At 70.7% G+C, this 57,671-nt stretch carries 45 protein-coding genes and 3 pseudogenes (1 of these 48 running past the window's edge); 22 read left to right on the top strand and 26 right to left on the bottom strand.

Translation table 11 applies throughout. The features are described 5' to 3' along the window. The 6 genes in view from A5700_RS12455 to A5700_RS12430 are tightly spaced (at most 34 nt apart) and all read right to left on the bottom strand, a layout consistent with a single transcriptional unit that may run on beyond the window. A protein-coding gene (locus tag A5700_RS12455; protein WP_068073907.1) for a CaiB/BaiF CoA-transferase family protein crosses the window boundary here: on the bottom strand, window positions 1-941 show its 5' portion. 244 nt of this gene lie to the left of the window's left edge; only the first 941 of its 1,185 coding nucleotides appear in the window; its start codon is at window positions 939-941; its stop codon lies off the left edge, out of view. Next, a complete protein-coding gene (locus tag A5700_RS12450) occupies window positions 934-1,872 on the bottom strand; it encodes an SDR family NAD(P)-dependent oxidoreductase (protein WP_068073908.1) in 939 nt (312 codons plus the stop codon). The genes A5700_RS12455 and A5700_RS12450 overlap by 8 nt, the downstream gene beginning before the upstream one ends. Further along, on the bottom strand, window positions 1,869-3,731 hold the full coding sequence (locus A5700_RS12445; protein ID WP_068073909.1) for an NAD(P)/FAD-dependent oxidoreductase: 1,863 nt from the start codon (window positions 3,729-3,731) through the stop codon (window positions 1,869-1,871). Before A5700_RS12445 ends, A5700_RS12450 begins: the two co-directional genes overlap by 4 nt. Beyond that, window positions 3,728-4,915, bottom strand: coding sequence for an LLM class flavin-dependent oxidoreductase (locus A5700_RS12440; protein ID WP_068073911.1), 1,188 nt, complete (start codon window positions 4,913-4,915; stop codon window positions 3,728-3,730). Before A5700_RS12440 ends, A5700_RS12445 begins: the two co-directional genes overlap by 4 nt. Next, the gene (locus A5700_RS12435; RefSeq protein WP_068073913.1) at window positions 4,912-6,300 is read right to left on the bottom strand and encodes an SRPBCC family protein; all 1,389 of its coding nucleotides are present in this window, start codon (window positions 6,298-6,300) and stop codon (window positions 4,912-4,914) included. Before A5700_RS12435 ends, A5700_RS12440 begins: the two co-directional genes overlap by 4 nt. Before the next feature lie 34 nt (window positions 6,301-6,334). Continuing rightward, window positions 6,335-7,198, bottom strand: coding sequence for an SDR family NAD(P)-dependent oxidoreductase (locus A5700_RS12430; RefSeq protein WP_068073915.1), 864 nt, complete (start codon window positions 7,196-7,198; stop codon window positions 6,335-6,337). 141 nt (window positions 7,199-7,339) lie between these two features. Here A5700_RS12430 and A5700_RS12425 point away from each other — a divergent pair, with 141 nt between their 5' ends. Genes A5700_RS12425 through A5700_RS12410 form a run of 4 tightly spaced genes read left to right on the top strand, consistent with a single transcriptional unit; the run spans window position 7,340 to window position 12,123 of the window. Beyond that, the gene (locus A5700_RS12425; RefSeq protein WP_068073917.1) at window positions 7,340-8,983 is read left to right on the top strand and encodes an SMP-30/gluconolactonase/LRE family protein; all 1,644 of its coding nucleotides are present in this window, start codon (window positions 7,340-7,342) and stop codon (window positions 8,981-8,983) included. A gap of 11 nt (window positions 8,984-8,994) precedes the next feature. Next, complete coding sequence (locus A5700_RS12420) at window positions 8,995-9,741, top strand: GntR family transcriptional regulator (RefSeq protein ID WP_068073919.1); 747 nt, start codon at window positions 8,995-8,997, stop codon at window positions 9,739-9,741. Further along, on the top strand, window positions 9,741-11,348 hold the full coding sequence (locus tag A5700_RS12415) for an AMP-binding protein (RefSeq protein WP_068073920.1): 1,608 nt from the start codon (window positions 9,741-9,743) through the stop codon (window positions 11,346-11,348). Before A5700_RS12420 ends, A5700_RS12415 begins: the two co-directional genes overlap by 1 nt. Before the next feature lies 1 nt (window position 11,349). Beyond that, window positions 11,350-12,123 (top strand): SDR family NAD(P)-dependent oxidoreductase, encoded by a 774-nt coding sequence (locus tag A5700_RS12410; protein WP_068073922.1) that lies wholly within the window; start codon window positions 11,350-11,352, stop codon window positions 12,121-12,123. 2 nt (window positions 12,124-12,125) lie between these two features. On the opposite strand, the gene A5700_RS12405 is transcribed toward A5700_RS12410, so the two are convergent. The 3 genes and pseudogenes from A5700_RS12405 to A5700_RS12395 form a co-directional block, all read right to left on the bottom strand. Next, complete coding sequence (locus A5700_RS12405) at window positions 12,126-12,590, bottom strand: SRPBCC family protein (protein ID WP_068073924.1); 465 nt, start codon at window positions 12,588-12,590, stop codon at window positions 12,126-12,128. A 66-nt stretch (window positions 12,591-12,656) separates the two neighbouring features. After that, on the bottom strand, window positions 12,657-14,660 hold the full coding sequence (locus A5700_RS12400) for an APC family permease (protein ID WP_068073926.1): 2,004 nt from the start codon (window positions 14,658-14,660) through the stop codon (window positions 12,657-12,659). Window positions 14,661-14,718: 58 nt separating this feature from the next. After that, window positions 14,719-16,638, bottom strand: a pseudogene (locus A5700_RS12395) (APC family permease); the annotation flags it as partial. Window positions 16,639-17,250: 612 nt separating this feature from the next. Here A5700_RS12395 and A5700_RS12390 point away from each other — a divergent pair. The 3 genes from A5700_RS12390 to A5700_RS12380 all read left to right on the top strand — a co-directional run bounded on the left by A5700_RS12390 (window position 17,251) and on the right by A5700_RS12380 (window position 25,684). After that, a complete protein-coding gene (locus A5700_RS12390; RefSeq protein ID WP_068073928.1) occupies window positions 17,251-19,017 on the top strand; it encodes an NAD-binding protein in 1,767 nt (588 codons plus the stop codon). 280 nt (window positions 19,018-19,297) lie between these two features. After that, window positions 19,298-20,623, top strand: a complete 1,326-nt coding sequence (locus A5700_RS12385) for a PPE domain-containing protein (RefSeq protein ID WP_068204776.1) — start codon at window positions 19,298-19,300, stop codon at window positions 20,621-20,623. A 204-nt stretch (window positions 20,624-20,827) separates the two neighbouring features. Then, the gene (locus tag A5700_RS12380) at window positions 20,828-25,684 is read left to right on the top strand and encodes a cation-translocating P-type ATPase (protein WP_068073931.1); all 4,857 of its coding nucleotides are present in this window, start codon (window positions 20,828-20,830) and stop codon (window positions 25,682-25,684) included. On the opposite strand, the gene A5700_RS12375 is transcribed toward A5700_RS12380, so the two are convergent. Together A5700_RS12375 and A5700_RS12370 are read right to left on the bottom strand one after the other, a co-directional pair. Next, window positions 25,681-27,237: an AMP-binding protein gene (locus A5700_RS12375; protein ID WP_068073933.1), complete on the bottom strand. Its 1,557-nt coding sequence runs from the start codon at window positions 27,235-27,237 to the stop codon at window positions 25,681-25,683. The genes A5700_RS12380 and A5700_RS12375 overlap by 4 nt on opposite strands. Continuing rightward, window positions 27,234-28,127 (bottom strand): SDR family NAD(P)-dependent oxidoreductase, encoded by an 894-nt coding sequence (locus A5700_RS12370; protein WP_068073935.1) that lies wholly within the window; start codon window positions 28,125-28,127, stop codon window positions 27,234-27,236. Before A5700_RS12370 ends, A5700_RS12375 begins: the two co-directional genes overlap by 4 nt. 256 nt (window positions 28,128-28,383) lie before the next feature. Here A5700_RS12370 and A5700_RS12365 point away from each other — a divergent pair, with 256 nt between their 5' ends. The 3 genes from A5700_RS12365 (at window position 28,384) to A5700_RS12355 (ending at window position 30,210) form a co-directional block, all read left to right on the top strand. Further along, window positions 28,384-29,148, top strand: a complete 765-nt coding sequence (locus A5700_RS12365; protein WP_082959793.1) for a cutinase family protein — start codon at window positions 28,384-28,386, stop codon at window positions 29,146-29,148. 80 nt (window positions 29,149-29,228) lie between these two features. Further along, window positions 29,229-29,645: a cupin domain-containing protein gene (locus tag A5700_RS12360; RefSeq protein ID WP_068073939.1), complete on the top strand. Its 417-nt coding sequence runs from the start codon at window positions 29,229-29,231 to the stop codon at window positions 29,643-29,645. Next, window positions 29,617-30,210 (top strand): VOC family protein, encoded by a 594-nt coding sequence (locus A5700_RS12355; protein WP_068074008.1) that lies wholly within the window; start codon window positions 29,617-29,619, stop codon window positions 30,208-30,210. The genes A5700_RS12360 and A5700_RS12355 overlap by 29 nt, the downstream gene beginning before the upstream one ends. Here the strand turns inward: A5700_RS12355 and A5700_RS12350 are convergent. The 4 genes and pseudogenes from A5700_RS12350 to A5700_RS12335 all read right to left on the bottom strand — a co-directional run bounded on the left by A5700_RS12350 (window position 30,200) and on the right by A5700_RS12335 (window position 34,647). Next, window positions 30,200-31,597: an aldehyde dehydrogenase family protein gene (locus A5700_RS12350; protein WP_068073942.1), complete on the bottom strand. Its 1,398-nt coding sequence runs from the start codon at window positions 31,595-31,597 to the stop codon at window positions 30,200-30,202. The two genes, A5700_RS12355 and A5700_RS12350, sit on opposite strands and share 11 nt — an antisense overlap. A 1-nt stretch (window position 31,598) precedes the next feature. Next, complete coding sequence (locus A5700_RS12345) at window positions 31,599-32,690, bottom strand: AMP-binding protein (protein ID WP_068073944.1); 1,092 nt, start codon at window positions 32,688-32,690, stop codon at window positions 31,599-31,601. A 136-nt stretch (window positions 32,691-32,826) separates the two neighbouring features. Further along, window positions 32,827-33,586: pseudogene (locus A5700_RS12340) on the bottom strand (SDR family oxidoreductase). A 104-nt stretch (window positions 33,587-33,690) separates the two neighbouring features. After that, window positions 33,691-34,647, bottom strand: a complete 957-nt coding sequence (locus A5700_RS12335) for an oxygenase MpaB family protein (RefSeq protein ID WP_068073946.1) — start codon at window positions 34,645-34,647, stop codon at window positions 33,691-33,693. A gap of 93 nt (window positions 34,648-34,740) precedes the next feature. On the opposite strand from A5700_RS12335, the gene A5700_RS12330 reads away from it, so the two are divergent. The 3 genes from A5700_RS12330 to A5700_RS12320 all read left to right on the top strand — a co-directional run bounded on the left by A5700_RS12330 (window position 34,741) and on the right by A5700_RS12320 (window position 37,572). Continuing rightward, entirely contained in the window at window positions 34,741-35,331 is a 591-nt protein-coding gene (locus tag A5700_RS12330; RefSeq protein WP_068073948.1) for a TetR/AcrR family transcriptional regulator, read from the top strand. 41 nt (window positions 35,332-35,372) lie between these two features. Beyond that, the gene (locus tag A5700_RS12325) at window positions 35,373-36,749 is read left to right on the top strand and encodes an adenylate/guanylate cyclase domain-containing protein (protein WP_068073950.1); all 1,377 of its coding nucleotides are present in this window, start codon (window positions 35,373-35,375) and stop codon (window positions 36,747-36,749) included. Between the two features lie 91 nt (window positions 36,750-36,840). Next, window positions 36,841-37,572 carry a class I SAM-dependent methyltransferase gene (locus A5700_RS12320; protein WP_068073951.1) on the top strand — a complete coding sequence of 244 codons (732 nt, stop codon included), beginning with the start codon at window positions 36,841-36,843 and terminating at the stop codon, window positions 37,570-37,572. A 10-nt stretch (window positions 37,573-37,582) separates the two neighbouring features. Here the strand turns inward: A5700_RS12320 and A5700_RS12315 are convergent, their stop codons facing one another. The 3 genes from A5700_RS12315 to A5700_RS12305 all read right to left on the bottom strand — a co-directional run bounded on the left by A5700_RS12315 (window position 37,583) and on the right by A5700_RS12305 (window position 39,750). Beyond that, window positions 37,583-38,389: an SDR family oxidoreductase gene (locus A5700_RS12315; RefSeq protein ID WP_068073954.1), complete on the bottom strand. Its 807-nt coding sequence runs from the start codon at window positions 38,387-38,389 to the stop codon at window positions 37,583-37,585. A 1-nt stretch (window position 38,390) separates the two neighbouring features. Further along, a complete protein-coding gene (locus tag A5700_RS12310; RefSeq protein WP_068073956.1) occupies window positions 38,391-38,846 on the bottom strand; it encodes an SRPBCC family protein in 456 nt (151 codons plus the stop codon). A gap of 211 nt (window positions 38,847-39,057) precedes the next feature. Then, on the bottom strand, window positions 39,058-39,750 hold the full coding sequence (locus A5700_RS12305) for an SDR family oxidoreductase (RefSeq protein ID WP_068073958.1): 693 nt from the start codon (window positions 39,748-39,750) through the stop codon (window positions 39,058-39,060). A gap of 85 nt (window positions 39,751-39,835) precedes the next feature. Here A5700_RS12305 and A5700_RS12300 point away from each other — a divergent pair, with 85 nt between their 5' ends. Then, a complete protein-coding gene (locus tag A5700_RS12300; protein WP_231973912.1) occupies window positions 39,836-40,423 on the top strand; it encodes a CGNR zinc finger domain-containing protein in 588 nt (195 codons plus the stop codon). On the opposite strand, the gene A5700_RS12295 is transcribed toward A5700_RS12300, so the two are convergent. From A5700_RS12295 to A5700_RS12280, 4 genes are all read right to left on the bottom strand, one after another. Further along, on the bottom strand, window positions 40,424-41,200 hold the full coding sequence (locus A5700_RS12295; protein ID WP_068073960.1) for a DUF2127 domain-containing protein: 777 nt from the start codon (window positions 41,198-41,200) through the stop codon (window positions 40,424-40,426). Between the two features lie 58 nt (window positions 41,201-41,258). Next, the gene (locus A5700_RS12290) at window positions 41,259-42,665 is read right to left on the bottom strand and encodes an MmgE/PrpD family protein (protein WP_068073962.1); all 1,407 of its coding nucleotides are present in this window, start codon (window positions 42,663-42,665) and stop codon (window positions 41,259-41,261) included. Window positions 42,666-42,761: 96 nt separating this feature from the next. Then, the gene (locus A5700_RS12285; protein WP_068073964.1) at window positions 42,762-43,715 is read right to left on the bottom strand and encodes a LysR family transcriptional regulator; all 954 of its coding nucleotides are present in this window, start codon (window positions 43,713-43,715) and stop codon (window positions 42,762-42,764) included. 520 nt (window positions 43,716-44,235) lie between these two features. Further along, a complete protein-coding gene (locus A5700_RS12280) occupies window positions 44,236-45,063 on the bottom strand; it encodes a helix-turn-helix domain-containing protein (RefSeq protein WP_068073966.1) in 828 nt (275 codons plus the stop codon). 173 nt (window positions 45,064-45,236) lie between these two features. Between A5700_RS12280 and A5700_RS12275 the strand changes: the two genes are divergently transcribed. The 4 genes from A5700_RS12275 (at window position 45,237) to A5700_RS12260 (ending at window position 48,870) form a co-directional block, all read left to right on the top strand. Continuing rightward, window positions 45,237-45,647, top strand: a complete 411-nt coding sequence (locus tag A5700_RS12275) for a nuclear transport factor 2 family protein (protein WP_068073968.1) — start codon at window positions 45,237-45,239, stop codon at window positions 45,645-45,647. After that, window positions 45,644-46,462 carry an SDR family NAD(P)-dependent oxidoreductase gene (locus A5700_RS12270; protein ID WP_068073970.1) on the top strand — a complete coding sequence of 273 codons (819 nt, stop codon included), beginning with the start codon at window positions 45,644-45,646 and terminating at the stop codon, window positions 46,460-46,462. The genes A5700_RS12275 and A5700_RS12270 overlap by 4 nt, the downstream gene beginning before the upstream one ends. Window positions 46,463-46,708: 246 nt before the next feature. Then, window positions 46,709-47,995: a sodium:proton exchanger gene (locus A5700_RS12265; RefSeq protein ID WP_068073972.1), complete on the top strand. Its 1,287-nt coding sequence runs from the start codon at window positions 46,709-46,711 to the stop codon at window positions 47,993-47,995. A gap of 35 nt (window positions 47,996-48,030) precedes the next feature. Beyond that, window positions 48,031-48,870, top strand: coding sequence for an SDR family oxidoreductase (locus tag A5700_RS12260; RefSeq protein ID WP_068073974.1), 840 nt, complete (start codon window positions 48,031-48,033; stop codon window positions 48,868-48,870). A 6-nt stretch (window positions 48,871-48,876) separates the two neighbouring features. On the opposite strand, the gene A5700_RS12255 is transcribed toward A5700_RS12260, so the two are convergent. From A5700_RS12255 to A5700_RS12245, 3 genes are all read right to left on the bottom strand, one after another. Continuing rightward, window positions 48,877-50,652, bottom strand: coding sequence for a SulP family inorganic anion transporter (locus A5700_RS12255; RefSeq protein ID WP_068073976.1), 1,776 nt, complete (start codon window positions 50,650-50,652; stop codon window positions 48,877-48,879). A gap of 16 nt (window positions 50,653-50,668) precedes the next feature. Continuing rightward, window positions 50,669-51,754 (bottom strand): sulfate ABC transporter substrate-binding protein, encoded by a 1,086-nt coding sequence (locus A5700_RS12250; protein WP_068073978.1) that lies wholly within the window; start codon window positions 51,752-51,754, stop codon window positions 50,669-50,671. 268 nt (window positions 51,755-52,022) lie between these two features. Next, the gene (locus A5700_RS12245) at window positions 52,023-52,610 is read right to left on the bottom strand and encodes a TetR/AcrR family transcriptional regulator (RefSeq protein ID WP_082959791.1); all 588 of its coding nucleotides are present in this window, start codon (window positions 52,608-52,610) and stop codon (window positions 52,023-52,025) included. 179 nt (window positions 52,611-52,789) lie between these two features. On the opposite strand from A5700_RS12245, the gene A5700_RS12240 reads away from it, so the two are divergent. Then, window positions 52,790-53,356 (top strand): pyridoxamine 5'-phosphate oxidase family protein, encoded by a 567-nt coding sequence (locus A5700_RS12240; protein ID WP_068073982.1) that lies wholly within the window; start codon window positions 52,790-52,792, stop codon window positions 53,354-53,356. Here A5700_RS12240 and A5700_RS12235 read toward each other — a convergent pair. Next, window positions 53,344-53,814, bottom strand: a complete 471-nt coding sequence (locus A5700_RS12235) for an SRPBCC family protein (protein ID WP_068073984.1) — start codon at window positions 53,812-53,814, stop codon at window positions 53,344-53,346. The two genes, A5700_RS12240 and A5700_RS12235, sit on opposite strands and share 13 nt — an antisense overlap. 166 nt (window positions 53,815-53,980) lie before the next feature. Between A5700_RS12235 and A5700_RS12230 the strand changes: the two genes are divergently transcribed. The 3 genes and pseudogenes from A5700_RS12230 to A5700_RS12220 all read left to right on the top strand — a co-directional run. After that, a complete protein-coding gene (locus A5700_RS12230) occupies window positions 53,981-54,193 on the top strand; it encodes a heavy-metal-associated domain-containing protein (RefSeq protein ID WP_068204774.1) in 213 nt (70 codons plus the stop codon). Continuing rightward, complete coding sequence (locus A5700_RS12225) at window positions 54,190-56,442, top strand: cation-translocating P-type ATPase (protein ID WP_068204772.1); 2,253 nt, start codon at window positions 54,190-54,192, stop codon at window positions 56,440-56,442. Before A5700_RS12230 ends, A5700_RS12225 begins: the two co-directional genes overlap by 4 nt. 127 nt (window positions 56,443-56,569) lie before the next feature. Next, window positions 56,570-57,616 (top strand): annotated as a pseudogene (locus tag A5700_RS12220) (alpha/beta hydrolase); the annotation flags it as partial. Window positions 57,617-57,671: the final 55 nt, after the last annotated feature.

The following is a 57,671-nucleotide window of genomic DNA, read 5'->3' as shown; positions in this document are numbered from 1 at the left end:
ATTTCCAGCTCCCGGAACAGCTCGAGCCATTCCTGGGTGGTCCGCTGCGCCAGCGTCTCGGCCAGCAACGCGTACACCGCGTCGATCTGGCGGGACCGCTTTTCGAGGGTGGCGTACATCTCGCCGGCCCACGGTGGCCGCACGGCCGCCATGAACGCGTTCCAGTGTTTGTCGTTGTAGATCAGCGCGGCGATGTAGCCGTCGCTGGTGCGGTACGGCCTGCGGTTGGGGGCGACCGTACGCGGGTAGACCGCCGGCCCCAGCGGGGGGTCGAACATGGCGCCGTTGGCGTGTTCGACCAGCATGAAGGACGCCATCGTCTCGAACATGCCGACCTCCACCTCCTGACCCTCGCCGGTGCGCTCGCGGTGGAACAGCGCCATCGTGGTGGCGTAGAGCGCGGTCAGGCCGGCGACCTTGTCGGCCATGATGGTGCCGACGTAGTTGGGTTCCCCGGTGAGCTGTTCCTGGACATACGGCAGGCCGCACGCCGCCTGGATGGTGTCGTCGTAGGCGGGCAGATCCCTGTGGGGGCCGCGCCGGCCGTAGCCGTAGCAGTTGGTGTAGACGATGGCCGGGTTGATGGCGGCCACCTCGTCGTAGCTGAAGCCGAGCCGTGCGATCGCCTTCGAGCGCATCGAGTGGATGAACACGTCCGCGCGCTCGATCAGCGCGCGCAGCACCGTCTTTCCCGCCTCCGTCTGCAGATCGACGGTGATGGCGCGTTTGCCGCGGTTGACGTTGACGAACACGCCGCCCATGCCGCGGACCGGCCCGACGGACACGTAACGCGTGTCGTCGCCCCGCGGCGGCTCGACCTTGACGACGTCGGCGCCCATGTCAGCCATGATCTGCGTGCAGTACGGCCCCATCACCATCGCGGTCAGGTCGACCACCCGCACCCCGGCGAGGGGACCGCCGCGCGCCGCGCCGTCAGACATGGTGGGCCCCGTCCCGCGTCGCCCGCGAGGCGGTGTCGAAGCTGTACCGGATGTGATCGGCGTGCCCGTCGGGGACGACGGGGAACACCAACGGCGCCGCGAGGTAGCGGATCGCGTCGATCTGCTCGGCCACGTCCTCGACGGACCACGACCGGCGGTGCACGCCCGGGCTCTCGGCGACCACGGCCCGCGCGACGCGGCCGGCGATCGCGACCAGCATTTCGCCGGTGACCGGGCAGCTCTCGTGGGCCAACAGCCCCACCACCGGGGCCACCAGGTCGGTGCCCATCGGCGGGTACGCCGACACGTCGATACCGTCCGCCATCCGCGTCACGGCCGACGGGACGATGACGTTGCAGCGCACGCCCTCGGCGGCGCCTTCGAGGGCGACGACGTTGGACAGGCCCAGCAGGCCCGCCTTGGCGGCCGCGTAGTTCGCGACGTCGTGGTTGCCGTAGAGCCCGCCGATCGAGGAGGTCAGCACGATGCGACCGTAGCGCGCGGCGCACATGACCGGAAAGGCCGGGCGCACAACGTGGAACGCGCCGCGCAGGTGGACGTCGAGGACGGCGTCGAAATCCTCGTAGCTCATCTGCTTCAGCGATGCGCGCCTCACGGTGCCGGCGTTGTGGATGAGGATGTCGACGCGCCCGTAGCGGTCCAGCGCGGCGTCGACGATGCGCCGGCCGCCGTCGGCCGTCGCGACGGAGTCGGTGTTGGCGACCGCCTCGCCGCCGGCCGCCACGATCTCCGCGGCCACCCGGTGGGCGGGGCCGGAGTCCGCGCCCGCCCCGGTCAGGGCGCCGCCGGTGTCGTTGACCACCACCTTGGCGCCGCGGGCGGCCAGCAGCAGCGCGTATTCGCGGCCCAATCCCCTACCGGCGCCGGTGATCACGGCGACCCGGTCGTCGAACCTCAGCTCGCCGGTCATGATCCCAGCGTCAAGCCGTCCAGATCGCCCTGGTCGCGCCATCGGGCCAGCAGCTCCCCGAACGCGTAGAAACCGGGGCCGTACGGCTCACCGAGGTGGGAGCGGATGCCCTCGCCCGCCTGGGCACCGGCGCCGCCGCCCTCGTTGTTGTAGTAGCCGGGCGTGCATTCGCGATCGAACGCGCTGTTGTCGATCGCGTTCTGCCGGATGGTGTCGCACCACGCCTGCTGGGCGGCCTCGGTGGGTTCGACGGTCGTCGCGCCGCGGGCCAGCGCCTCGGCGATGATGTAGGCGATGTGCTCGCCCTGCAATTCGTAGTTGGCGGCGATGTTGGCGGAGATGCCGACCTGGGTGAAGCCGGTGAAGAACTGGTTGGGAAACCCGCGGCTGGTCATGCCGTGCAGCGTCTTGTAGCCGTCGCGCCAAGAGTCGAACAGCGACACCCCGTCGCGGCCCGTGATGGTCTCGATCGAATAGCGGCGGCTGATCTCCGTGGTGATCTCGAAGCCGCTCGCGTAGATGATGCAGTCGACCTCGTATTCAATCCCGTTGGCCACCAACCCCTTCGGCGTGGCCCGCTGCACTCCCTTGCTGCCCGACACGTCGATCAGCCGCACGTTCGGGCGGTTGAAGGTCTGCAGGTATTCGTCGTTCGTGGTGGGCCGCTTGCACAGGAACCGGTAGTACGGTTTGAGCGCTTCGGCGGTGTTCGGATCCTCGACGAGGCTGTCGACCCGGCGGCGCAGGCGCTCCATGACCTTGAAATCCTCTTCTTCCCGGATCGCCATGAACTGCTCGGGGGTCAGCGACGCCGGGTCGTCAAGGGCGAGCACCCGCGCGGCGGTGTTGCGGCCCAGTTCGGTCCAGAAGTCACAGACGTAGTCGGGCTGGCCGAGCGCCATCCCCTCGAAGGTCCAGGCGTGAAAGTTGCGTTGCCGCTCCTTCTGCCAGCCCGGCCGCAGCGATTTCACCCAGTCCGGGTCGGTCGGCGCGTTGTTACGCGCCCCGACCGACGACGGGGTCCGCTGAAAGACCAGCAGCTCTTTGGCGTACCGGCCCAGAAACGGCACGATCTGGATCGCCGTCGCGCCGGTGCCCACCACCGCCACACGCTTGTCGGCGAGCTTGTCCAACCCGCCCGAGCTGTCACCGCCGGTGTATCCGTAATCCCAGCGTGACGAGTGGAAGCTGTGGCCGGAGAACTCGTTGATCCCCGGGATGCCGGGAAGTTTCGGCCGGTGGAACGGCCCGGAGGCCATCACCACGAAGCGGGCCCGGATGTCGTCGCCGCGGTCGGTGCCGACCCGCCAGCGGCTCAGGTTCTCGTCCCAACGCAGCGCGCGCACCTGGGTGGACAAGATCGCGGAATCGTAGAGGCCGTAGTGTTTGCCGATGCGCCGGCAGTGTTCGTAGATCTCGGCGCCGTCGGCGAACTTCTTCGACGGGACGAAATTCAGTTCCTCGAGTAGCGGTACGTAGCAATACGATTCGTTGTCGCACTGAATGCCCGGGTAGCGGTTCCAGTACCAGACGCCGCCGAAGTCACCGGCGAGTTCGATGATGCGGACGTCCTGCACCCCGGCCTTTTTCAGGGAGGCGCCGCACAGCAGGCCACCGAACCCGCCGCCGATCACGGCGACGTCGATGTCCGCCGAGATCGGGTCGCGCACCAAGGGTGGGCTGTGCGGGTCGGTTTCGTAGTAGCCCGCGAAATCGTCGACGAGTTCGACGTACTGCTTGGATCCCTCGGGGCGTAGCCGCTTGTCGCGCTCCAGCCGGTACTTCGCGCGCAGGGCGTCGAAGTCGACGTCGTCGGGAGTCTGCGACGGCGGGCAGTCCTGGCCGGAGAACGCCGTCATGCCAGGGCGTTTTCGGGGAGCGCGGCGGCGTGCAGCGGCGCCGCCATGTCCTGCACCGCGGGCAGCACCTCCTCGGCGAACAGCCGGGTGCTGGCCATCGCCTCGGGGTAGGGCATGGTGCCGAACTGCGGGACGATGGTGAGCTCGGAGAACGAACACGCCCGCTGGGCGGCCTGAATCCGGTCGAAGATCTCCTGCGGGGTGCCGATCAGCAGGTTAGATGCGTGGTAGCCGGGGGTTTTCGTCGGCGCCGCCTGCGCCGGACCCGCGTCCGACCCGGTGACCGAGGAGGCGAGGACGGCCGTCGCTGTGGCCTCCCGGGCGGCGTAGGCCTCATAACCCTTGACGCCCTTGAAGTTCGAGGCGTCGGCGAAACCGTAGTGCACGGTGACGTCGCGGTTGGCGGTCCAGATCCATTCCTCGGTCTTGCCCGGGTCCTCCGTCGTGCAGTACATGAACATGACGTTCTTGGGCTGGCACGGCGCCAGGCCCTCTTCCTTGCGGAACGTGTTGACCTTCTGGACCTCTCGGCCGGCGTCTTCGATCGGCTTGTTGCCCACGAACAGCGGCACCATGCCGCGGCGGGCCAAGATCTCCAACGACTCGGCGGTCGACGACGAACTGTAGATCCGCGAGAACAGGTCGCGGCTTTGGGGTTCCGGCCGCAACGACATCTCCGGGACGGTGAAAATCTCGCCCTCGTAGGAAAACCGCTCCCCCGAGAACGCCAGCGCCAGGATGTCGAGGGTCTCGTTGAACCGCTGCCGGCTCTCCTCCCGCGGCACGCCGACGGCGTCGAACTCGCTCTTCGAGACGCCGCGCCCGATGCCGATGGTGGTGTAGCGGCCGTTGGAGATGATGTCGAGGTAGGCGATCTGGTGCGCCAGCCGAATCGGGTGCCACCACGGCGCGACGGCGACGAAGGTCCCGAGGCTGATTCGTTCGGTGCGGCCGGCGAAATAGCTCAGCGCCTGAATCGGGTTGGGCGTCATGCCATAGGGGGTACCGCAGTGCTCGGGCATCCAGATGCCGTCGAACCCCAGGGGCTCGGCGAGATCGGCGATCGCCAGGGTGGATTGCACGCACTCCCAGTCGGGCGTCGCGGGCGGGTGGCTGAAGTCCTCGGCGAGCACCCGGTCCCAGTCGTGGGAGTTGTGGGCTCCGAATCCCAGGTTGACTTTCACTGTCGATCTCCTCCATCTAATCCGGTAGCGAGTTCGCTCGGTGCCCCGGTGCCCAGGTAGCGGGCGAGGTTGCGGTGCAGGTTCGCGGTGCTGCGCTCCATGTAAGGGTTGGGCTTGGGGCCGGTGAATCCGTAGGACTTCATGCCCTGCTGGACGGCGGCCATGTTGGAGAAGTCCTGCGGCAACACGCTGCGCCAGCTCGGGTCGTCGGGCGCGGCGTACACCCATTCGGTGTGTGGCTCTTCGCCTTTCGGGTACAGCTCGTAGCACGACGCCTCGAAGATGCACTTGTCCGGGTCATAACCGTGCGGCCGGGCGCTGTAGCACAGCGCGGTGGTCAGGCCCTGCCCGATCTGGAAGTTCGGGAAGATCTGCCACGCGGTCCCGCTCTTGGCCAGGTGTTCGGGATCGATGGTCGGCCAGACCACCCCGCGGTCGGCGTCGTCGCGGCGCGCCGAGGACAACCAGTGCTCGAGCACCTGGTTGGCGGGAGCGTCCTCGGGTAGCTCGTCGACCAGGCGGCGCGCCGCCTCCACCAGCGTTCTGGTGGTGGTGGCGTTGGTTTCCTCCAACGTGTAGATCTGCATTTCGGCGGTCGAGACGCGGGGGTCCGCGCCGGTTCCCAGCCGGATCTTGGACTTGGTCTCCTCCAGGTCGGCGGGCGCGTCGTAACCGATGTTGCTGTGCTTACCCTGCGCGTGCGCCCACCCGCGGAAGTTGCCGAACTTGTTGAACTGCGGGTGGGTGGTGGCCACGTGGTAGGTCTCGTTGAAGGCCTCCATCGCGACCTTCCAATTGCAGTCGAAGTGCAGCCATTTACGCCATTTGCACCGCATGTCCTGCAGGCGGAACGGGTCGAGCATGGTGGCCGCGGGTTCGAGGTAGTCGCGCAGCGGTTCGGCCGCCGGGTCCATGTTGATCCAGATCCAGCCGCCCCAGGTGTCAACGTTGACCGACGCCAGGTGGGTGTTCTGGGGCGTCAGGGCGCCCTGCCAGTCCTGGCGTTCGGGCACGTGGACGCAGGCGCCGTCCTGGTCGTAGGTCCAGCCGTGAAACCCGCACACGAACGACTTGCGTTGTCCGCAGGCGCTTTTCGCCCCTTCGGGCACATCGATCAGGCGCCGGCCGCGGTGCATGCAGACGTTGTGGTGCGCCTTGAGGGTGTCCGGACCGGTGCGCACCACGATGACGGAGTCGTCGAGGATGTCGTAGGTGAGGAAGCTGCCCACCCTGGGCAGGTCCTCGACCCGTCCGACCTGTTGCCAGACCTTGCGCCCCAACTTGTCTCGTTCGGCCCGCAGGTAATCCTGTGACAGGTAGGCCTGCACCGGGATCGTGACCGGTGCGCTGAGTTCCTGCGCCGCGCCGGCGCCGTTCTCCGTCATCGCCCCTCCTCGCTCTCTGGTCGCCGCCGGCGACTCAGGCCCCGTCCGTGATGGCCGCGCGGAACGCCTCGTCCTTGAGGAACAGCGACGTGTTGTCGGCGCCCAGGTGGCCCCATTTCAGGTTCAGCCCGCCGTCGACCAACAGCGTCTGCCCGGTGACGTAGCTGGACAGGTCCGACAGCAGGAACAGCACGGTTCCTGCGATCTCCTCCGGGCAGCCGCGCCGTCCCATCGCGATGGCGCGCCGGTCGCGCTCGGCGTCGTCGTCGACGTAGGTGCCGGACGCCGGCGTCTTGATGACCCCCGGGGCGACCGCGTTGACCCGGATCGCCGGTGTCCCGTCGGTCCCGGCCAGTTCGACCGCCATGGTGCGGGTGGCGGCCGCGATCGCGGCCTTGGCCGTGCCGTAAGCGATGTGGAAGGGGGCGGTGTTCATCCCGCTGATCGAGGAGAGGGACACGATCGAGCCAGGCCGGCCACGGCCCCGCAACTCCGCGGCGACGGCCTGGCTCATGAAGAACATCGTCTCCAGGTTGCGCGCGAACAGGTCGCGCCAGTCGCCGCGGGTCACCCGGGTGGACGGCATCCAGGTTGCGGGGTCGGCGCCGCCGGCGACGTTGACCAGCCCATACAGTTCGCCACTGGCCGCGCGCGCCGCCTCGAGCGTGGCGGCGATGCCGTCGTCGGTCGAGGCGTCGGCGGCGAGGGGCACGACCGGTAGGCCGGCGTCGCGCAGGGGCGCGAGGTGGCGGTCGAGGTTGTCCTGCCTCCGGCTGACGGCGATCACCGTCGCGCCGGCCTCGGCGACCGTGCGGGTGATCGCGGTCCCGATGCCGCCACCCGCGGCCCCGGAGACCACGACGATGCGCCCGGCGAGGTCGAGAAGGTCATGTCCCATCGGTCAGGAATTTGTCCGTACCAGATAACGGCGTGCACTCATCAGAGAGCATGATTCTCCGGGCGTGCGGGCTCGTCAAGGGGGTCGGCCCGAGAATCCCCGGGCTATTGGGGCTATTGTCTGGACCATTGCCCGATTGCTATGGTCCGACCGGTGACGACTCGACCGGTGCGCCTCGACGGCCGCTACTCGCCCCCGCGTGGGCCGCGGCTCGCGCCGGGCTGGGCGCTCGCGCGCCTGACAGCGCCGAGCCGGCTCTTCGGCGCCAACGGGCTGCGCACCGGGCCGGACGGCCGCGTCTACATCGCTCAGGTGACCGGCAGCCAGGTCAGCGCGCTCGACCTGGCGACCGGGCGCCTCGACACGGTCAGCGCCAAGGGCGGCGACATCGTCGGCCCGGACGACGTGGCGTTCGATTCCCGCGGAAACCTCTATGCCACCGAGGTGATGGACGGCCGGGTGAGTGTGCGCGACGCGGGCGGTCATACCCGGGTGCTACGCGACGACGTGCCGTCGGCGAACGGCATCACCGTGCACCGGGACCGACTGTTCATCGGCGAATGCCGCGACGGCGGGCGCCTCCTGGAATTCGACATGGCCGGCGGAGCGCCGCGGGTGTTGCTGGAGAACGCGCCGTCGCCGAACGCGATGGAGGTCGGGCCCGACGGGTTGTTGTATTTCCCGCTGATGACCGCCAACGAGATCTGGCGCATCCACCCCGACGGCGGCGAACCCGAGCGGGTCGCCGGGGACCTGGGCGTTCCCGATGCGGTCAAGTTCGATTCGACCGGGTGTCTTGTCTCGACGCAGGTACACAGTGGGCAGGTGTTGCGCATCGATCCCCGTAGCGGCGCGCGCACGGTGCTGGCCACGCTGAACCCTGGACTGGACAACCTGACCTTCGTCGGTGACCGGTTGTTCGTCTCCAACTTCACCGGCGAGATCACCGAGATCCTCGACGGCGGCGAGTGCCGCACCGTGCTGCCGGGGGGGCTGAACTGGCCATTGGACCTCGCGCTCGGCGCCGACGGCACCCTGTTCATCGCCGACGGGACGTACCTGTATGCGCTAGAGCCCGACCCCGATCCCGAGCGCGGGCCATTGCGGACCGCGGGCATGTTGTTCAGCCCCGGATACCCCGGCTTCCTGCGCGGGCTGGCCGCGGTCGACGGCGCGGCCGGCGAGTTCGTCGTCACCACCGCCAACGGTGAGGTGGCCCGATACCGGCCGGGCGGCAGCGAAAGCGAGGTGCTGGCAGGCGGATTCGACCAGCTCTACGGCGTCGCCGTGGCGCCCGGGGGGTCCATCGTGACCGCCGAGATGGGCACCGGCCGGGTGCTGTGCCTGCGGACCGGCGGCGTCGAGACCCTGGCGTCCGGGCTGCACGAACCCACGGGTGTCGCGATCGCGGCCGACGGAACCTGCCTCGTCACCGAGACCGGCGCCGGGCGGGTGGTGCGGGTGGCGGGTGGCGCGATCGCCCCGGTGCTGGATGGCCTGCAGCGCCCTCAGGGCATCGCGGTGTCGGCGGGGCGGGTCTACGTCGTCGACGCGGGCGCCAAGGAAATCGTCGCGTTCGACGCGACCACCGGTGCCCGCGAAGTCGTCGCGTCCGATCTGCCGGTGGGCGCGCCGCCGGGCGTGGTGCCCAAGCCGCTGCGCGGCATGCCGCCGTTCTCGGGTCCGCAGGGTCCGTTCGCCGGGATCGCCGCCGGCCCGGACGGGACGTTGTACGTCTCCGCGGACGCCGACGGCAGCGTCCTGGCCCTGCGGCGGGAAACCTGACGGGCACGCCGATGCCGGACACCAAGATGGCGGACCACCGTTACCTGCAGGTGGCACGGGCGCTGCGCAAGGACATCGTCGAGGGCGTGTATCCCGTCGGTTCACAATTGCCCACTGAACATGAGCTCTGCGAACGGTTTTCGGTCAGCCGCTACACCATTCGGGAGGCGTTGCGGCGGCTGCGCGACGACAACCTGGTGTCCTCGCGACCCCGCACCGGAACGCTGGTGGTACCGCGGCCGTCCGCGGATTCCTATGTCCAGCACGTCATGTCGATCAACGACCTGCTGGCCTTCGCCACTGAGACGCGTTTCGCGATCGACTCCATCGCGATGGCGCCACTCGGTGACGACTTGGCGGCGTGGACCGGCCTGGCCGGCGACGAGCAGTGGTTGACCGTCCGCGGGTTCCGCCGACCCAAAGGCGACGATTCGCAGGCCGCCCTGTGCCGCACCGAGTACCACATCAACCGTGCCTTCGCGGGGGTCGGGCGGCTGTTGCAGCGCCACGAGGGCCCCATCTTTCCGCTCATCGAGGACCTGTTCGGCCTGAGCGTCGTCGAGGTCCGGCAGGAGGTCGCGGCGGTGCTGATCGCCCCGGCGCTGGCCGCCGGGCTCGGCGTCGAGCCCGGCGCGCCGGCGCTGCAGGTGCAACGCACGTACACCACCTCCGACGGGCAGGTCGCCCAGGTCACCGTCAACACCCATCCCGCGTCGCGTTTCCGTCATTCGATGACGATGCGCCGCGTCCGCGGCTGATGGGCCCGTCCACCAGGCTGATCGGGGGCCGTCGCGTCCGCTGGGACGACGCCCGCGCCGCCGACGCCTACGCGCGCGGCTGGTGGACCCGCCGCACGCTCACCGACTCGTTGCAAGAGGCCGCCGCCACCACGCCCGAGCGGGTCGTCATCGTCGACGGTGCCGTCCGGCTCGACTGTGCGACCCTGCACCGCCAGGCGCTGTCCCTGGCCCACGCGCTGTCGTCGCGCCATCCCCCGGGCAGCGTGGTGTCGTTCATGCTGCCGAACTGGCACGAGGCCGCGGTGATCTACCTGGCCGCGACGCTGGCGGGCATGGTGGCTAACCCCATCCTGCCGTCGCTGCGCGACCGGGAATTGCGCTTCCTCCTCGAAGACGCCGCCAGCCGAATCGTGTTCGCGCCCTCCCGGTTTGCCGGCCACGACTACGCCGCCATGCTGGACCGGGTGACCGCGCACCTGGCGACCCCGCCCGAGGTCGTCCTCGTGCGGGCCGGCGCCGACGCCCACGGCACGTCGTTTGCCGAGCTGGTGCACCGGGGCGCGGTTGGAGGGGTCCTGCCGGAACTCGACGCCGACGCGGTCCGCATGATCCTCTACACGTCGGGCACCACGGGGCGTCCCAAAGGGGTTCTGCACAGCCATAATTCGATCCATGCGTTGATCCGGCAACTGCGGCAGCACTGGCGCGTCGAGCCCGGTGACGGCTTCCTGGTGGCCTCGCCGATCGCGCACATCGGCGGTTCCATCTACGCGTTCGAATGCCCGCTGCTGCTGGGCAGCACCGCCGTGCTGATGGAACGCTGGGACGCCGACGACGCGGTCCGCCTGATGGACGGCGAACGCTGTACGCACATGGCCGGAGCGACACCGTTTCTGGTGCAGCTGATGGCCGCCGCCGGGCGCGCCGGCACCCGGCTGCCGCGGTTGAAGCTGTTCGTCTGCGGCGGCGCTTCGGTGCCAGCCACGCTGATCCGCAGGGCGACCACGTATTTCGAGGCGGCGGTGGTCACCCGCGTGTACGGGTCCACCGAGGTACCGGTGACGACGGTGGGGTCGCTCGGGTGCGTCGAGCACGCGGCCGACACCGACGGTCGCGTGGGCGTGGCGCAGGTCAAGCTGGTCGACGGTGAGATCTGCGCGCGCGGGCCGCAGATGCTCGTCGGCTACCACCACGCCGACGACGAGGACGGCTGCTTCGACGACGAGGGTTACTTCCGCACCGGGGACCTGGCGCGCTGGATCGACGGCGACTACCTCGTGGTCACGGGACGCGCCAAGGACCTCATCATCCGCAACGGCGAGAACATCTCACCCAAGGAGGTCGAGGACGTCCTGGCCGGGCATCCCGGCGTCGCGGAGGTCGCGGTCGTCGGCCTGCCCGACCCGCGCACCGGGGAGCGGGCCTGCGCCGTCGTCGTGCCCGCTCCGGCGGCACCTCCGTCCGGCCTGGACGTCGCCGGGCTGCGCGACTTCCTGCAACGGTGCGGCGTCGCGCGGTTCAAAGCCCCGGAGCAGGTGGTCGTCTGGGACGTCCTGCCGAAGAATGACGCGGGCAAAATACTCAAACATCGGATCAAGGCGGCGCTCATGGAAGCACAGCGGTGACATGCAGGTAGCGGTCGTGACGGGGGCCAGCGGCGGGATCGGTTCGGGCTGCGCCGCCAAGCTCGCCGGGATGGGCATGGCGGTGCTGGCGACGGGACGCAGCCACGACAAGCTGGCGGCGCTCGCAAAGCGCATCGGCGATGCCGAGCGGATCGCCACCGTCGCCCTGGACCTGACCGAGGACGACGCGCCCCGGCGCCTGGTCGCGGCGGCCGTGGACCGGTGGGGGCGCATCGATTTCCTGGTGAACATCGCCGGGATCGGCAGCCCCAAGCCGGTGCACGAGACCGACGACGAATCGCTGGACCACTTCCTCGGGCTCATGCTGCGTGCCCCATTCCGGCTCATCCGCGAGGTCCTCCCGCACCTGCAACCGGGCTCGGCGATCATCAACGTCACGTCGACGTTCGCCGTGGTGGGCGGGCTGCGCGGCGGCGCCTACTCGGCGGCCAAGGGCGGCCTGACCGCGCTCACCACCCACATCGCCTGCCAATACGGGGCGCAGGGAATCCGGTGCAACGCCGTCGCGCCCGGCGTGATCCAGACGGCGATGACCGAGCACCGCCTGCAGGATCAGCGGTTTCGCCGAATCAACACCGAGATGACGCCGCACCAGCGGCTGGGCACCGTCGACGACGTCGCGAGCACCGTCGCCTTCCTGTGTTCGCCCGGCGGCGCCTTCATCAACGGGCAGACGATCGTCGTCGACGGCGGCTGGAGCACGACGAAATACCTGTCCGAGCTGGCGCTGTCCTCGCAGTGGCGCAGCCCCTGAGATCAGGACCGGCCCGCGAAGCGGGCGGCCAGCCCGGCCAACATCTCGCGGTGCGCCTTGACCGCCTGCCGCGCCGTGACCCCGGCCAGCGGCCGCGGCGCGGCGATCTGGATCCGTTCGGTCACCCGCGCGCCCGCCGGGTCCGGCTCGAAGCGGACCGTTCCGCGCAGGCGCACGCCCGGGAACTGATCCGCCTCGGTCCGCACGTCACCCACCGCCGGCACGCGCAGCCGGGCGCGGTAGGTAATCCCGACGGTCAACGGTCCGAGTGCGATACGGTCCCGCACGCGATAGCTGTGCAGGTAACCGTCGTCAGTTCTACAGCGCGCCAACGTTTCCACGGAGACGATCAGCGGGTGTAACAGCGCCAGGCTGTCCAGGTCCACGTAGAAGTCGCGGACCTCCTCCGGTCGGGCCGGCACCCGCTGGGTCAACGTGTGCTCGGACTGCGCGAGCCACCAACTCATCGCATTATTGTGACCTGGGCGTCGGCCCGCTGGGGCCGCGGCTCACCGCAGTCCGTTGCTACCGGGTCAGTCGCCGACCGGGCTGGGGATCCTGACCCTGCCGCCCGTGGGCTCGGCGTGGTGGCGCAGCGAGATGTCAACGGGGGCGATCCGCGCGATCCGGGATTCGATGTCGTAGGGCACGATGATGGCGGTCGCGCCGGGGATCCGGCTGACGGCCCGGGCCATCCTGTCGGCCGTCCGGTCGTGCAGCAGCCGACCGAGCAGTGGCGAATAGGTGCGGCGCGGCAGCAGCACCGTCAGCCTGCTGTCCGGATGTTCCTGCAGCACTTGGCACACCAACTCGTGCGCGGCGCGGGAGAGGTGCCGGTCCGGGCAGTCGATCATCCGCAGCGGCGTGTGGTGGTCGAAGTGTTCCCACCGCTGCTCGAGCCGGTCGGCGTGGTCCTGATCGATCACGAAGTGCACCGCGGCCAGATCCTCGGCATGCAAGCCGTTGCCGTAGCGCAGCGCCTCGATCTCGGCGAGGTCCACGTGGTCGACGAACACGAGCACCCGTAGCCGCGGGTGGCGGCTGACGTCGAAATGCTCTTCGAGCGTCGTCTCCAGGACCGAGGCCTCGGCGCGGTACTTGTGGTTGAGCCGCATCAAGATCAACACCAGCAGCGGGAAGATGATCACGATCAGCCAGGCACCCTCGGTGAACTTCGCCACCACGAAGATGCCCACGACGACCGTTGACATGAGGCCGGTGGCTAGGTTGGCGATCATGTTGAGCCGCCAGCGCTTACCGCGGTTGGTCAGGTGGTGTTTGGCCATGCCGTAGCCGGCCATCGAGAACGCGGTGAACACGCCGATCGCGAAGAACGGCACCAGCGCGCTCACCTTGGCCTCGGTGACGAGCAGCAGCACCAAGGCCAGCGCCGTCAGCAGCAGGATGCCGTTGGAGAACACCAGGCGGTGGCCCCGCTTGGTCAGCGGGCGCGGCAGAAACCGGTCCTCGGCAACGAAATTCGCCAACGACGGGAAGCCGTTGAAGCTGGTGTTGCAGCCCGTGAACAGAATGGCCGCGGTGGCCGCCTGCACCATGAAATAGAGGGCGTTGCCGAGCACCCCGTGACCGTAGACCGCCCGCGTGATCTCGGACAGCATCGAGGGGTACTCGTCGAGGTACGGGGTGGCGTGGGTGACGTGCGCCAGCCAGGCCACGCCCGCCAGCAGGAACCCGAGGATGCAGGCCATCACCGTGAGCACCTTGCGGGCGTTGACGCCCTCGGGCTTGCGGAACAGGCTGACGGTGTTGGAGATCGCCTCGACACCGGTCAGTGATGTGCCGCCGTTGGCGAAGGCGCGCAGGACGATCAGGACGGTCGCGCCCATCAGCAGGCCGTTGCCCTGGTGGATCGGGACGGCCCCGACGATGTGCTGCGGATCGTATTTCGGTAGGCCCGAGATCATTTCGCGCACGAACCCGGTCACGATCGTCACCAGGATCATGGTGACGAAGGCGTACGTCGTGATCGCGAACATCCGGCCCGAGCGGCGCAGCCCGCGCAGGTTCATCAGGCAGATGAGGACCACCGACGCCAGGGTGATCTCCAGGTGGTAGGGCCGCAGGGCCGGGATCGCCGACACCACGGCGACGGTGGCGGCCGCGGGCTGCACGGCGACGGTGACCACGTAGTCGATCAGCAACGCCGCCGCGGCGATCTGCGCCACCCGAGGACCGAAGTTGTCCCGCGCCACGGTGTAGGAGCCGCCCGATCGCGCGTAGCGCATGACCACCTGCCGGTAGGACACCGTCACCAGCGCCAGGATGACCAGGATGACGCCGGTGATCGGCAGCAGCAGCGTGAACGCCGACATCCCGGCGGCCGGCAGCAGCTCGATCATGATCTGCTCGGTGCCGTACGCCGTCGAGGAGATCGCGTCGGGCGAAAGCGCGCCCAGCGCAATCTTGTTCGGCAGCCGCTCGGCTTCCAGCTGATCGGTGGTCAGGGGCTGACCGAGGAAGAGCCGCTTACACCTGTCCGGGATTGACGGAGGCAGAACTCCGGCCGATGTCGTCACAACGCTCGCTTTCTCTGGTGCTGCACGCGTAGTTCCCCGGGGCGTCAGCTCACCGGGCAGCCGCCGCGATGCGGGATTCGATGTCGTAGGGCACGATCTGCGCGGCCGCGCCGGGGATCCGGCTGATCGCAGCGGCGATCTTGTCCGCCGTGCGGTCGTGCAACAACCGGCCCACCAACGGTGAATACGACCGCCGCGGCAGCAGCACCGTCACCCTGGTGTCCGGATGCTCTTCGAGCTCCTTGAACAGCAACTCGTGCGCCGCCCGGCTCAGGTGCCGGTCCGGGCACTCCACCAGGCGCAATGGCGTGTCGTGCTGGAAGCGCTCCCAATAGGTCTGGAGCAACGAGGAACGGGCGGCGTCCAGGACGAAGTGCACCGCCGTGAGGTCGTCGGCGTGGAGGCCGTTGCCGTAGCGCAGCGCCTCCACCTCGGCCAGATCGATGCTGTCGACGAAGAGGAACACCCGGTGTCGCGTGTAGCGCCCCAGTTCCGGCCGCTCGGTGCGCGACATTTCGAGCACCGACGCCTCGGCGCGATATTGCGCGTTCAGCCTCATCAGGGCCAGCACCAGGATCGGGAACACGACCACGATCAGCCAGGCCCCCTCGGTGAACTTGGCGATCGCGAAGATGGCCACCACGACCGTCGACAGAATGCCCGCCGAGAGATTGATCGTCAGCTTGCGGCGCCAGCCGGGGCCTCGGTGCGTCAGGTGGTACTTGGTCATGCCGTAACCGGCCATCGAGAAGCCGGTGAAGACGCCGATGGCGTAGAACGGGACCAGCGCGTCGACCGACCCGCCCGTGATGACCAGCAAGGCGACCGACAGCACCGTCAGCGCGATGATGCCGTTGGAGAACACCAGCCGATGGCCCCGCTTCATCAGCGGGCGGGGCAGGAACCGGTCCTCGGCGACGAAGCTGGCCAGCGCGGGGAAGCCGTTGAAGCTGGTGTTGCCGCCCGTGTAGAGGATCGCCGCGGTGGAGGCCTGCACCATGAAGTAGAGAACGTTGCCCACCGGCCCCTGGCCGAACACCGCGCGCGCGATCTCCGACAGCATCGACGGGTAGCCGTCTTCGTACGGGAACGCGTGGGTGACGTGCGCCAGCCAGGCCACGCCGGCCAGCAGGAACGCGAGGATGCACGCCATGATGGTCATGACCTTGCGCGCGTTGGGCCCCTCGGGCTTGCGCAGGCTGTTGACGGTGTTCGAGATCGCTTCGACGCCCGTGAGTGACGAGCCCCCATTGGCGAAGGCGCGCAACACGATCAGCACCGTGGCGCCCATGATGAGGCCGTTGCCGTGGTGAACCGCGACCGCACCCGCGGCGTGCTCCGGGTCGTAAGTGGGCAACCCGCCGAAGAATTCACGGCCGACGCCGACGCAGATCACCAGGGACACCATGCCGACGAAGGCGTAGGTCGGCAGCGCGAAGCCAACCCCGGCCTCGCGCAGCCCGCGCAGGTTCGCGATGCACATCAGTAGGACGACCCCGACGGTGATCTCCAGGCTGTAGGGACCCAGCGACGGAATAGCGGACACCACCGCGACCGTCCCGGCCGCGCACTGCACCGCCACGGTCACGACATAGTCGATCAGCAGCGCGGCGGCCGCGACCTGTGCCACCCGCGGGCCGAAGTTCTCCCGCGCCACCACATACGACCCGCCGGAGCGGGTGTAGGTCATGACGACTTGGCGGTACGATGCCGCCACCAAGACCAGGATGAGCAAGATGACGCCCGTGATGGGCAGCAGCAGCGCGAAGGCGGCCATCCCCGCCGCCGGCAGCAGCTCGATCATGATCTGCTCGGAGCCGTACGCGGTCGACGAGATCGCGTCCGGCGACAACACTCCCAGCGCGACGGGGTTGGACAGTCGCTCGTGCTGAAGTTGGTTGTTGATCAACGGTTTTCCGAGGAAACTGCGCTTGCAGACGTCGGAGAACGAGGACCATTCATGGCGCCCGTCAGCCAAAGACGTTGTCACGGAGCACTTTCCTCCCGCGGTAGAAGTCACGACCGTCGCAGCCTAGCGGCTCCATGCTCGGTCCGCCTGCCCGCCGACACAACGCGAAAGCGCCACTGGGTATAAGATCCACAGACAATTGGCAGCAAACTTGTCAGCACATCCCCAGTTTGTTATTCGCTCAGTAACACGAAACCGCATTTTGTTAACAAGAGGTGCAGTTTTTTCCAGGTATCAGTCGCAACCCTCACAGTTTTTCGACAGGTTCTGTGAGATCGACCACTCGGCTGCGCATCGGCTCTCACAATCAGCACAAGTTGCTGTGAGACACTGGCCAGAAGGCTGAAATGCGTTGCCCGGCAACGCGTTAAGTACCAAACCGGGCCGCTACCGGACGTGGTTGCTACAACCACGGTTGGACAAACGTCGGCCGAATTCGGCTCAGGCGGATTCACCGGCTGTTAATATCGTCAAAACCCCAAATGCCGGGGCGGCAATTCGACCGTCGCCCCGACCAGGTGAACGCCTTCGCCCCGAACGAGACCCGAGGATGCCGTGAGATCGGTTCCCTTCGCCGAGGCAGAGGCGTACCTGCAATTGTCCGCGAAGGGATCCTCTCTCATGAGTCAGCGAGTCATTGTCAGCGGTGACGATGCGCTGGCCATGACGGTCATCGAGGAGCTGCGCAGAGCCGGCGCCAGCGTGGCCCGGGTCCTGGGCAGCGACCTGGCCGGAGCCAGGGTGAAGACGGAGCTGGAACGCGCCGGCATCGCGCAAGCGGTCGCGGTGGTGTGCGCCGGTGACGACGACGCCACCAATCTGGAAATCGCATTGCTGGCCCGCAAGGCCAACCCGGACATTCGGATCGTGGCGCGGGTCGCCAATGATGTGCTGCGCGAGGCGATCTCCGTCGACGACGGACCCAGCGCGATCTTCGACGTCGCCGACCTCGCCGGACAGGGTGTCGTCGAGGCGTGCCTGGCGCGCACCACGCACCCCTTCGAGGCCGCGGGCCTCGACTTCGTCATGTTCGGCAGCGAGGCGCCCCGAGACGCCAGCCTGCGCGACATCTACGGCGACCTGGCGCCGGTGGCCGTCGTGCACGGCCCCAACTCGGCCGCCCCCGGTCAGGTCATCCCGTGCCCGGGAAGGGATTACGTCGTCGCCGCAGGTGACTGGACGGCGATGATCGGCACCGTCGAGGAGGCGGCCTCGTGCGGCTTCCGCGCGCCGCGGGCCGCCCGGATACGCACGCGGCGGCCCCGGCTCCGCCGGGCGCTCGACGCGGCGCGGACGTTGCCGCAGGAACTCAACCCCGCGTTCTTCCCGTTGATCGTCGCGTTGATTGCATTGGTCATCGGCTCAACGACGTTGCTGCACTTCGCGTATGGCCACCCGGGCATGTCGTGGGTGGACGCCTTTTACTTCACCAACGAGACAATCACCACCACCGGTTACGGCGACTTCAGCTTCGCCAGCCAGCCCACCTGGCTGCGGATCTACGCGGCCGTGCTGATGTTGGCCGGGGTGACGACCACCGCCTTGCTGGTCGCGTTCATCGCCGATGTGCTGCTCTCGCGCCGCTTTGTCTGGTCGTACGGACGGCCGCGGGCGCGCCACCTGCGCAACCACATCATCGTGGTCGGGCTGAGCGCGTTGGGAATTCGCGTGGTCACGGACCTCACGCTGGCCGGATACGACGTCGCCGTCATCGAGCGCGACCAAGGCAACCGGTTCCTGCCGAACACGTCGACGCTCGACGTCCCGGTGATCTTCGGGGACGCCACCCTGCGCCAGACGCTGGAGGCCGCCCGCGTGGACACCGCGCGGGCGGTCGCGGTCCTCACGCGCGACGACATGATCAACATCGAGACCGGGATCGTGGTGCGCGAGATGCTGGCCTCCCGGCTCGAGTCGACCGGCGACCGGTGGGCGAAAATGCCGCTGGTGCTGCGGGTGTACGACCACGAGCTGGGCGCCGCGGTGGCGCAGCGGTTCGGGTTCGAAAACGTCCGCTCCACCGTCGAGTTGGCCGCACCGCGCTTCGTCGGCGCGGCACTGGGCCTGCAGGTGCTGGGCACGTTCTCGGTGGGCAACCGGTCCTTCCTGGTCGGCGGGATGCACGTGCAGGCCGGCAGCGAACTCGACGGGCTGCAGATGTTCGAGCTGTCCACCCACACCCGCGTCATCGCGATCACCCGGGAGGACGCCCCGGTGCTGCTGCACCCGCGCCGCGACGCCCGGCTCACCGCCGGTGACACCGTGTACCTGGTCGGCCCGTACCGAGAGTTGTTGGCCACCTTGCGCAAGGGTCAGCACTTCCAGCCTCAGCCCGCCACCGACGACGAAGCAACGGACCAACAAATGAACCTCAGGCTGATCACGTGAGCGGTCAGCCGTGAGGTTCTCGATGCAGCCAGAACCAAGCTCGTTGTAAGGCGTTGGGGCGCAACGCGTCCTGACGCAAACCGGTCACAGATGCGGCCGCGACCCAGTCGCAGCCGCGCAGCAGACACCGAGAGGGAAGCCCATGCTCGCTGCCCCAGTGCAGATCGAGACACCGGACGCCCGCAGCTCCTCGCGGGGCGCCGTCGACTCGTACCCGGCCCCGAGCCGCCACGCCGTTGTCCGCGGGCGGCCGTCGATCGTCGGATAAGGCGTGCCGGCAGTGGATTTCGCGACGCTTCCGCCCGAGGTCAACTCCGGTCTCATGTACGCGGGCCCGGGTTCGGGTCCCATGCTCGCCGCCTCGGAGGCGTGGGACACGCTGGCCGCCGAACTGTATTCGGCAGCCAACAGCTACGCCGCGGTGGTGACGGGCCTGACGTCCGGCGCGTGGCTGGGCCCGTCGGCGGTATCGATGACCGCCGCCGCGGGCTCGTACGTCGCGTGGCTGAGCCGCACCGCCGGCCAGGCCGAGGAGACGGCCGGCCAGGCCCGGGTCGCCGCCGGCGCCTACGAGGCGGCCTTCGCGGCGACGGTGCCGCCGGAGGAGGTGGCGGCCAACCGCACGCAGCTGGCGACGCTGGTGGCCACGAACGTGTTGGGGCAGAACACCGCCGCGATCGCGGCCACCGAGGCCGAATACGGCGAGATGTGGGCCCAGGACGCCGTCGCGATGTATGGCTACTCGGCGACCGCCGCGTCGGCCACCCAGATGACGCCGTTCACCAGCCCGCAGCAGAACACCAACGCGGGAGGCGTGGCGGCCCAGCAGAGCGCCATCACACAAGCCGGCGCGACGTCGGCCGGTCAGGTGCAGAGCGCGGTGTCCAACGCCGCGGTGCAACCGGCGTCGTCGGCGTCGACTGGGTTGGGCAGCCTGGCGACTTCCGACGTCTTAGACGGGCTCACGCCGCTGGATCTGCTGGACCTGGGCGCGGACGGCATCGCCTACGGACTCGACGCGCCGATGTCGCCGCTGGGTGCGATCTCGCTGCCCATCGACCTCGTCGGCGCGCAGACCGGTTTGCACACCGACGACATCGTCAGCGGCTGGCAGGACGCGGGTGTGGCGCCCGGAGTTGCGGCGCAGACCCCCGCCGCGGCGGTCCCGGCGTCGGCCCCCAGCGTGGCGCAGAGCATGACGACGGCCGGTGTGGGCGAGGCGAATTCCGTTGGCGCGCTGTCTGTCCCGCCCACCTGGACGGCCGCGACCCCCGCGGTGCGCCCGATCGCACTGACCCTGCCGGCGTTCAGCCTCGGCGAACAGGCGGCGGCGGCCCCCAGCACCGGGGTCGGCGAACTCGCGCTGTCCAGCCTGGCCGGACGCACGGTGGCCGACACCTTCCGCCAGCGCGAGCGGGTGCCCGCCGCCGCGGCCGCGCCGGCCAAGGACGCCGCGCCCGCACCGGAGGGCGACGAGGACTCCGGCGCGCGCACCGTCGTGACGGGCATCGCCGCGGAGATCCGCGACATGGGCCGGTTGCGCGACGAAGGCCTGATCACCGACGAGGAATTCCTCGAGCAGAAGAACCGTCTGCTCGGGCGGTGACCCGCGTCGCGCCTTCGCGGGCGGGTTTGGCGGGCTGCCAAAACGGTAAGATTTCGGTCAGGGAAGCGGCCCTGATACCTACCGGAAGCCCGACCTGCATCGTCATCGGTGTCGTCGCATGGTTTGCCTCCCGGCTCACATGTGGACAGGTTCTTCACACGCCACGAACATTAGGCGCGGTAGACGTAATCGAAGGGTGACGGAGTGAAGATTCCGGGCGTGGCCAGCGTCGTCGCTGGAGTGGCCGGTGGGGCAGCTCAGGTCGTGCGGGCGGGGGTGTCGACCGCGGCCGGGGCGGCCGGCGCCCTGCAGACGCTGACCAGCCCCGTCGCGGAACTCGCCGGCCCGGTGGTGCAGACCGTCGCACAGACGACCGGCCGGGCGATCGGCCTGGGCGGCGCGACCGACGGGTCGATCGCGCCCGTCACCCCGCCGGTGCGCTGGCAAAGCGGCCGGCGCGTCCATCTGGACCTGGACCCGTTGTTGCCGTTCCCGCGCTGGCACGAATACTCGGCCGTTGTCGAGGAACCGGTCCGGCGCATCCCGGGGGTCGCGAAGGCACACGTCGAAGGCTCCCTCGGCCGGCTCGTCGTCGAGCTCAGCGAGGACGCGGACCCGGGCGACGTCCTGGATGAGGTGCGCGACGCGGTGACCGCCGTGGCCGCCGACATCGGGACCCCGCGACCCGAATCGGGGCCGGCGTCGGCGCCCTTCGCCGACCCCGGCAACCCGCTGGCCGTGCTCGTGCCGCTGACCGCCGCGGCCATGGACCTCGTCGCGATGAGCGTCGCCGTCACGGGTCTGGTCACCCGCCTGCCCGCCGCACCGAAGACCACCCGCGCCGCGGCCGCGCTCATCAACCACCAGCCGCGCATGGTGGCGATCCTGGAATCCCGGCTCGGCCGGGTCGGCGCCGACATCGCGCTCAGCGCCACGACCGCCGCGGCCAACGGGCTGACCCAGGCGTTCGGCACGCCGCTGCTCGACATGGTGCAGCGAAGCCTGCAGGTCTCCGAGGCCGTGGCGCACCGGCGGGTGTGGCGCGACCGGGAACCCGCGCTGGCCACGCCGGACCGGCCCCAGGCGCCGGTGGTGCCCGTCATCTCCTCGGCCGGAACCCGCGAGCACGAACCGCGGCACAGCTGGGCCGCCGCCGCGGCGGGCGAGGCGTCGCACGTGGTGGTCAGCGGCGCCATCGACGTCGCGATCGACTCCGCGAAGGGCTCGATGGCCGGTCCGGTGGAAAGCTACGTCGACTCGGCGGCCAACGGCTCGCTGATCGCCGCGGCCAGCGCGTTGGTGGCCGGCGGCGGCACCGAAGACGCGGCCGGCGCAATCCTGGCCGGGGTGCCGCGGGCCGCACACATGGGCCGGCAGGCGTTCGCGGCGGTGCTGGGTCGCGGCCTGGCCAACGACGGGCAACTGGTCCTCGACCCCGGCGCGCTGCGCCGGCTGGACCGGGTGAAGGTCGTCGTGATCGACGGCGCCGCGCTGCGCGGCGATCACCGCGCCGTGCTGCGCGTCCACGGCGAGGCGCCCGGCTGGGACGACGACCGCGTCTATGAGGTGGTCGACGCGCTGTTGCACGGCGAACAGGCGCCCGAGCCGGACCCCGACGAGCTGCCCGCGACCGGGGCGCGGCTCAAATGGCTTCCCTCGCAAGGGCCGTCGGCGACGCCGGCCCAGGGCCTGGAACGCGCCGACCTGATCGTGGACGGCGAGCGGGTGGGCAGCGTCGACGTCGGCTGGGAGGTCGACCCCTACGCCATTCCGCTGTTCCAGACCGCGAACCGGACGGGCGCGCGGGTGGTGCTGCGCCACGTCGCCGGCACCGAGGACCTCAGCGCGAGCGTCGCGGCGACGCATCCGCCGGGCACGCCGCTGCTCAATGTAGTGCGCGAGCTGCGTGCCGACCGCGGACCGGTGCTGCTGATCACCGCGCTGCACCGGGACTTCGCCTCCACGGACACCCTGGCGGCGCTCGCCATCGCCGATGTCAGTGTGGCGCTTGACGATCCGCGCGCCGCGACGGCGTGGACGGCCGACATCATCACCGGCACCGACCTGGCCGACGCGGTGCGCATCCTCTCGGCGATCCCGGTGGCCCGGCAGGCCAGCGAATCGGCCGTGCACCTGGCGCAGGGCGGCACCACGCTGGCCGGCTTGTTGCTGGTCACCGGGGAGCAGCCGGCGTCGACCAATCCGGTGAGCTTCCGGCGCTGGCTCAACCCGGTCAACGCCGCCGCGGCCACCGCCCTGCTGGCGGGGTCCTTCTCGGCCACCCGGGTGCTGCGGCTGCCCGACCCCACCCCGCAACCGCTCACCGCGTGGCATGCCCTGGATCCGGAGATCGTCTACTCGCGGCTCGCGGGCGGGGCCAAGCCGCTGGCCGTCGACAGCGCCGGCCCGTCGTGGCGGCGGCGCCTCGACGACCTGTCCTACAGCCCGGCGCTGGCGCCGTTGCGCGGGCCCGTCAACAACCTGGTGCAGCTGGCCTCGGCCACCCGCGCCGAACTGTCCGATCCCCTGACGCCCATCCTGGCCGTCGGGGCGGCCGCGTCGGCGATCGTCGGCAGCAACGTCGACGCGCTGCTGGTCGCCGGCGTCATGACCGTCAACGCCATCACCGGCGGTGTGCAGCGCCTGCGGGCCGAAGCCGCGGCCGCCGAGTTGTTCGCCGAGCAGGACCAGCTGGTGCGCCGCGTCGTCGTTCCGGCCGTCGCGACCACCCGGCGCCGGCTCGAGGCGGCCCAGCGCGCCACCCGCACCGCCACGGTGTCCGCGAAATCGCTGCGGCCGGGCGACGTGATCGACCTGGCGGCGCCCGAAGTGGTGCCGGCCGACGCCCGCCTGCTGGTCGCCGAGGACCTCGAGGTCGACGAGTCCCTGCTCACCGGCGAATCGCTGCCGGTGGACAAGCAGGTGGATCCCGTCGCCGTCAACGACCCGGACCGCGCCAGCATGTTGTTCGAGGGCAGCACGATCGTCGCCGGGCGGGCCCGGGCCATCGTGGTGGCCACCGGCGTCGGCACCGCCGCGCACCGCGCGATCTCCGCGGTCGCGGACGTCGAGACGGCGGCCGGCGTCCAGGCCCGGCTGCGTGAGCTGACCAGCAAGGTGCTCCCGCTGACCCTGGCCGGCGGCGCCACGGTGTCGGTGCTGGCGCTGCTGCGGCGGGCGCCGCTGCGCCAAGCCGTGGCCGACGGCGTGGCGATCGCGGTGGCCGCGGTCCCCGAGGGGCTGCCGCTGGTGGCCACCCTGTCGCAGCTCTCCGCGGCGCAGCGGTTGACGGCGCGCGGCGCCCTGGTCCGCGCGCCGCGGACCATCGAGGCGCTGGGGCGGGTCGACACCGTGTGCTTCGACAAGACCGGCACGCTCACCGAGAACCGGCTGCGCCTGGTGTGCGCGGTGCCGGTCGGCGTGGACCCGCACGACCCGTTCCCCGAGCTGACCTCCCCCGAGGCCGGCGCGCTGGTCCGGGCCGCGGCCCGCGCGTCGACGCAGCCGCAGGAGGGTCAGGGGCACGCGCACGCCACCGACGAGGCCATCGTCACGGCCGCGGCGTCGCTGAACGGGCACCGCGACGGAGACTGGACGATGCTCGCCGAAGTCCCGTTCGAGTCCAGTCGCGGCTTCGCCGCGGCGATCGGCACGTCGGGTAACGGCGAGTCGGGGCCGGCCGCGCCGGTGCTGATCCTCAAGGGTGCGCCCGAGGTCATCCTGCCGCGCTGCCGCTTCGCCGACCCCGAAGCCGACCAGCGCCAGGCGGAGGCGGTGGTGCACGGCCTCGCCGAGCAGGGCCTGCGGGTGCTGGCGGTGGCGCAGCGCGGCTGGGAGCGGGAGGTGACCGACGAAGGCACCGACGCCGACGCCGTGGACGCCGCCGCCCACGACCTCGAGCTGCTCGGCTACGTCGGTCTGGCCGACACCGCGCGCGCGTCGGCCCGCCCGCTGATCGAGGCGCTGGTGGACGCCCACCGCGACGTCGTGTTGATCACCGGCGATCACCCGGTCACCGCCCGCGCGATCGCCCGCCAGCTGGGCCTGCCGGCGGACGTGCGCGTGGTGACCGGGGCCGAACTCACCGGCCTGGACGAGGACGCCTCCGCCAAGTTCGTCGCCGACGTGCAGGTGTTCGCCCGGGTCAGCCCCGAACAGAAAGTGCAGATCGTCGCCGCCTTGCAGCGCAGCGGCCGGGTGACGGCGATGGTCGGCGACGGTGCCAACGACGCCGCCGCCATCCGCATGGCCGACGTCGGCATCGGGGTGAGCGGGCGCGGCTCGTCGGCCGCCCGGGGCGCCGCCGACATCGTGCTGACCGACTCCGACCTCGGCGTGCTGCTCGACGCCCTGGTCGAGGGCCGCAGCATGTGGGCCGGCGTGCGCGACGCGGTCACCATCCTGGTCGGCGGCAACGTCGGCGAGGTGCTGTTCACGATCATCGGCACGGCGTTCGGGCAGGGCCGCGCGCCGATCGGCACCCGCCAGCTGCTGCTGGTGAACCTGCTCACCGACATGTTCCCCGCGCTGGCCGTCGCGGTGACCTCGCAATACGTCGAACCCGACGTGGCGGACTACGACTCCCCCGAGGCCGCCGAGGCGGCTCGGCGCGCACACCAGCAGGTGGTGCTCACCGGTCCCACGCCGTCCCTCGACGCCCCGCTGATGCGCCAGATCATCACCCGCGGCGCCGTCACCTCCGCCGGCGCGACCGCGGCGTGGGCCATCGGGCGCTACACGCCGGGCACCGAACGCCGCACCTCGACGATGGGCCTGACCGCCCTGGTTACCACGCAGCTGGCGCAGACGCTGCTGACGCGGCGCCACAGCCCGCTGGTGGTGGCGACCGCCCTGGGCAGCGCGGGTGTCCTGGTAGGCATCATTCAGACCCCGGTGATCAGCCAGTTCTTCGGCTGCACCCCGCTGGGTCCGGTCGCCTGGACCGGCGTGCTGGGGTCCACCGCGGGCGCCACCGCGATCTCGGTGCTGGCGCCGAACTGGCTCGCCCGCCAGGTGGCCGCCCTGGAACCCGGCCGGGGCGAGACCCCCGCACCGGGCTAACCGGACAGCGCCTGCCGCACCACCTTGCCGGTGGCGGTGCGCGGGATGCTGGCGACGATGTGGATGTCGCGGGGCTGCTCGAACCGGGACACCCTGCCCAGCAGGTACTCCCGCAACCCCGGCGGGTCGATCTCGCTGCCGGGCTGCAACGCGACGTAGGCCGCCAGGCGCTGGCCGAACCGCTCGTCGGGCACGCCGACGACGGCGTTGTCGGCGACGGCGGGGTGCTGGGCCAGGGCGTTCTCGACGGCCCGCGGGTACACGTTCTCGCCGCCGGAGATGATCATGTCGTCCTCGCGCCCGACGATGAACAGCCGGCCCGCGTTGTCGAGGTAGCCCATGTCCCCGGTGCTCGTCATGCCCTCGACCACGGCCTTGGCGCCGCCCCCGGTGTACCCCTTGCTCGCCAGCCCACCGCCCACGAAGATCCGGCCGATGACGCGGGGGCCGACGGCCCGGTCGGCGCGGTCGAAGATCCGCACGGGGCAGCCGGCCACCGGCCGCCCGACGGTCTCGGGCGCCTCGCGCAGGTCCGCCGGCGTCGCCAGGGCGCCGATGCCGACCTCGGTCGAGCCGTAGCCGTTGTAGAGCACCTCCCCGTAGGCGTCCATGAACCGCTGGCCCAGCGTGGGGTCGAGCCGGTCACCGCTGGAAAGCACCACCCGCAGGTGGGGCACCGGGTTGCGGGCGCGCACCCGCTCGGGCAGCTCGAGGATGCGGGCCAGCACCACCGGGACGGCGGTGAAGGCGTCGGCCCGCTGCAGCGACGCCTGCGCCAGCGCGGCCTCGGCGTCGAAGCGGCGCTGGGTCAGCACCGTGCCGCCGAGGGCCACGGTCAGCATCACCATGCCGAGCCCCAGCCCATGAAACATCGGCATCGCCACCGAGACGCGTGAGCCGGTGTGCAGCCGGGTGCGCGCCAGGATGGTGACCCAGACGCCCACCGCGGAGCGCAGCTCCGGGTCGCGGGGCACGCCCTTGGGGGTGCCGGTGGTGCCGGACGTCAACAGGACGATCCGCCCGGGCGCGGCGACGCGCGGCCGGGCGGCGCGGTCCAGCGGGACCGTCGCCGGGTCGACGACGTCGACAGCCGGGTCGGCGGCGCGGATGTGCTCGGCGAATTCCGCGTCGGCGACCACGGTGCCGATGCCGTGGCCGCGCAGCGCGGCCGCCAGGGCGTCGGCGCGGAACTCCGTGTTGACGGGGACGACGTCGGCGCCGACGAGCGCCGCGGCGAAGACTCCCGCGACGAAACCGCGCCCGTTGCGGCACAGCACCCCGACGGCCCGGCCGGGCCCGACGCCGGGCAGGCGGGAGGCGACCGACTCGATGAGCAGCTGCAGCTCGCGGTAGCTCAGGGCGCCGTCGTCGTCGACGATCGCGGCCCGGTCGGGCCACCGGGCCGCGGCGACCGCTAGCAGCGTGTACGGGTTGGTGCCGCCGCGGCGCGCGGCGCGCAGCAACCGGATCGTGGCCGCCGGCGACGGCGGCGTCAGCAGTCCGGAGCGCACGAGCGCCCGGGCCGCGGTCGGCAGCACCGCGGTACCGGTCATCGGCCGCGCTCCGCGTCGCCGACCGCGCGCCGGTACCACAGCCGCGCAGCCACCTCGGCCGGGCCCGCCAGCACCACGCAAGCCAGCTCGGCCGGCAGCAGCCACGGCGGCTCGCTGGTGCGCGGCCGGTCGATGAGCGCCTTGGCGATCACGTCGGCGGCCTCCTCCGCCGACAGGCTCGGCAGCCTGCCGAGGACGGGCGTTGGGGCGATCATCGGGGTGCGCACGAGCGCGAAGTAGACCGACGTCACGGCGACCCCGTCGGCGTGCAACTCCGGGGCCACGCTGCGCAGCCACCGGTCGAACGCCCCCTTGGACGCCTGGTAGGCGCCCCATTGCGGGCCCGGCGCCACGCGCACGCCCACGCTCGACACGTTGACGATGTGGCCGCCGCCGTTGTCTCGCATGGCGGGTAACAGGCCCAGCAGCAACCACACCGGCCCCAGGTAGTTGACGTCGATGGTGCGCTGGAAATCGTGCGGCCGGTCGTACTGCTGATGCAGCGAGCGGCGCAGCGACTTGCCCGCGTTGCTCACCACGACGTCGAGCGCGCCGTGCCGCTCGGTGATCCGCTTGGCCAGCGTGGCGACGGCCGACTCGTCGGCCAGGTCGGTCGGGTAGGCCGTCGCGCGGCCGCCGCCGGCGTTGATGGCTGCCGCGACGTCGCACAACTTGTCCTCGGTGCGGGCGACCAGCAGCACGTGGGCGCCCGCGGCCGCCAGGCTGCGGGCCGTGGCCTCGCCGATGCCGGACGACGCGCCCGTGACCAGGGCCGTCTTGCCGGAGACGGCGATGCGCAACCGGTCCGGGTCCGAGATCCGCGCCGGGTTGGCGACGAGGTTCACCGCCCGGACGAGCGCCGCGCCGAGAGGTTGAGCTAGTGCGTTCACTGGGCCGCCGCATTCACTCGAGAGGGGTTGCCGAGGGCGGCTTCTGCTTCACCGCGGGCTCGGCTCGTAAACCACAGCAAGCAGACCACACCGCCGCGGCCCGCCGCTCTCCGGCCCGGCCGCCGCTTGTCGGCCTTTGGGGTTCGGCGCGCCGGCCCAGGTCAGCGGGCACTACCGGCGGCCGTGAGAGCAGCGTGAGAGGAGTTTGTGAACGCCGCGTAATTTCTTCGACCGCCCGGTTTAGGTGGGGGCGGCGGTGGGCACAAGTTGCGGCATGATCGCACGTCAAATAACGCGTTTCGTTGGCTCCGCCGCGGTGGCGGCGTCGGGTGTCGGCGCCTCGCTGCTCGCCGGCTCGTTGCTTCCCTCCGCCGCGGCGCAGTGCCCCGACGTTCAGGTCGTCTACGCCCGCGGCACCGGTGAGGCGCCGGGCGTCGGCCCCACCGGGCAGGCTTTCGTCGATGCGTTGCACCAACGCGTCGGCAACAAGTCGTTCGACGTGTATCCGGTCAACTACCCCGCCAGCGACCAGTGGGCCACCGGCATCGACGGCGTCCGCGACGCGGGTGCGCACGTGGTGTCGATGGCGCACGACTGCCCCAACACCAAGATGGTGCTCAGCGGCTACTCGCAGGGGGCGGCCGTGATGGGCTTCGTCACCTCGGCCGCCGTGCCCGACGGGATCGACCCCACCACCGTGCCCAAGCCGTTGGACCCGGCGATCGCCGACCACGTGTCCTCGGTGGTGTTGTTCGGCACGCCCAACACCCGGGCCATGAACTTCCTCAACGAGCCGCCGGTCGTCATCGGCCCGCTGTACCAGGCGAAGACGCTCAAGGTGTGCGCCACCGACGACCCGGTGTGCTCCGACGGGCTCAACTTCTCCGCGCACAACACCTACGCCGACGACGGCTCGATGATCGATAAGGGCGTGGACTTCGCGGCCAGCCGCCTCGGTGTGGGCGGCCCGCCGCCCGCGGCGACGGCGGTCGGTTCCACCGGTGGTGGCTTCGGCAGCTGAGCTGACTACGCTCTCTGCGGGTAACGCTGCCCGCGGGACACCGCCGCCCGGCCGGCCGGCGGGTCAGATCGGAGCTGACGATGGCGAACGTTGAGCTGCTGACCTTCGACGAGATTCCTACCGAGGTGTTCATGCGGTGGGATATCACCGAGCATCAGGTCAACCAGCACCTGCTGAGCGCCGAGCTCACCGGGACCCCGGCGATCGTGGCGGACCTGCTGACCTTCCCGCCCGGGTTCATCCATCACATGCACCGGCACCCGCACGCCGACATGATGGTGGTTCCGCTCAAGGGCAGCCTGCAGTTCACGGAGGACTTCGAACACACGCTGGACATGCGGGTGGGCCAGCTCCTCGTGGTGCCGCGCGGCAACTGGCACGAATTCCGCAACGTCAGCGGCGACACCACCCAGGTTTTGCACGTCTTCAGTGGCGTGGGCGCGGTGCAGGACATCGGTTACGAGCCGCATCCCGAGCAGTTTTCGACCATCCGGTGAGCGAGCACCCGCCGGCCCCGCTGGTCGCAACCATCTGGGGCTCACCGTCCCGGACATTCACGCCGCGATCGACTGGTATGGCACGGTGTTCGGGTTCCGCTGCATCATGGGGCCGCGGGTGCTCGAGGCGGCGGGACACGGCGAGGCCGCGGCCGTGTTCGGTGGCCGGTTCCGCCGCGCCCTGCAGGCCCACCTGCTCACCGGCAACTCGGTGGGCATCGAGCTGTTCCAGTTCGTCGACCCGCCCACCGAGCAGTCGCCGCCGCCCGGCGAGGCGGCGCCGTGGTTCCGCCACGGCCTGTGGCACCTCTGCCTCACCCATCCCGACGTGGCGGCCCTCATCGAGCGGGTGGTGCAGCACGGCGGGACGCTGCTGGCCGAGCCGTACGACTTCGTGCCGGGCCGGCCGTGGACGCTGGCGTACGCCGCGGACCCGTGGGGCACGGTGCTCGAGGTGATGAGTCACAGCTACGCCGAGGCGTTCGGCAACTGGCCCCAGCCCGGTCAGCTGGTCCCGCCGACGCTGGTGCCCCCGCCGGACGCCGACGCGCCGCCTAGCGTTTGACCGAACCCCTCACGATGCCCTTGGTGCGCATCAGCGCCTCGGCGAGGAACCCGTCGTGCGGGATGTCGGGCGCGGTGCGCCAGGTCGGGTGCGGGCCCCAGTACACGTTGCCGACGGTCGGTTCGGCGAGCAGGGCGTCGATCAGCGCCTCGTCGTTGGTGATCGCGGTGACGACCAGCGAGCGGCACAGCGCCGCGACGCCGGCGTGGCGTGACCAGGGGGCCACCCACACGCACGGAAAGGGCAGCTCCAGGTTGAGGCGGTCCACGTCCAGCTCCGCCAGCAGGTGCACGGCCGGGCGCAGCGCCGCGTAGCCGTCGCCGAGCTCGGCGACCACCTGGTCGGCGCCCAGCAGCGGCGTCGAACCGGCCGCCTTGCCCGCCAGATACGTCGCCAGCGACCGGGCGCTCTCGAGGGGCTGGGTGGGTAGTCGCGCGCGCTCGTCGGCGCTGGGCAACGGCTCGAGGACCGCCAGGCGCTCGGCGATGGCTGCGGCCAGCGGCCCGGGGTCGCCCTCGTAGAGCACGGCGGTGGCGTTGACGCAGGCCATGCCCCCGAGGTTGGCGATCGAGTCGACGATGACCTCGAGATGCTCGCGCCAGTCCTGCTCGGCGGTGATGAGGATCTTGGTGCGACCCGGACCGTTCACGAGGACCGACGGGTCGTCGGCGTACTTGTCCACCACGTCTTGGCCGCCGTAGACCATCGCGATGTCGGCGGACCGGATCAGCTCGTCGGCACCGGCGTACTCGGTCGGCAGGTAGAGCGCGTCCTCGGCGCGGAACCCGGCCTGTCGCAGCGCCTGCACGAGGCGGTGCGCGGTCAGCGGTTCACGCCGCGACGGCCGCACCGCCACCCGGTACCCCAGCGCCAGCGCCTGGGGCCACAGGCCGTGCACGCCCGGGCCGTTGCCCGCCGCGTGGACGGCGAACACCTCACCGCGCCGCACCCAGGCCGCGCGCTCGCGGCCCTGCCGCCAATCGAGCTGAGCCCCGACCGGCCGCGCGGGCTGCACCGCGTCGAAGGCGTGCGCCACCGAGTCCGCGACGCCGCACGCCCCGGCCCGGGTGATCGCGATCGGCAGCCCGGCGATGTCGCTGGCCAGCGCGACGTAGTCGTCGAAGTCCAGCCCGGCGATCACCTGCGAGGCGAAGGCGTCGGCGGCGCCCGCCAGGGCCGCCGCGCGGTGCGCCACCGGCAGCGGCGCGACCTTGCGCTGCGCCGCGAGTGCCCGCGAAATGTAGAGCGGCGGAACGATGCTGAGCTCGGCGACCGCCTCGCCCGCGGTGCTGGTGATCACCGCCCGGTTGCGGGTCCGGTATTGCCCCGCGGGGCCGAGGGCGTCGATCGAGAGCGCGGCGGTCGCCGCGGCGGGTCGATCGGTCATCTCAGTAGACGCCCTCGATGACGGCTTCGCCCTCGAAGGTGGCGACCGGGCGCACCTCGCTGACCGAGTCGCTGAGTTGGCCCGCCGGGCCCGGCATCCTGATCGCCAGGTCACGCTCGAGGTTGTTCGGGATGAACATGCCCTTGCTGACGTGATTCATCACCACCTGGCCCACCTGCCCGTACGGAACCCGCTCGCCGGAGTCGGGTTCGACCACCCAGAACACCACGTACGGGGTGCGCGGGTCGAACACGAAGGCGTCGTCCAGGGCGCGCGTGACCGCCTGGGAGAGCACCATCGTGCTGCCGAACGCCATGGTGATGGTGGTCGCCGGGAAGATGTCGCGCAGCAGGTCCAGGGTGTCGGCGTCGACGTGCGCGCCGCTGAGCAGCAGGTAGCGGATCTTGTCGTTGACCAGGTCGACGAGCCGGTCGTCGCGGGCGATGGCCTCCAGCAGCGGCGGGGTGGCGTGCAGGTTGGCGACGTCCTGCGTCTGCAGGACGAAGGCGGCCTGCTCGACCACGTGGTCGACGTAGGCCGCCACCTCGGTCGCCGCCTGACGGGCGGCGAGCTTCTTGACCCAGCGGGGATCGATGTCGATCGCGTGGAACACCGAACCCAGCCGCTCCGCTACCCGCCGGGAGAAATACCCGACACCGTGCGGGCCACTGGGCATCAGGCACAGGAAGCCCCGGCCGCGCACGAAGCCGCCCGAGGCGAAATCCTCGGTCTGCCAATCGATCACCTGCGCGACCCAATCGGGGAGCTGCACGGTGCGTTTCGGCGCGCCGGTGGTGCCGCCGGATTCGAAGATCTGCGGTACCGGAGGCGGTGACCCGTATCCGCGCGGAATCAGGTCCTCGACCTTGGCGCCGCGCAGCTCGCCGAGCAGGTTGGGAAACAACCGCAGGTCCGCGTAGCTGCGGACGTCGGTGCGCGGGTCGAAATCCAGCGTCCGGGCGGTCCGCAGCCAGAAGGGCGACCCGGTGTCCTCGCCGAAGTGCCAGGCGATGGCCGCGCGCAGGTAGGCGTCGGGATCGTCGACGGGCGCCGCCCTCGGCACGTCGAGCACGGAGAAGTCGATGTCGGCCATAGCTTCGATCCTGTCGCATCACCGACGGTGACGCCAACGACCGTGCCGACGCCGGCGACGCCGGATTCGCCTACTTCACAAGGTGTTTCACTGCCGTGCACGCGGCGTTCAGCACCCTCCGCCCGCCGGTCGGTGCCTACCGCCCGGCCGTGACCGCCTCGTTGAACCGCGGATAGATGTCGTCGAACGTGCCGTCGCGCTCGGCGTAGCGGAACGCCTTGACGCGCTCGACCACGATCTCGTCGGCCTGCGGGTTGGCCTGCAGCAGCGCGATGGTCTCGTCGATGTAGTCCTGCAGCGGCATGGCCTTCGGGTCGAATCCCCGGTCGCCCTGCAGGCCGGTCTGCACCTGGGGCGGGATCAGCTCGATCACCTGGACCGCGGTCCCGCGCAGCTGGAACCGCAGCGACTGGGTGTAGGAGTGCAGCGCCGCCTTGGTGGCGCAGTAGGTCGGCGTCAGGGCGCTGGGCATGAACCCCAGCCCGGAGGTGACGTTGAGGATCGCGGCGTGGCGCCGTCGCTGCAACGCCGGCAGCAGGGCGCAGATCAGCCGCAGCGGGCCGAGCAGGTTGATGGCCACGGTCTGCTCGGCCAGGCCGACGGTGCTGCCGGTGAGGTCCTCGACCCGCTGGATTCCGGCGTTGTTCACCAGGACGTTCAGCTCGAGGTGGCGGTCGGTGAGCTCGGTGGCGAACCGGCGGATGTCGGCGGGATCGCCCTGGTCCAGGGTCAGGTACTGCATGCCGGGGTTGGCCGCGGCGACCTCCCGCAGCGGCTCGCGGCGCCGGCCTGCGATCACCACCTCGTTGCCCAGCCGGTGGAACGCCTCGGCCAGGCCGCGCCCGATTCCGGTGCCGCCACCGGTGACCAGACACAGTGTTGCCCGTCATCTGCATCGCCGGTGTCCTCTCGTGGTTGGGCCGCGCCGTCGTAGCGGATGCCCGCTGGGCGACCCGGGTAACCACACCGGCCTGCGCGCGCCCGCCGGAGGGCGCGGCCGTTACGGCGCGCGGTTGAACCGGCGGCGCGGATCGACGCCCGCGCGCACGAACGCGTCGGCCGCCCACGGCGTGTAGACCAGGCGCAACGGCAGCCGGTTGACGACGGGATTGAGTGCCCGCATGACGGCGGCGAAACGCTGAAAACGCTTCTCCCGCTTAGTGTCCCACGGTAGTTGGCAGACCTCGCGCATCTGCGGCGGCAGGGTGCCGACCAGGACCAGCCGGGTGTAGGCGTTCAGCGGGGCCGACAGCACGGCCCACACCGGCCGGGGCAGCCACCGCGGGCCCGGAATCCCTTTGCGGATGTAGCCGGTGCCGTACAGCACGGTCTTGTGGGGAACGAACCGCTCGAGCATCTCGTCCCAGTACTCGAGGAACTCGTCGTAGGTCTGCGGTTGCCCGCGGTCGCTGACCCCGTAGAGGCGGTACCACACCTTGCCCTCGTTGAAGATCTGCTCCTTCTCGGCGCGCGAGAGCCGCCGGATGAACGTGTCGGCGTTGTAGATGACCTGGTCGACGAAGGAGGCGTGCGCCCAGTAGAACAATTCGGGGTTCAGCGCGTGGTAGCGCGATCCGTCGCTGATGGTGCCCTTGATCGTCGTATGGAAGTCGCGGACCTTGCGGCCCCATTCGTGGGGGGCGTCGGAATACACGGTCTTCATCAGGGGCGGCGCCGTGCGCCTGGCCCGGCCCAGCGTGTCGCTGAACACCACGGAGTGGTCGAGCACCCCCTGCGCGAGTTGCTCGATGCAGTTCTCCACCCCGGCGGTGCGCTGGAAACCAAACAGTTGAGTCCTGTTGTCGCCGTAGAACTTCCAGATCAACGAGTCGGGTCCCAGCCGCGGCGCGGCCGCCGGCTCGCCAGCCGGGTGGTCGATCGGCAGCGGGACCGCCTCGCGCACACCGCTGTCGAAACGCGCGCCGGCGCCGCGGCGCCGGTCCTGCGGGGCGTCCATACCCACCTCCTGACGGCCTGCGCCGAATCAATGACACAAAAGAGTATCTTTGTTTCAAAGTAGCATTGGCGCGTCCCCGAGGAGGCTTCACCCGTGCAGAACCGCGTGCTCGACGGCACGGAGCCGCTCACCGATCTCGACCGGACCATCCTGGACACCGCCCGCGTGGTGTTCGAGACGTACGGCGTGCGTCGCGCCAACATCGAGGACGTCGCGGCCCGCGCCGGGGTCAGCCGCAGCACGGTTTACCGGCGCTTCCCCACCAAGGACGCGCTGTTCGCGCAGGTGATCCGCCGGGAGGCGGCGGCGTTCTTCCGCACGCTCGACGACGCGACCGCCGGCTGCGACCCCCGCCAGGCCGTCGTCGAGGCGTTCGCGCTCGGCGTGCGGCTGGTCGGTGATTCTCCGCTGTATTCGCGCCTCGCCGACAGCGAGCCAGAGGTATTCGGCCTGTTCTCCCGCTCGCACGTCTTCCCGATCCGCCAATTCGCCGACGGCATCGCCCACACGCTGCGGCGCTGCGGAGCCCGTAACCCCGGGCCGGACCTGGACAACATCGCCGACGTCCTGCTGCGGGTCGCCCTGGGCATCATCGTGTTCCCCACCGACCGGCTCGACATCGCCGACCCGGTCGCCGTCCGCGACTACGCCGCCCGCTACCTGGTCCCCATCATCGAGCGCTAGTTTGCTGCCGGCTGTCGGGGGCCTGCACTAGCCTGGGACCCGTGGCTGGGAGTTCTGCGGCGCCGCGGACCCGGTATGCCAGTTGCGGCGAGATCGACATCGCCTACCAGGTCTTCGGCGATGGCCCGACCGACCTGCTGGTGCTGCCGGGCCCGTTGATCCCGATCGACTGCGTGGACCTCGAGCCCTCGATGTACCGCTTTCACCGCCGGCTGGCCGCGTTCTCCCGGGTGATCCGGTTCGACCAGCGCGGCATCGGCCTTTCCTCGCGGGTGTCGTCGCTGGACATGCTCGGCCCGGAATCCTGGGCGAACGACGCCATCGCGGTGATGAACGCGGTCGGTTGTGAGCGCGCGACCGTGTTCGCTCCGGGCTTCACGACGCTGGCCGCCGTCGTGCTGGCGACCGACCACGCCGACCGGGTGACCAGCCTGGTGATCGCCAACGGTGCCGCGCGCACGCTGCGCGGTCCCGACTACCCGATCGGTTCCGAACTCGAGGCCGCCGATCGGTTCACCTCGATCGGCATGGAGCCGGACGCCGTCGAGCAGGGCTTTGACATGCTCGGCATCATCGCGCCGTCCGTGGCCGCCGACGCCGCGTTCCGCTCCTGGTGGGACATGGCGGGGAACCGGGCCGCGTCGCCGAGCATGGCCCGCGCCTTCATCAACAAGGTCCGCGAGGGCGACGTCCGCGACCGGCTGGCACGGATCACCGTCCCGACGCTGATCCTGCATCGCGACAACCCGGCGTTCAGCCCCGTCGAACACGCGCACTACCTCGCCGAGCACATCGCCGGGTCCCGGCTCGTCGAATTGCCGGGTGCCGACGCCCTGTACTGGGTGGGCGACACCGCCCCGGTCCTCGACGAGATCGAGGAATTCATTACCGGCGTGCGCGGCGGCTCCGACACCGAGCGGCTGCTCACCACCATCGTGTTCACCGACATCGTCGGCTCCACGGAACGGGCCGCGCTGCTCGGTGACCACCGCTGGCGCGACCTGCTGGACAACCACGACACCGTCGTCCGCCACGAGCTGCAACGCTTCTCCGGCCGCGAGGTCAACACCGCCGGCGACGGCTTCGTCGCCACGTTCAGCAGCCCCAGCGCAGCCATCGCGTGCGCCGACGCCATCGTCGACGCGGTGCAGGTGCTGGGCATCGAGGTGCGCGTCGGCATCCATGCGGGCGAGGTCGAAGTGCGCGGCGCCGACGTGGCCGGCATGGCCGTGCACATCGGCGCACGCGTGGCCGCGCAGGCCGGGCCCAGCGAGGTGCTGGTGTCGTCCACGCTGCGCGACATCGTCACCGGCTCTCGGCACCGGTTCGGCGACCGCGGCGAGACGACGCTCAAGGGCGTGCCGGGGCACTGGCGCCTGTACTCCCTGGTGCGCGACCAGGCGGCCGTCCGGCGCTGACTGGCCCACCACCGCTCGGCGTAGGCTGAGCGCGAGGCGGTGTTCCGCCGTGTTCCGGCCTGCACCTTGACATTTGAGCAAAGGAGTACGCATGACCGACGTGCACATCTCGCTGCCCCCGGCGCTGCGGCGGGCGCTGGACCTGCTCGCCGATCCGCCGGTGGAGCCCGACGTCAGCAAGGGCTACCTCGACCTGCTGGGCCCCGACGGTGACGTCGAGCGCAACACCGGACCGATCCAGGCGGCATGGGCGTCGCCGCTCGGGTCGATGCTGTATGACAACGCCCAGGCGCTGTCGCGCCGGCTCGGCGCCTGGCAGCTGCCGATCGAGTGGCTCAACATTCCGCAGGGCGGGACGGCGCTGGACGTCGGGTCCGGTCCGGGCAACGTCACCGCGTCGCTGGCCCGGGCCGCCGGCCCCGGCGGGGTGGCGCTGGGCGTCGACATCTCCGAGCCGATGCTGGAGCGCGCGGTCCGCAACGAAGCCGGCCCCCACGTCGGGTTCATCAAGGCGGACGCGCAGCGACTTCCGTTGCGCGACAACACCGTCGACGCGGTGGTGTCGACGGCCGTGCTGCAGCTCGTCCCGCAACCGGCGGTAGCTCTCGCCGAGATCGCGCGGGTGCTCCGCCCCGGCCGCAGGCTGGCCCTCATGGTTCCGACGGCGGGGCGGCTGGCCCACTGGGCGCAGCGGTTGCCCCACCTCGGGGCGCACGTGTTCGGCGAGGACGAGATCGGCGACATCTTGGAGGACAACGGTTTTGCCAGCGTGCGGGTGAACAACCTCGGCACGTTCCAGTGGGTGCGCGCCAAGCTGGCCTGAGCCGGTCGGGTCAGTCCCTCTTGAACGCCGGGTGAGCGCGCATCAGCAGCGGCAGCAGCCGCTCCGGGGGCGCCACTCGGAACAAGCCCGCGGCGATCCTGTTGGCCCGGCCCGGAACGACGACGGCCTTGCCGGCCGCCAGGCCGTCGATCCCGGCCTGCGCCACCTTGTCGGCGGGGACCCACATGACGCGCGGCAGGGCCGATTCGGCCTCCTGCTTCGAAAAACCGGCCGTCTCAACGAATCCGGTGTCGACCGGCCCGGGGCACAGGGCGGTCGCGGTGACGCCGGTGCGGCGCAGCTCGCCGCGCAGGCTGTGGGTGTAGGACAAGACGAACGCCTTGGCGGCGCCGTACGCGGCCTGGCCCGGCAGCGGCCCGAACCCCGCCACCGACGCCACGTTCAAGACGGCGCCGCGGCGCCGCTCGACCATCCCCGGCAGGAACCGGCTGCACAGGTCGACGACGGCCGCCACGTCGACCTCGACCAGCTTGATCTCTTGCTCCGGAACCGATTTCGCCACGACGCCCACCGTCGAGAAGCCGGCGTTGTTGACCAGGATGTCCGGGACCAGGCCCAGCGCGGCGACCCGATCCGGCAACGCCGCCCGTTCCGCTCGATCAGACAGATCGGCCGGCAGCGGGTGCGCCGCGGCACCCAGCCGGGCGGCCAGCGCCTCGAGGCGGTCGACGCTGCGCGCCACGACGACGACCTGATGGCCAGCGCGGGCCAGGAGGTGGGCGAACTGTTCCCCGATGCCCGACGACGCGCCCGTCACGATGGCCGCGCGGCCGGGTCCGGGCGATGGGAGGGCCACCTCAGGCCTCCGACTGGGCCAGCACGGCCAGCCGGTCCATGGACTCGCGCAGCATGTCCGCCGTCGTCGCCTGCGCCTTGGCCAGGCGCGTGGTGTCGGTCAGGCTCGACCAGTCGTAGGTGTGGGTGACGGTGGTGAGCTCGGGGTTGACGGGGCTGAGCTCCCAGCGCCACAGGTGGCCGGGCGGTTGCCGGCGCGGTTCGGCCGGGCGCCAAGCGATTTTGCTGCCCTCGACGAATTCCACGACGTGGTTCTCGCGGACGGCGCCGTTGGTCAGCGTCGTCTTGAAGATGTCGCCGACCTGCCGGACGCGCTGGCCGGGCTCGGCCGAGGCCAGGTTGTTGTTGCCGTCCCAGCTGGGCTGCCGCGCCGGGTCCGCGATCAGCTCGAAGATCCGGGCGGCGCTGGCCGAGATGACGCGGGTGGCGCTGACGATGCGTTCTTCGGAGTCCGGCATAGGGCTATCCAAACACGCCCGCCCGCGCCGGGGGCAGGTGACTTAAGACCCGCTCGGTCGAGGACTTTCGGCCATAGCGCCGGCGCCGCCACGATGGCAGCCTCATACCGCGGTCTGTCCGAAGTGCGGCAAGTCCACCATTGGGCGTGGCACCGCAAGGCCGGCCGGCCCCGCACGGGGTTTCACTTCGGACAGACCGCTTCCAGGCGACTCAGCCGAACCGCAGAGCCTCGACGGGTCCGGACAGCGCGGACTTGACGTGGCGGGTGATGTCGTCCGCGAGAACCTCGACGTCGCCGCGCTCGAGGCCGTCGACGATGGCTCGGGCGACGTCACGCGGGTCGTTCTTGGGGACGTCGAAATCGGCCGCCATCTCGGTGTCGGTGAGGGCCAAGTGCACGCCCGTCACCTGGGTGCCCTGCTTCTCCAGTTCGATGCGCAACGAGTTCGTGGCCGACCACAGCGCCGCCTTGGACGCGCCGTAGCCGCCGGAACCGCCCAGCCAGGACAGCACCGACAGGATGTCGACCAGCGCACCGCCGCCGTTGTCGGCCAGGATCGGCGCGAACGCCTTCGCGATTCGCAGCGCCCCGATGTAGTTGGTCTCGAAGATTTCGCGCACCTCGTCGAGGTCGCTGTCGAGCAACGCCATGGCGCCCGAGACCCCGGCGTTGTTGACGACGATCTCGGCGTCGGCGGCGGTGGCCGCCAACGTGGCGACGGACTCTTCCTTCGTGACGTCCAGCTCCACGCTCACCACCCGCGGGTCCGCGCTGGGCTTCGGTGACCGCGCCGTGGCGTACACCTTGGCCGCGCCGCGGGCCACGAACTCCTCCACGATGGCCTTGCCCAGCCCGCGCTGTCCGCCCGTGACCACGACTGTCGCTCCCTTGACGTTGACCATGTCCCGACCTCCTTGACTTAAGTGAAACCGTTTGAGTTCTGTCAACATAGTTGACGTGTGCGACATAGGCAAGTAAGTTTTAGCTATGTCTATTCCGTGGCCTGCCTCACAGCGGTTCGGTCTGGTCGCCGCCCCCGGCGGCCTCGGCCTGGTCCAGGACTTCCTCAATACGGCCGGCATCGAGGGCTACGGTCCAGACCTGTTGTTCGACGCGGCGCTGGCGCGCGACTGGGCGGCGGCCGCGGTGGGCGCCTGGGCGGCGCTGCGCGGCGCGGACCCGCAGCCGCCCGCGCTCGGGGAGGCGGACCTGGCCAGACTCCGAGAGGTGCGCGCGACCATCGCGCAGCTGGTGACGGCCCAACCCCCGGCCGGCCGGGGCGCCGGTTCCGTGACCGCCGCGCTGTTCGTGTCCGACGAGGGCGAGGTGCGGTTGGAGCCCAGTGGCGCCGGGTGGCGGTGGCTCGCCTCGGCGCTATGGGGGGAGATCCTGCTGAGTCAGCACGCCGGCACCTGGCGGCGGATCAAGCGGTGCCACAACGATCGCTGTGGGTCGACCTTCTACGACCGCTCGAAGAACAACAGCGGAGTCTGGCACGACGTCAGAACCTGCGGCAACGCCGCCAACCTGCGCGCCTCGCGGGCGCGCCGGCGCTCCCGGGGCGCACCGGCCTGACTACTGGCTCGACGCGGGCGTCGCCGCGGCCCGTTCGACGTCGAGCAACTGCTCGCCGCGGCGCTCCTCGTCGTAGGCCTTGCGGCCGCCGCGCAGCCCAAACAGCCGCTTGGAGATCAGCAGGTAGACCACGGCGGCGACGTTGATGCTGAACGTGACCACGCGGGTCATCGTGATTCCCTTGAGCAGATCGTGGACCTCCAGCGGCAGAAACACCGACGTCGCGATCACCGCGAAGTACTCGCCCCAGCGTTTCAGCATCCACAGGCCGACGCCCTCGATCACCTCGATCAGCGCGTAGGCGGTCAGCGCCAGCGTCATCAGCGTCAGCGTGGACGGTTTGGTGGCCAGCGCCTTTTCCAGTTCGTGCACCGCCGTCATCTGGTCGACCTTGAAGCCGCTGGCCCGCAGCAGCGGCAGGTCCCGGTCGAGCGTGGCCTGGATGGACCCGCGCGCTCCCCGGAACTTCCATATCGCATACGCGGCGATGCCGATCAGCACCGCGCGCAGGAAGCGCTCGGCCCCGAGAACCCGGATGATGATCGCCTGGCGTAACGCCTTACCGCGCATGATCAACGGGGCGTCATCGGCGGGGCCGCGGCCGTCGGGCTCGCCGAGGGTGTACTCCCCGCAGCGCAGGCACCGCCAGACCGGGCCCAGACCGGTACGGCCGCTCAGCCGGTCGGCGAGGGCCGCGTCGTCGGGGGCATAGGTGACGTGCCCCCGCAGCCCGCAGGTGGCCAACTCCCACCGGTTGCCGCCCCGATCGTTGCGCATGGCCCCCGATCATTCAGTGCGGGCGGCGACGCACGCAAGGCCGCGCGGCGGCGGGCGGTCAGAACCGCACCCTGCTGCGCGCCCCACGGGCGGTCGGACTGACCGCCCCCAGCGGGCCAATGAGGTTCGTGATCGGGCCCTCGTCAAGGTGGTCGACCGCGACGACGATCGCGGCGCCCAGCGCGTCGTCACAGAACGGCTCGGCCAGCCAGCGGAACTTGTCCACCACCCGCTCCCACGGCATCGGCCTGGTGGGTGAGCCCTCGTAGTCCGACTGCTCGCGGGTGAACTCCCGCCCGTCGCGGGTGACGACGCGCACCCGGGCGGCCGTGCGCTGGGGGTAGTCCGCCGTCAGATCCGCGGCGGCGGTGACGGCGACCCGGTCCAGCAACTCCTGCACGTCGTCTCGCGAAACGCGTTCTGTTTCAAGCTGTTCGGGGCCGACACCGCCGTCAAGCAGGGTGACCGCGCTCAGGTACCTCAGGTTGTAGTCGGCCTGTTCCTTGGTGCGCGGCCGGTCCTTCGGGCCGTAAGCGCCCCCGCCGGCGAAATCGTAGGCACCCTGGAACACCTCCAGGTCGACCCGCTCGACGTCCTCACCGCGCAACCCGTTCTCGTCGCGCAATGCCAGGATCGCGTCGATGACGATCTGGCCGTGGATGAGCGAGCAGTACTGCTTGAGATAGGTCTGCTCGACGCACGTCAGTCCGCGGTCGGCCGTGTGGAAATCGATCGGCTGGTCGAAGAGCTGGACCAAACCGTGCGGGCCGTCGAACAGTGACGCCGGGCCGGTGATGCCGCGGGCGGCCAGCATGGTGGCGTAGATGGCCCGCATGCCGGTGATCGCCGGCGAGATGCCCTTCCAGTTCGACACGGGTTCGGAATGCACGGCGGCCAGCGACACGTTGTCCACGGACGCGGCCGCGATCGCGTCGGCCGTCCGCTCGACGTCCAGCCCCAACAGCTTCGCCGTGCCGGCCGCGACCGACATCGACAGCTGCAGAGCGTGATTGAGTCCGCGCGCCATCACCGGGACCTGGGCGCTGAAGCGGCACTGCACCTCGTAGGCGACCGCGAGGGCCAGCAGGAAGTCGGCACCGCTGGCGCCGACGTGCTCGGCGACCGCCAGGATCGCCCCGAAATTGTCGGCGGGGTGGCACAACCCGCCGACGGTCAGGTAGGTGTCCAGCAGGTCGGGGTAGCGCACCAGCACCGCGTTGAAGAACGCGGCCTGGTCCACCGACGCCCGGTCGCCTCCGACCAGCGTCGCCGTCGGGACGCCGCTGAATTGGTCGGTGTGCTCCCGGATGGTCCCGATGAGTTCGCCGTTGAGCGAGCCGACGGCGCAGGCGACGCTGTCGAGCACGTTGCGTTTGAGCGTCGCGCGGGCGCGGGGCGGCAGGTCCGCCTGCTCGGCGCCGACGACGAAGCCGGCCAAATCGTGTAGGACGTCGCGGTGCGCCATGAACGGTCGTCTCCTTCACCAGGTGGTCACCCCAGGAAAGGTCGGCGCCGAGTCGGTGTCCAGGACCGGTTGGTTACGTGTGTGAGGCCGCGCTTCTCACCGCTGCTCGGGGCCGTCGAGCTCGCCGCGGTGGGGATCATCGGCCGGGATCCACCACGGCTGCGCCGGGGCCGTCCGCCAACCGCGGTGCCGCGCCGCGTCCAGCAGCGCGTTCACGAGCTGGTGCACGCCGGGCCGGTCGTCGGCGTGGCGGTGCACCAGGGACCAGGTCCACAACGGCAGCGGCTCGGCGACGGGACGCTGGCCGAGGCTGGGCGGTATGGGTGCGTTGTGCCGCTTCGGCGACGCCAGCACGGGCGCGCCGATCCGGCGCACGTGCCCGTAGAAGGCGTCCCCGGTGATGCCGCCGTCACCGATGCGCTCGACCCGCGCGCCCGTGTCGCCCGCGAACTGCCCGGCGAAGCGGTTCCACGACGACCACGCGTTCTCGTCGGCATCGAGGAGCACCGTAACGTCCTGTGCGCGAACGGCTTCCGCCGAGCCGGCGCCGGGCAGCACGGCGTGTAGCGGTTCGGCGCGCACCAGGTGCGCGGCCAGGCTCCGCTGCCGGGCCTGCGGCGCGGTCACCCAGGTGAGCGCAGCGTCCAGCGTGCCTTCCGCGACCCGGTCGGCCTGCGCGTGCGAGGGCAGCACCCACTCGTCGATGCGTATCGACACGGCGGGGCCGACCACCGCGCCGATGTCGTCGGGCAGCCAGCTGACGTAACCCAGCCGCACGGGAGCGCTGTCGGCGGCAGCGCGCTGCAGCCGGCGCTTGGCGTCGTCGGCCAGGGCCAGGATGGCGCGCGCGTCGGGCAGCAGCGTGCGGCCCGCCTCGCTGAGCCGGACACCGCGGCGGTCCCGCCGGAACAGCTCGGCGCCCACTTCTCGTTCCAGCGCGATGATCTGTTGGGACAGGGCCGGTCCGGAGATCGGGATGCGCTTGGCGGCCCGCCCGAAGTGCAGCTCCTCGGCGACCGCCACGAAGTAGCGCAGCTGCCGCAGTTCCATGCGGCGAGTTTAGGCCGCGCGACGTGGGTGTGGAATCAACGCTTACCAGTCGTCGCAGATCCGTCGTGGACAAGCGGCCCCCGCGGCGGATTGGCTTGGCGGACAACCACCCACCGAAAGGAGGCAGGCCGATGCGACTGCCGTTGTTGGCACCGCCCGATCTGAGCGCCGCGCAGCGAGCACTCTATGACGACATGCGCACCGTCATTGACGGCGAGTTCGGCCAATTCGTCGCGGTCCGCGGCGACGGCGCGTTGCTCGGCCCGTTCAACGCGTGGCAACACTTTCCCGATTTCGGTTGTGCTGCTTGGGCTTTCAACCGTTCACTGTGGGACCACGCCCAACTGCCCGCTACGATCCATCAGTTGGTCGCGCTGGTCACCGTGTCGCGCTTTGGCGCCGGCTACGCGATCTATGGTCACGAGTACTTCGCCCACCGCGCCGGCCTCTCGAAGGCCAAGATCGCCACGATCGCCGCGGGCCTGCGGCCCGCTGATCTGACGGAAGAGGAGCGGGTGGCCTACGACATGGCCGCCGTGTGGTCGGTGAGTCGCTGGCCGATCGCCTTGACCTGCCGCGAGCTGAGGGGGCACAGCGGGTGCACGGCCAGCATCAGGGCCGCGTGGCCGCGGCGATCGAAGACCGGCGCCGCGATGGTGACCACGGGCTGCTTGCGCCGTCCCGGGTTGTCGTCGGAGAGGAAGCCGATGGTGGTGAACTCGACGAGCAGCTGATCCCTGATGTGGCGCACCGGTGTCGGCATGTCGTTGCTGTCCAAGGTGCCGACCGCCTGAACCGCCTGCGCCACCGCGGGCGTCGTCCAATCGACGTCGAAGCCGCGCTCGCGGGTGTTCTGCAATACCTGTTGCAGGCGCCGCACGCGGTCCGGGTTGGTGCCCGCGCCGCGCCGGATCCAGGCCCGTTGTTCCTCGTCGGTGTCCCACGCGGCGAGCGCGACGCCGAACGGCGGCGCGTAGGGGATGCGATCACCCGGGATGCCGGAGGGCTGCGTGGCGGTCTCGCCCTCGAACGCGGTGACCGCCAACGAATCACCGAAGCGCTCCACCACCGAGCACGGGTAGTTGACCTCGCCCGAGAGCCGCAGCGCGGCGGCGCGGGCGGCGTGGGTCAGCGGCCGTGCCGTGTCGGTCCGCGCGGCCACCACGGCGAGCGCGGGCCCCAACGCAAAGGTCTTGGTGATCGGATCGCGGCTGGCCCACCCCCGATCGCACAGCGTCTTGAGGATCGCGTGCGCCGTCGCCTGCGTCAGATCGAGCTCCCGCACCACGTCGGAGAACCGGATGGGGCGGTTCGCGCACCGCGCGAGGAGCTCGACCACGTCGAGCACCCGGGTGGTCGGCGCCGACGTCGCTCCGCGAATTGCTTGACTCCCTCAGCGCGCGATTCCTACAGTCAACACGAACATTCGAGATGCTATATCGATTATTCGAGAAAGATGGCGGTATCGCGCGTGCGGCTAGATCACCGATTCCCGATCGACGCGACGCTGTGGGCCGCGCAGTGAGTGAAGCCGAGGACCGGCAAGACATCGCCGACCTGCTGGTGCGCTACGCCACCGGCATCGATCGGCGTGACTGGGCGCTGTTTCGCACCGTCTTCACCCACGACTGCGAACTGGACTACGGCGAGATCGGCGCGTGGCACGGGGTGGACGCCGTCACCGAGTTCATGGACACGACGCACGCCCCGGCGGGACACACGCTGCACCGCCTGACCAACCAGGTCATCGCGGTCGACGGCGACGACGGCTCGGCGCGCACCTACGTCGACGCCGTGATCATGTTCGGGGATAACCAATCCGGCGTCAACGCGTGCGGCTTCTACGACGACGAGGTGGTGCGCACCGCCGAGGGCTGGCGCGTCGCGCGACGCCGGTTCACCTCGGTGCGCGTCGCCGCCTTCGGCGCATGACGTTCGCGAGCAAGTACGGCCCTTGGGCGGTGGTCGCCGGTGCCTCGGACGGCGTCGGCGCGGCGTTCGCCACCGGCCTGGCCGAACGCGGCGTCAACGTCGTCCTGGTGGCGCGCCGGCAGGCGGTCCTCGACGGCGTGGCGGCCGAGATCGAGGCGACCACGTCGGCGGCCACCCGGACCCTGGCCGTCGACCTGGCGCGGCCGGGCGCGGCGGCGGCCGTGGCGGCGGTGACCGCCGACCTCGACGTCGGATTCCTGGTGTATTGCGCGGGCGCGGACCCGCATTTTGCGCCGTTTTTGGCCAGTCCGATCGAGGCCGCCGAGGCGATGGTGCAGCGCAACTGCATGGTGTTGACGCAGCTGTGCCATCACTTCGCCGGGCCGATGGTCGACCGGGGCCGCGGGGGCGTCGTCATCTTCGGCTCGGGCGCCGGTCTGGCCGGCGGGCCCAACATGGTGGCCTACGGCGCGTCCAAGGCTTTCAACATGGTGTTCGCCGAGGCCCTGTGGGCGGAACTGCACGACAAGGGCGTCGACGTGGTGGGCCTGATCCTGGGCAAGACGAACACCCCCGCCCTTCGAGCGCTCGAATACGCGCGCGGGCAGATCGCGTCACCCGAGGACGCCCCGGCCGGCGCTGCCACGATCGACGAGGTGATCGCGGAGGCGTTCGACAACCTCGGCAACGGGCCCACCGTGCTGGTCGGCGAGACGATGCGCGCGGCCGCGCAGCTGTTGGCCTCGCTGAGCCGCAACCAAGCCGTCGCATTGTTCACCCAAGCCGCCGCGGCCGCCATGGGTCCCGACGTCTAGGGCACCCGCCCGCGCCGCCGGCCGTCGAAGTGATCGGGGTGGTAAATGGTTTGCCGAAGTTGTCGATCAGGCAGTCCTAACTTTTCGTCTAGGGCCGCATAGCCAGCAAAGACGGACGGCGGCATCCCCGCGCTTCGTCGCACCGGCACGTTGCTGGCGCGCGGGTTACGCGGGTAACTTGAGGTGGCGGTAGGCAGGCGCCCGCCGAAACCCCGTGACCCGATCGCCACCCCTTTCCACCAAAGGATGACGATGCTCGCCACCGACAGGCCTCCCGCCGCCCCCTCGACGACCGCGCGCACGCGCCGTCGCACCCTGGCCAGGTCGGCGGTGATCACCGCGGCGTTCGTGGTCCCGGCCGCCGTCATCCGCGTCCTCGGCCTGCACCCCGACCCGCTGATCGCCCTGCTGGTGTTCGGGGCCGCGGTGGTGTCCGCGAGCTTCCTTTTGGCGTGGGCCGCCGAGGCCGCGCAGATCGACGTCGCCGGCGGCCTGGCGACCGCGGTGCTCGCGCTGATCGCCGTGCTGCCCGAGTACGCCGTCGACCTCTACTACGCGTACGTGTCGGGCCACAACGCCGGCTACACCCAGTACGCCGCGGCGAACATGACCGGCTCCAACCGGCTGTTGATGGGTTTGGGCTGGCCCGTCGTGGTGTTGGTCAGCATCGTCGTGGCCCGCAAGGGCGGCGCCAAGGCGACCCTCCTGGAACTGGAGACGACCAACCGGGTGGAACTCGGCTTCCTGCTGGTGGCCGGGGTGGTCGCGTTCGCCATCCCGGCGGGCGGCGCCATCCACCTCGGCCTCGGCCTGGCGTTGTTGGGGTGGTTCGGGTTCTACCTCTACAAGCTCAGCCACGGCGACGTCGAGGAACCGGACCTGATCGGCACCGCCGCCGCCATCGGCGAGCTCCCCGACCGCGGGCGGCGCGCCACCGTGATCGGTTTGTTCCTCACCGCCGGCGCCGTCATTCTGCTGTGCGCCAAGCCCTTCGCCGACAACCTCGTGGGCGCCGGCACCGAGCTGGGCATCGACCGGTTCCTCCTGGTCCAATGGCTCGCGCCGTTGGCGTCGGAGGCGCCCGAATTCATCGTGGCCACCATCTTCGCGGCCCGCGGCAAGGGCACGGCCGCCATCGCGACGCTGATCTCGTCGAAGGTCAACCAGTGGACGCTGCTCATCGGGTCGCTGCCGGTAGCTCACCTGATCGGCGGCGGCGGCCCCGCCCTGGTCCTCGACCCGCGCCAGGTCGAGGAGGTGCTGTTGACCGCGACGCAGACACTCATGGGTGTGGCCCTCATTCTCGGCTTGCGTTTCCACCGGGCGACGGCGTGGGCCCTGCTCGGCCTGTTCGTCGTCCAGTTCCCCCTCGCCTCGACGCACGGACGGCTCATCCTGTGTGGCGTGTACGCGGTGGTCGCGGTCGCCGGGCTGCTCGTCAATCGCCGCCATGTGCTGGCGACCGTCAAGGCCCCGTTCGTCGGCACCGCTCTGCGTCACAGCGGTCACCCGCACCACGACGAGCCCGAATGACGGCCGCCGCGCGCCGAAGGGATACCGTCGGTGGCATGAGTCGAGTGTCGGTGATCACAGGCGGCGCGGGTGGCATGGGCCTGGCGACGGCCAAAGTCGTCGGTCGCGACCACACGGTGGTCCTCTACGACGTCAGGGCGGACCGGCTGCGCGCCGCGGCGGACGCCCTGCACGCGCTGGACATCACGCCGACCGTCGTCCACGGTGACGTCACCGACGGACAGGCGGTCGCCGCCTTGTTCGACACCGCCGCCGCGTTGGGCACGCTCGCGTCGGTCATCCACACCGCCGGGGTAAGCCCCAGCATGGGCTCCGCCGAGTACGTGTTGCGGACCAACGCGCTGGGGACCGCGCAGGTCAACGAGCGGTTCTATGAGGTGGCCGGTGAGGGTTCCGTCATCGTCAACGTGGCGTCCATGGCGGCGCACCTGTTGCCCGCCGAAATGATTCCCACCGCGCAGTTTCCGCTGGCGCTGCGCGAGGCCGAGGACTTCATGGACGCGCTGCTGGCGGCGTGTGCGGTCGCGCCCGAGGAGGCCCGATCCGGGCTCGCCTACGCGCTGAGCAAGAGCTTCGTCCGGTGGTACAGCCAGGCGCAGGCGGAGCGGTTCAATGCCCGCGGGCTGCGGATCGTCTCGGTGTCACCGGGCTCGGTCGACACCGAGATGGGCCGGCTCGAGGAGCGGGCCGGCGCCGGGGCGATGGTGGCCGACGCCGCCGTCCCCCGGTGGGGCAAGCCGGAGGAGATGGCCGAACTGCTCGCCTTCTGCGCCAGCGATAAAGCCGGGTACCTCACCGGCACCGACATCCTCAACGACGGCGGGGTGGTCGCCTCGATGACCGAGCGGGCCCGGGTGGCGGCCGCCGCGGGCTGACGGGCGTCAGACCAGGTAGTACAGCTCGGTGTGCGGCGCGAGTTCCGGCGCACCCGTGAACGGCGGTTTGAGTTTCAGCTCGGCGAGCTTGTTGTGCGCGTGGCGCACCGCCTTGAGGGTCGCGGAGTACTCCTCGTCCTCCTCGGGGAACACGTCGCCTGCGGGGAACCAGCTGTCGAAGCCGACGTTACGCAGCACGCCCAGCGTGTCGGGCCGCACGCCGGCGAGCAGAACGGTGATCCCGCGGGCGGTCTGCTCGCGCAGGAAGTGCTCGATCCGTTCGATGCACACCACGTCCGGGTGCCGGACCCGCTTGAGGCGCAGCACGACGTACTTGACGTCGTCGGTCACGATGCGGGTGGCGATGTCGGCGAGGTAGCGGTCCAGCTCCGGCGCGGCGCCGAAGAACAGCTCACCCTCGAGGTCGTAGATGACGATGGCGGGATCGGCCGGCTCCCCCGCAATGCGTTCGCGCACCACCCGTTCCGGGGTCACGATCAACTCCCGGGCCTTGAGCTTCGCCGCGCGCGGCACGAACAGCAGGATGGACAGCACCACGCCCAGCAGCACCGACTTGTCGAGGTCGATCGCAACGCCGGTGAAGGCCGTGACGGCCACCAGGCCGGCGTCGTAGCGGGAGGCCTTCACCGTGTAGATCAGCCGCTTCCAGTCCACCAGCCGCGCGGCGGTGACCAGCAGCAGCCCGGCCAGCGCCGGTTGCGGCACGTAGCGCAGCAGCGGCGCGAACAGCAGCAGCGCGGCGGCGACCGTCGCGGCCGAGACGATGCCGGAGAACCGGGTGCGGGCGCCGGACTGGAAGTTGATCGCCGATCGCGACAGCGAGCCCGATCCCGGCAGGCTCTGGAAGAAGCCGCCGGCGAGGTTGGCCAGGCCCTCCGCCATGATCTGGCGGTTGTAGTCGATCTGCTGCTGGGTCTGGTAGGCGATGGCCTTCGCGATCGACAGCGCCTCAATGATGCCCACGAACGCGATGGCCAGCGCGCCGGTGGACAGGTGCGGCAGCCAGGCGGTCTGGACGTCCGGAACGTGCGGGGTCGGCAGGCTGCGCGGAATCTTGGCGGCCACCGCGACGGCGGTGTGGCCGCTGCGGCCCGGCACGGACCAGCCCGCGAAGTAGGCGACGGCGCCGGTGACGACGAGCACCACGAGCATGTCGATCTGCGGCCACCCGAAGCGCTGCACCAACCTGCGCAGCAGCACCGCCAGGACGACCGCGCCGGCGCTGAGCGCCAGCGCGCGGTAGTTGTAGTGGTCGCCGTGGAACAGCGTCAGCCACACCCGCCGCAGCACCTGCATGTGGCCGTTGCCCTTGTCGCGGACCCCCAGGGCGTTGCCCAGCTGCCCGATGGCGAGCAGGAACGACGCGGCGGCCATGAAGCCGATGATCACCGACTCCGAGATGTAGCGGGTCAGGTTGCCGAGCTTGAACAGGCTGATCACGATCTGAAACGCCCCGACCAGCACTGCCAGCAGGAACAACCCCTCGAACAGTTCGGTGGTGTTCTCCGAGTCGAGGAAGGCGAGTGCGCTGAACACCAGCAGCGAGATGGCGCTGGTGGGGCCGTTGATCAGGTGTGACGACGACCCGAAAAGCGACGCGACGATCGTGACGACGATGGCCGAGTAGACGCCGAACCTCGGGTCGACACCCGCGATCAGCGCGTAGGCCATCGCCTGGGGGAACGAGATGGCGGCGACGGTGAGGCCGGCGATCAGGTCGTGCCGGCCTTTCACCGCGTCGTAGTTGATCGAGAGGGCCACGGGGTCCGTCTTTCCGCTAGATCCCCGCCGCCGCGGGCGACGCCGAGAGGGTGTCCAGGATGCCGTTCGTGCCGAAGAACTGCTCGCGCGCGTCGCTCCAGTCCTTGGCGATGGCGGTGATCGGGAACAGCGTCAGGGCGGGCAGCCGGTCGGCGTGCTTGGCCAGGATCTCCGGCTTGACGGGGCGGTAGCCGTACTGCGCCGCCTGCTCCTGCCCGTCGGCGGTGAACAGGTACTGCAGGTAGGCCTTGGCGTAGCCCGCCGTCTTGGCGTCGGAGAGGTTGGCATCGACCCACGCGACCGCCGGCTCGGCCAGGATGCTGACCGGCGGGTACACCAGTTCCAGCTCGTCCCTGTTGGCGGCGACCTCGCGCAGCGCCTCGTTCTCCCAGCTCAACTGCACGTCGCCGAGCTTGGCCAGGGTGAAGCTGTCACCGGCGCTGCGCGCCCCCGCGTCGGAGACGGCCACGTGGCGCAGCAACGTGCGCAGGTAGTCGGTCGCCTTGGCCTGGCTGCCGCCGCGGGTGGTGACCGAGCCCCAGGCCGCCAGGACGCTCAGCTGGCCGTTGCCGGAGCTGCGCGGGTTGGGCGTGACCACCGAGACGTCGCTCTTGACCAGGTCGGGCCAGTCGTGGATCGCCTTGGGATTGCCCTTGCGGACGACGAAGACGATGGTCGAGGTGTAGGGCACCGCGTTGTTGGGCAGCCGGCGCTGCCAGTCCGGGTTGATCAGGCCACGCTTGCTCAGGGTCGCGACGTCGCTGATCAGCGCCAGCGAGACGACGTTGGCTTTCTGCGTGCCGTCCAGCACGGTCTTGAGCTGACGGCCCGAGCCGCCGTGGGACTCCTTGATGTTCAGCGTGATCCCGGTGCGCGCCCGGTATTGCGCGACGAACTTCGCGTCGACGGCGGCGTACAGCTCGCGGGTGGGGTCGTAGGAGACGTTGAGGATTTCATTCGACCCGGCCGACGGCATGTTTTTGACGACGATCGCGGTGGTCGCGGCGACGACCGCCACGACGCCGAGGATGTTGAGCCAGGGCAACCGACGGCGCCGTCGGCCGGCGGGCGCCGACAGGCTAGGTGGTAGCAGCCTCACCACGCCGACCCCATCCCCGAGCGCCGATCGAAAAGAGCCATCCGGTCCGGTGACCGAACATTTTTAAGAATGTTAACGATCAGTCCACCGGCCGACAGCCCTGAAAATCAGCCTGACGGAAACGCGCGGCCGAGCAGCTGCCCCGTCTGGGTCGACGGGTGCAGCCGGCCGGCCGTCGTCGTACGGGTCGCGAGGCGCTGGGTCATGGCGCTCCTTCGCCTCTCGGTGCCGGGCAGGACGTCCGAAGCAACGAGGGACGCCGCTCACCCGTTCAGTCGCGCAACCGCTCGAGGCCGGCGACGATCAGCCGCAACCCGAAGCCGAATTCCTCGGTCAAGGGCACCGGCAACTCGTCGGCGACGGCGACGGTCGCGGGATAACGGGTCGCGTCGAGGCGGTGGAACGCGGCCGCCAACTCGCCGTCGCGCTCGCCGGCGGTCGGCCCGGACTGCAACGCGAAGCCCAGCACGTAGCGGGCCAGGGTGGCGTAGGCGTGCGCCGCCGTCGCCCGGTCGAAACCGTTGGCGAGCAACACCGACAGGCACCGCTCGCGATGCGCCAGAGCGTTCGGCCCGATCGGGGTGTACTCCACCAGCAGCGGCGCGACGTTGCCGTGCCGACGCAGGGCCTCGAAAAGGTTCTGCGCCAAGGCCATACAGGCGTCCTGCCAGCGCGGCCCGGGCGTCACCTCCTCGGCCGCACCGAGGATGTGGTCGATCACCATGGACACCAGTTCCGAGCGGTTCGCGAAATGGCGGTACAGGGTGGCCGTGCCCGAGCCCAGCCGCTGGGCCAACGAGCGCATCGACAGCGCGTCGGCGCCCTGCTCGTCGACGATCTGCACGGCGGCGTCCAGCATCCGCTCGACCGCACGGGCGGGGCGGCCACGCCCGCGCGGCGCGGTCGGCCGGTCGGCGGCGGACGCGTCGTTCACTGCCGTCGATCCTTTGCCGTCTTGACACCCACCGCATTAATGGACACACTGTATCCGTATATATCCGCACCGGTCAAGGCCGTTGACAGCGAGGACCCTTCGTCATGCTTCTACCGTTGGCGGCTGCGCCGTTCACTGCCCCGACCGACCGCGACATGCTGCCCTCCGAACGACGGGAGTTCGTGCGCACGCACCGCACCTGCGTCTTCGGCTACCGCCGCCGCAGCGACGGGCCGGCGATGTCGATCGTCTACTACATCCCCACCGACACCGGCGAGTTGTTGGTTTCCACGATGGCCGGCCGCGGCAAAGCCCGGGTCGTCCAGCGCGACGGCAAGGTGAGCCTTTGCGTGCTCGACGAGCGGTGGCCGTTCGCGTACCTGCAGGTCTACGCGGACGCGACCCTCGACGAAGACCCCGCGCTGGCGGTCGACGTGATGATGGCAGTCGCCGGCCGCATGTCCGGGCAACCGCTGGGTGACGAGGCGCGGCCCCACATCCAGGAAATGTCGGAGCGGGAGAACCGCGTCGTCATCCGGTGCCGGCCGTACGCCAGCTACGCGACGCCGCCCCGGCACCTGCACCGCAACGACCAGGTCGACACGCTGAGCCACTGGGTGTCCGGCGTGGTCCCCTGGGACGCCCCCGACCCGGGCGATCAGCCGGCGTAGCGGTCGCGCAGCTTGGTCAGCGTCGCCTCGATGCCCGCGGCGTTGAACTTGCGGGCGCCGATCAGGGTGTAGTACTTCAGCCTGTTCTTGATCTTCCCGGCGTCGCGGAAGTCGAAGGTCTCGGTGACCCTGGTCAGGCCGGGCGCGACCGGCTCGAACTCCCAGCGCCAGCGGTGGCCCACCGGGTGCCGCCACTCGACGACCTCGTGGGGCTTGAGCGCGGTCACGGTGCTGGTGATGCGGTACGGCACGCCGAGCACCTTCATGCTGGTCGAAAACCGCGACCCCACCACGAGCTTGTCGGGCATCACGATGTTGTCGCGGACGGTGCCGGACCCGTCCAACTCGCGGTGGCGGCGCGGGTCGGCGGCCCAGGCATACAGCTCGGCGGCCGGCGCGGCCACCTCCACCGATCGGCTCACCTGGCGCGGCCCCGCGTCGACGACTGTCACCGTCATGGCGCCTCCTTCCCCGCTTCCGGCAGCGTAATGCGGCGACCGGGCCGGACGGCACCCCGCCCGGCCGCTGCCGCGGGGCTGCCCCGCGGCGCCGCGGACCGGTCCCCGCCGCATCCGGCGACCGGGCAGAATGGAGGGGTTGGGGGCGGGTCAGCAAAGGAGTGTCATGGCGACGAGCGAATACCGGGTGAGCGGGATGAGCTGCGCGCACTGCGAGGCCGCCGTCCGGCGCGAGGTCGCCCAGATTCCCGGCGTCGGCGGCGTCGAGGTGGACGCCGACACCGGCCGGCTCGTCGTCACCAGCGCGGCGCCCGTCGCCGCGGCGGCGGTGCTCGGGGCGGTCGACGAGGCGGGCTACGAGGCCGTCCTGGTCGCATGAGTGCGGCCCGACCCGATTCGCCGGCCGCGCCGCCGCACATCGAGCTGGCCATCAGCGGGATGACGTGCGCGGCCTGCGCCGCGCGGATCGAGAAGAAGCTGAACCGGCTCGACGGGGTGGCCGCCACCGTCAACTACGCGACGGAGAAGGCCGCTGTCGCCGTCCCGGCCGGTTACGACCCGGCGGCGCTCGTCGCCGAGGTCGAGAAGGCCGGTTACGGCGCGGTCGTCGCGGCGCGCGCCCGCCGCGCCGCGGCGGCCGATGACGCGGACCTGACGTCGCTGCGCACCCGGCTCGTCGGCACCGCGCTGCTCGCGGCCCCGGTGATCGCCGTCGCGATGATTCCCGCCCTGCAGTTCCGCTACTGGCAGTGGGCGTCGCTGATTCTGACTGTGCCGGTCGTCGCGTGGGGTGGGCGCCCCTTTCACGCCGCCGCCTGGACCAACCTCCGGCACGGCACCGCCACCATGGACACCCTGATCTCGATCGGCACCCTGTCGGCGTTCCTGTGGTCCCTGTACGCGCTGGTGCTCGGCACCGCCGGCCGGCCCGGCCTGCGGCACGGCTTCGATCTGACCGTGCGGCGCGGCGACGGCGCCGCCCACGTCTACCTCGAGGTGGCGGCCGGCGTGACCCTGTTCGTGCTGGCGGGCCGCTACGCCGAGCGGCGCTCCAGGCGGGCGGCCGGCGCCGCGCTGCAGGCGCTGCTCGAGCTCGGCGCCCGCGACGTCGCGGTGCTGCGCGACGGCGCCGAGATCCGCATCCCCACCGAGCAGCTCGCCGTCGGTGACGAGTTCGTCGTCCGGCCCGGCGAGAAGATCGCGACCGACGGGATCGTCGTGTGGGGCTCCTCGGCCGTCGACGCCTCCCTGATGACCGGCGAATCGGTTCCGGTCGAGGTGGGCGCGGGTGACGCCGTCACCGGCGCCACCGTAAACGCCGGCGGTCGCCTGGTGGTCCGCGCGACCCGGGTCGGGAACGCCACCCGACTGGCGCAGCTGGCCCGGCTGGTCGAGCAGGCGCAGTCGGGCAAGGCCCGCGTGCAGCGCCTCGCCGACCGTGTCGCCGCGGTGTTCGTGCCGGTCGTGCTGGCCCTGGCCGCCGTGACGCTGGCGGGGTGGCTCGCCGCGGGCTCGTCGTTCGCCATGGCGCTGACGGCGGCAGTGTCCGTGCTGATCATCGCCTGTCCCTGCGCGCTCGGGCTCGCCACCCCGACCGCCCTGCTGGTCGGCGCCGGCCGGGCCGCGCAGCTTGGCGTGCTCATCAAGGGGCCCGAGGCGGTGGAGTCGACCCGGGCGATCGAGACGATCCTGCTCGACAAGACCGGCACGGTCACCACCGGAACCATGACCCTCGTCGCCGTGTCGGTCGCCGCCGACACCGACCGGGCCACCGTCCTGCGTTACGCCGGCGCCTTGGAGGACGCCTCCGAACACCCCCTGGCGCGGGCCATCGCGCGGGCCGCCGGTGCCGAGATCGGCCGCCTGCCTGCCGCGGCGGACTTCACGGCGGTCGGCGGCTACGGGGTGCGGGGCACCGTCGACGGCCACGCGGTCGTCCTCGGGCGCCCCGCCTTGCTGGCCGAGGGCGGCCTGCGCCCGGACGCCGCGCTGACGGCGGCCGCCGCCCGCGCCGAGGGGGACGGCCACACGGCCGTCGCCGTCGGATGGGACGGCCGGGTGCGCGGTGTGCTGGCGCTGGCGGACGCGGTCAAGCCCACCAGCGCCGAGGCCGTGTGGCACTTCACGCGGCTCGGCCTGACGCCCGTGCTGCTGACCGGTGACAATCCGACCGTCGCGCGTCGCGTCGCCGCGCAGGTCGGCATTCACGACGTGATCGCCGGCGCCACGCCGAGCGACAAGGTCGCCGCCGTGCGGCGCCTGCAAGCCGACGGCAGGGTTGTCGCCATGGTCGGTGACGGCGTCAACGACGCCGCGGCCCTGGCGGCGGCCGACCTGGGGCTGGCCATGGGCGCCGGCTCCGACGTGGCCATCGCGGCCGCCGACCTGACCGTGGTGCGCGGTGACCTGCGCGCCGCGGTCGACGCCGTCCGGCTGTCCCGCCGCACCCTGACGACCATCAAGACAAACCTGTTCTGGGCGTTCGGCTACAACGTCGCCGCGTTGCCGCTCGCCGCGTCCGGGCTGCTCAACCCGATGCTCGCGGGTGCCGCGATGGCGGTGTCCAGCCTGTTCGTCGTCGGCAACAGCCTGCGGCTGCGCGGATTCCGCGGTATCGCCGAGCGCTGAACGGCGACCGCTCACACGCCGCGACGACGGGCGGGCGTGGCGCCCCGGTGTGGGATAGTTGTCCCGACCTTCGACACGACCACGGGTCCGACCCGCGCGGCCACCGATTCAGCAAAGGCAACGACCGTTGGACCAATTCTTCGGACGACTGTCTCTGCTGCACGGGTGGTTCCCCGCCACCGTGCAGGCAGTGACGGTGCTGGCGCTGCTCGTCGCAATCCGGTGGGGCGCTCGGCGCTGGCTCGCGCGGGTGCTGCCCGTGGCCGTGATCGCGGCCGTCGCGGTCACCGCCCTCTCCTACTGGTACATCACGTCGCTCGGCGTGGCCGGGGACCCCGCGCCGCCGGCGCTGTGGTTGTGGATCGCGATGAGCGGCCTGGCCGCCGCCGTGTTCCTGGTCGGCTGGCGCGGCGCGGGCTGGTGGCGTCGCGGGGTCGCGGTGGTGTCCGTCCCCTTGTGCGTCCTGTGCGCCGCGCTGGCGTTGAACGGCTGGGTCGGCTACTTCCCGACGGCGCTCGCCGCGTGGAACCAGCTGACCTCGGTCCCGCTACCCGACCAGATCGACCGGCTGCGGGTCACCGAGATGCAGGTCGCCGGCACCCGGCCGACCAAGGGCGTGGTGGTACCGGTCGACATCGACGACAACGCCTCCCATTTCCGGCACCGGCGCGAGTTGGTCTACCTGCCGCCCGGCTGGTTCAACAGCAACCCGCCGCCCCGGCTGCCCGCGGTCATGATGATCGGCTCGGCGTTCAACACCCCGGCCGACTGGCTGGGCCCCGGCGGCGCGTTCACCGCCATCGACACCTTCGCCGCCGCGCATCACGGGTTCTCCCCGGTGTTGGTCTTCGTCGACCCCACCGGTTCCTTCGACAACGACACCGAGTGCGTCAACGGCACCCGCGGCAACGCCGCCGACCACCTGAGCAAGGACGTCATCCCGTTCCTGGTGTCCAACTTCGGTGTCAGCCCCGACCGCGCCAACTGGGGTGTCGCCGGGTGGTCCATGGGCGGCACCTGCGCCGTCGACCTGGCCGTCATGCACCCGGAATTGTTCAGCGCGTTCGTCGACATCGCCGGTGACCGCAGCCCGAATGTCGGTCCCAAGGACGTGACCGTCGCCAAGCTGTACGGCGGAAACCAGGCCGCCTGGGCGGCGTTCGACCCGGGAACGTCGAACCACCCGGACAGGCCGGTGTAGCGGCCGTGGCGCGTCATGACGGTGATCG

This window comes from Mycobacterium sp. E1214 (genome assembly GCF_001666755.1).
Taxonomy (GTDB): domain Bacteria; phylum Actinomycetota; class Actinomycetes; order Mycobacteriales; family Mycobacteriaceae; genus Mycobacterium.
This window is presented reverse-complemented; position numbering and strand designations above follow the sequence as displayed.

Excerpts from the sequence above, each read along its gene's own strand:
- A5700_RS12450 (WP_068073908.1), bottom strand. The coding sequence starts at position 1,872 with ATGACCGGCGAGCTGAGGTTCGACGACCGGGTCGCCGTGATCACCGGC.
- A5700_RS12445 (WP_068073909.1), bottom strand. The coding sequence starts at position 3,731 with ATGACGGCGTTCTCCGGCCAGGACTGCCCGCCGTCGCAGACTCCCGAC.
- A5700_RS12435 (WP_068073913.1), bottom strand. The coding sequence starts at position 6,300 with ATGACGGAGAACGGCGCCGGCGCGGCGCAGGAACTCAGCGCACCGGTC.
- A5700_RS12430 (WP_068073915.1), bottom strand. The coding sequence starts at position 7,198 with ATGGGACATGACCTTCTCGACCTCGCCGGGCGCATCGTCGTGGTCTCC.
- A5700_RS12425 (WP_068073917.1), top strand. The coding sequence starts at position 7,340 with ATGGTCCGACCGGTGACGACTCGACCGGTGCGCCTCGACGGCCGCTAC.
- A5700_RS12420 (WP_068073919.1), top strand. The coding sequence starts at position 8,995 with ATGCCGGACACCAAGATGGCGGACCACCGTTACCTGCAGGTGGCACGG.
- A5700_RS12415 (WP_068073920.1), top strand. The coding sequence starts at position 9,741 with ATGGGCCCGTCCACCAGGCTGATCGGGGGCCGTCGCGTCCGCTGGGAC.
- A5700_RS12410 (WP_068073922.1), top strand. The coding sequence starts at position 11,350 with ATGCAGGTAGCGGTCGTGACGGGGGCCAGCGGCGGGATCGGTTCGGGC.
- A5700_RS12405 (WP_068073924.1), bottom strand. The coding sequence starts at position 12,590 with ATGAGTTGGTGGCTCGCGCAGTCCGAGCACACGTTGACCCAGCGGGTG.
- A5700_RS12390 (WP_068073928.1), top strand. The coding sequence starts at position 17,251 with ATGAGTCAGCGAGTCATTGTCAGCGGTGACGATGCGCTGGCCATGACG.
- A5700_RS12375 (WP_068073933.1), bottom strand. The coding sequence starts at position 27,237 with ATGACCGGTACCGCGGTGCTGCCGACCGCGGCCCGGGCGCTCGTGCGC.
- A5700_RS12360 (WP_068073939.1), top strand. The coding sequence starts at position 29,229 with ATGGCGAACGTTGAGCTGCTGACCTTCGACGAGATTCCTACCGAGGTG.
- A5700_RS12350 (WP_068073942.1), bottom strand. The coding sequence starts at position 31,597 with ATGACCGATCGACCCGCCGCGGCGACCGCCGCGCTCTCGATCGACGCC.
- A5700_RS12345 (WP_068073944.1), bottom strand. The coding sequence starts at position 32,690 with ATGGCCGACATCGACTTCTCCGTGCTCGACGTGCCGAGGGCGGCGCCC.
- A5700_RS12335 (WP_068073946.1), bottom strand. The coding sequence starts at position 34,647 with ATGGACGCCCCGCAGGACCGGCGCCGCGGCGCCGGCGCGCGTTTCGAC.
- A5700_RS12320 (WP_068073951.1), top strand. The coding sequence starts at position 36,841 with ATGACCGACGTGCACATCTCGCTGCCCCCGGCGCTGCGGCGGGCGCTG.
- A5700_RS12310 (WP_068073956.1), bottom strand. The coding sequence starts at position 38,846 with ATGCCGGACTCCGAAGAACGCATCGTCAGCGCCACCCGCGTCATCTCG.
- A5700_RS12305 (WP_068073958.1), bottom strand. The coding sequence starts at position 39,750 with ATGGTCAACGTCAAGGGAGCGACAGTCGTGGTCACGGGCGGACAGCGC.
- A5700_RS12300 (WP_231973912.1), top strand. The coding sequence starts at position 39,836 with ATGTCTATTCCGTGGCCTGCCTCACAGCGGTTCGGTCTGGTCGCCGCC.
- A5700_RS12295 (WP_068073960.1), bottom strand. The coding sequence starts at position 41,200 with ATGCGCAACGATCGGGGCGGCAACCGGTGGGAGTTGGCCACCTGCGGG.
- A5700_RS12290 (WP_068073962.1), bottom strand. The coding sequence starts at position 42,665 with ATGGCGCACCGCGACGTCCTACACGATTTGGCCGGCTTCGTCGTCGGC.
- A5700_RS12285 (WP_068073964.1), bottom strand. The coding sequence starts at position 43,715 with ATGGAACTGCGGCAGCTGCGCTACTTCGTGGCGGTCGCCGAGGAGCTG.
- A5700_RS12270 (WP_068073970.1), top strand. The coding sequence starts at position 45,644 with ATGACGTTCGCGAGCAAGTACGGCCCTTGGGCGGTGGTCGCCGGTGCC.
- A5700_RS12265 (WP_068073972.1), top strand. The coding sequence starts at position 46,709 with ATGACGATGCTCGCCACCGACAGGCCTCCCGCCGCCCCCTCGACGACC.
- A5700_RS12260 (WP_068073974.1), top strand. The coding sequence starts at position 48,031 with ATGAGTCGAGTGTCGGTGATCACAGGCGGCGCGGGTGGCATGGGCCTG.
- A5700_RS12245 (WP_082959791.1), bottom strand. The coding sequence starts at position 52,610 with ATGCTGGACGCCGCCGTGCAGATCGTCGACGAGCAGGGCGCCGACGCG.
- A5700_RS12240 (WP_068073982.1), top strand. The coding sequence starts at position 52,790 with ATGCTTCTACCGTTGGCGGCTGCGCCGTTCACTGCCCCGACCGACCGC.
- A5700_RS12235 (WP_068073984.1), bottom strand. The coding sequence starts at position 53,814 with ATGACGGTGACAGTCGTCGACGCGGGGCCGCGCCAGGTGAGCCGATCG.
- A5700_RS12230 (WP_068204774.1), top strand. The coding sequence starts at position 53,981 with ATGGCGACGAGCGAATACCGGGTGAGCGGGATGAGCTGCGCGCACTGC.
- A5700_RS12225 (WP_068204772.1), top strand. The coding sequence starts at position 54,190 with ATGAGTGCGGCCCGACCCGATTCGCCGGCCGCGCCGCCGCACATCGAG.